This is a genomic window from Salinibacterium sp. CAN_S4, assembly GCF_015752305.1.
GTDB lineage: Bacteria > Actinomycetota > Actinomycetes > Actinomycetales > Microbacteriaceae > Rhodoglobus.
Genome location: NZ_JADOVB010000006.1, coordinates 1 through 56,758, shown reverse-complemented (window position 1 = coordinate 56,758; position 56,758 = coordinate 1). Strand labels below are relative to the sequence as shown.

General features: G+C 65.3%; 55 protein-coding genes and 1 tRNA gene (1 of these 56 cut by a window edge). 21 read left to right on the top strand and 35 right to left on the bottom strand.

What is annotated here, in order from left to right; all coding sequences use genetic code 11:
- From IWX81_RS13955 to IWX81_RS13945, 3 genes are all read right to left on the bottom strand, one after another.
- Positions 1-825, bottom strand: the 5' portion of a protein-coding gene (locus IWX81_RS13955) for an aldehyde dehydrogenase family protein (protein ID WP_199281942.1). 741 nt of this gene lie to the left of the window's left edge; 825 of the gene's 1,566 nt are visible here — the first part of the coding sequence; the start codon lies at positions 823-825; its stop codon lies off the left edge, out of view.
- Between the two features lie 209 nt (positions 826-1,034).
- Positions 1,035-1,463 (bottom strand): hypothetical protein, encoded by a 429-nt coding sequence (locus IWX81_RS13950; protein ID WP_199281941.1) that lies wholly within the window; start codon positions 1,461-1,463, stop codon positions 1,035-1,037.
- A 162-nt stretch (positions 1,464-1,625) separates the two neighbouring features.
- Complete coding sequence (locus IWX81_RS13945) at positions 1,626-2,645, bottom strand: aldo/keto reductase (RefSeq protein WP_199281940.1); 1,020 nt, start codon at positions 2,643-2,645, stop codon at positions 1,626-1,628.
- A gap of 194 nt (positions 2,646-2,839) precedes the next feature.
- Between IWX81_RS13945 and IWX81_RS13940 the strand changes: the two genes are divergently transcribed.
- Positions 2,840-3,442 (top strand): hypothetical protein, encoded by a 603-nt coding sequence (locus tag IWX81_RS13940; protein WP_199281939.1) that lies wholly within the window; start codon positions 2,840-2,842, stop codon positions 3,440-3,442.
- A 39-nt stretch (positions 3,443-3,481) separates the two neighbouring features.
- On the opposite strand, the gene IWX81_RS13935 is transcribed toward IWX81_RS13940, so the two are convergent.
- Together IWX81_RS13935 and IWX81_RS13930 are read right to left on the bottom strand one after the other, a co-directional pair.
- A complete protein-coding gene (locus IWX81_RS13935; protein ID WP_199281938.1) occupies positions 3,482-5,017 on the bottom strand; it encodes a multicopper oxidase family protein in 1,536 nt (511 codons plus the stop codon).
- A gap of 14 nt (positions 5,018-5,031) precedes the next feature.
- Complete coding sequence (locus IWX81_RS13930) at positions 5,032-6,003, bottom strand: NAD-dependent epimerase/dehydratase family protein (protein WP_199281937.1); 972 nt, start codon at positions 6,001-6,003, stop codon at positions 5,032-5,034.
- Between the two features lie 64 nt (positions 6,004-6,067).
- Between IWX81_RS13930 and IWX81_RS13925 the strand changes: the two genes are divergently transcribed.
- Entirely contained in the window at positions 6,068-6,667 is a 600-nt protein-coding gene (locus IWX81_RS13925) for a TetR/AcrR family transcriptional regulator (RefSeq protein WP_199281936.1), read from the top strand.
- Positions 6,668-6,722: 55 nt separating this feature from the next.
- On the opposite strand, the gene IWX81_RS13920 is transcribed toward IWX81_RS13925, so the two are convergent.
- From IWX81_RS13920 to IWX81_RS13890, 7 genes are all read right to left on the bottom strand, one after another.
- Entirely contained in the window at positions 6,723-7,355 is a 633-nt protein-coding gene (locus IWX81_RS13920; RefSeq protein WP_199281935.1) for a hypothetical protein, read from the bottom strand.
- 115 nt (positions 7,356-7,470) lie between these two features.
- Positions 7,471-9,204: an ABC transporter ATP-binding protein gene (locus IWX81_RS13915; protein ID WP_334594294.1), complete on the bottom strand. Its 1,734-nt coding sequence runs from the start codon at positions 9,202-9,204 to the stop codon at positions 7,471-7,473.
- 35 nt (positions 9,205-9,239) lie between these two features.
- The gene (locus IWX81_RS13910) at positions 9,240-10,217 is read right to left on the bottom strand and encodes a glycoside hydrolase family 113 (protein WP_334594292.1); all 978 of its coding nucleotides are present in this window, start codon (positions 10,215-10,217) and stop codon (positions 9,240-9,242) included.
- Positions 10,214-12,721, bottom strand: a complete 2,508-nt coding sequence (locus IWX81_RS13905; protein ID WP_334594290.1) for a glycoside hydrolase family 2 protein — start codon at positions 12,719-12,721, stop codon at positions 10,214-10,216. The genes IWX81_RS13910 and IWX81_RS13905 overlap by 4 nt, the downstream gene beginning before the upstream one ends.
- On the bottom strand, positions 12,718-13,611 hold the full coding sequence (locus IWX81_RS13900) for a carbohydrate ABC transporter permease (protein ID WP_199281934.1): 894 nt from the start codon (positions 13,609-13,611) through the stop codon (positions 12,718-12,720). Before IWX81_RS13900 ends, IWX81_RS13905 begins: the two co-directional genes overlap by 4 nt.
- Complete coding sequence (locus IWX81_RS13895; RefSeq protein WP_199281933.1) at positions 13,608-14,561, bottom strand: carbohydrate ABC transporter permease; 954 nt, start codon at positions 14,559-14,561, stop codon at positions 13,608-13,610. The genes IWX81_RS13900 and IWX81_RS13895 overlap by 4 nt, the downstream gene beginning before the upstream one ends.
- Before the next feature lie 59 nt (positions 14,562-14,620).
- Positions 14,621-15,898 (bottom strand): ABC transporter substrate-binding protein, encoded by a 1,278-nt coding sequence (locus IWX81_RS13890; RefSeq protein WP_199281932.1) that lies wholly within the window; start codon positions 15,896-15,898, stop codon positions 14,621-14,623.
- 312 nt (positions 15,899-16,210) lie between these two features.
- On the opposite strand from IWX81_RS13890, the gene IWX81_RS13885 reads away from it, so the two are divergent.
- Entirely contained in the window at positions 16,211-17,245 is a 1,035-nt protein-coding gene (locus tag IWX81_RS13885; protein ID WP_334594287.1) for a LacI family DNA-binding transcriptional regulator, read from the top strand.
- A gap of 64 nt (positions 17,246-17,309) precedes the next feature.
- Here IWX81_RS13885 and IWX81_RS13880 read toward each other — a convergent pair whose 3' ends face one another.
- On the bottom strand, positions 17,310-17,771 hold the full coding sequence (locus tag IWX81_RS13880) for a DUF6958 family protein (RefSeq protein WP_199281931.1): 462 nt from the start codon (positions 17,769-17,771) through the stop codon (positions 17,310-17,312).
- A 122-nt stretch (positions 17,772-17,893) separates the two neighbouring features.
- On the opposite strand from IWX81_RS13880, the gene IWX81_RS13875 reads away from it, so the two are divergent.
- Together IWX81_RS13875 and IWX81_RS13870 are read left to right on the top strand one after the other, a co-directional pair.
- Positions 17,894-18,730, top strand: a complete 837-nt coding sequence (locus tag IWX81_RS13875) for an alpha/beta fold hydrolase (RefSeq protein WP_199281930.1) — start codon at positions 17,894-17,896, stop codon at positions 18,728-18,730.
- The gene (locus IWX81_RS13870; protein ID WP_199281929.1) at positions 18,723-19,403 is read left to right on the top strand and encodes a TetR/AcrR family transcriptional regulator; all 681 of its coding nucleotides are present in this window, start codon (positions 18,723-18,725) and stop codon (positions 19,401-19,403) included. Before IWX81_RS13875 ends, IWX81_RS13870 begins: the two co-directional genes overlap by 8 nt.
- A gap of 142 nt (positions 19,404-19,545) precedes the next feature.
- Here IWX81_RS13870 and IWX81_RS13865 read toward each other — a convergent pair whose 3' ends face one another.
- From IWX81_RS13865 to IWX81_RS13855, 3 genes are all read right to left on the bottom strand, one after another.
- Positions 19,546-20,127 (bottom strand): hypothetical protein, encoded by a 582-nt coding sequence (locus IWX81_RS13865; RefSeq protein WP_199281928.1) that lies wholly within the window; start codon positions 20,125-20,127, stop codon positions 19,546-19,548.
- A 2-nt stretch (positions 20,128-20,129) separates the two neighbouring features.
- Complete coding sequence (locus IWX81_RS13860; protein ID WP_199281927.1) at positions 20,130-20,705, bottom strand: helix-turn-helix domain-containing protein; 576 nt, start codon at positions 20,703-20,705, stop codon at positions 20,130-20,132.
- 691 nt (positions 20,706-21,396) lie between these two features.
- A tRNA-Arg gene (locus IWX81_RS13855) sits at positions 21,397-21,472 on the bottom strand.
- Positions 21,473-21,591: 119 nt separating this feature from the next.
- Between IWX81_RS13855 and IWX81_RS13850 the strand changes: the two genes are divergently transcribed.
- From IWX81_RS13850 to IWX81_RS13830, 5 genes are read left to right on the top strand one after another with little or no spacing between them, the layout of a single operon-like run.
- Positions 21,592-22,449 carry a tryptophan 2,3-dioxygenase gene (locus IWX81_RS13850; RefSeq protein ID WP_199281926.1) on the top strand — a complete coding sequence of 286 codons (858 nt, stop codon included), beginning with the start codon at positions 21,592-21,594 and terminating at the stop codon, positions 22,447-22,449.
- Entirely contained in the window at positions 22,449-23,354 is a 906-nt protein-coding gene (locus tag IWX81_RS13845; protein ID WP_199281925.1) for an amidohydrolase family protein, read from the top strand. Before IWX81_RS13850 ends, IWX81_RS13845 begins: the two co-directional genes overlap by 1 nt.
- Positions 23,351-24,556: a kynureninase gene (locus tag IWX81_RS13840; RefSeq protein WP_199281924.1), complete on the top strand. Its 1,206-nt coding sequence runs from the start codon at positions 23,351-23,353 to the stop codon at positions 24,554-24,556. Before IWX81_RS13845 ends, IWX81_RS13840 begins: the two co-directional genes overlap by 4 nt.
- Complete coding sequence (locus tag IWX81_RS13835; protein ID WP_199281923.1) at positions 24,553-25,389, top strand: PaaX family transcriptional regulator; 837 nt, start codon at positions 24,553-24,555, stop codon at positions 25,387-25,389. Before IWX81_RS13840 ends, IWX81_RS13835 begins: the two co-directional genes overlap by 4 nt.
- A 23-nt stretch (positions 25,390-25,412) precedes the next feature.
- Positions 25,413-25,928, top strand: a complete 516-nt coding sequence (locus tag IWX81_RS13830) for a MarR family winged helix-turn-helix transcriptional regulator (protein ID WP_199282006.1) — start codon at positions 25,413-25,415, stop codon at positions 25,926-25,928.
- Between the two features lie 54 nt (positions 25,929-25,982).
- Here the strand turns inward: IWX81_RS13830 and IWX81_RS13825 are convergent, their stop codons facing one another.
- Genes IWX81_RS13825 through IWX81_RS13810 form a run of 4 tightly spaced genes read right to left on the bottom strand, consistent with a single transcriptional unit; the run spans position 25,983 to position 29,855 of the window.
- Positions 25,983-26,759 (bottom strand): enoyl-CoA hydratase, encoded by a 777-nt coding sequence (locus IWX81_RS13825; RefSeq protein ID WP_199281922.1) that lies wholly within the window; start codon positions 26,757-26,759, stop codon positions 25,983-25,985.
- On the bottom strand, positions 26,756-27,655 hold the full coding sequence (mmsB, locus tag IWX81_RS13820) for a 3-hydroxyisobutyrate dehydrogenase (protein ID WP_199281921.1): 900 nt from the start codon (positions 27,653-27,655) through the stop codon (positions 26,756-26,758). The genes IWX81_RS13825 and mmsB overlap by 4 nt, the downstream gene beginning before the upstream one ends.
- Positions 27,652-28,719, bottom strand: coding sequence for an enoyl-CoA hydratase/isomerase family protein (locus tag IWX81_RS13815; protein ID WP_199281920.1), 1,068 nt, complete (start codon positions 28,717-28,719; stop codon positions 27,652-27,654). Before IWX81_RS13815 ends, mmsB begins: the two co-directional genes overlap by 4 nt.
- Complete coding sequence (locus IWX81_RS13810; RefSeq protein ID WP_199281919.1) at positions 28,719-29,855, bottom strand: acyl-CoA dehydrogenase family protein; 1,137 nt, start codon at positions 29,853-29,855, stop codon at positions 28,719-28,721. Before IWX81_RS13810 ends, IWX81_RS13815 begins: the two co-directional genes overlap by 1 nt.
- 153 nt (positions 29,856-30,008) lie before the next feature.
- On the opposite strand from IWX81_RS13810, the gene IWX81_RS13805 reads away from it, so the two are divergent.
- The 3 genes from IWX81_RS13805 to IWX81_RS13795 all read left to right on the top strand — a co-directional run bounded on the left by IWX81_RS13805 (position 30,009) and on the right by IWX81_RS13795 (position 32,762).
- On the top strand, positions 30,009-30,788 hold the full coding sequence (locus IWX81_RS13805) for an electron transfer flavoprotein subunit beta/FixA family protein (protein WP_442977804.1): 780 nt from the start codon (positions 30,009-30,011) through the stop codon (positions 30,786-30,788).
- Between the two features lie 9 nt (positions 30,789-30,797).
- Positions 30,798-31,793 carry an electron transfer flavoprotein subunit alpha/FixB family protein gene (locus IWX81_RS13800; protein WP_199281918.1) on the top strand — a complete coding sequence of 332 codons (996 nt, stop codon included), beginning with the start codon at positions 30,798-30,800 and terminating at the stop codon, positions 31,791-31,793.
- Positions 31,794-31,865: 72 nt separating this feature from the next.
- Complete coding sequence (locus IWX81_RS13795; protein WP_199281917.1) at positions 31,866-32,762, top strand: SDR family oxidoreductase; 897 nt, start codon at positions 31,866-31,868, stop codon at positions 32,760-32,762.
- A 79-nt stretch (positions 32,763-32,841) separates the two neighbouring features.
- On the opposite strand, the gene IWX81_RS13790 is transcribed toward IWX81_RS13795, so the two are convergent.
- From IWX81_RS13790 to IWX81_RS13780, 3 genes are read right to left on the bottom strand one after another with little or no spacing between them, the layout of a single operon-like run.
- Positions 32,842-34,026 (bottom strand): ROK family transcriptional regulator, encoded by a 1,185-nt coding sequence (locus IWX81_RS13790; protein ID WP_199282004.1) that lies wholly within the window; start codon positions 34,024-34,026, stop codon positions 32,842-32,844.
- A gap of 31 nt (positions 34,027-34,057) precedes the next feature.
- Positions 34,058-35,074, bottom strand: a complete 1,017-nt coding sequence (locus IWX81_RS13785; RefSeq protein WP_199281916.1) for an ABC transporter permease — start codon at positions 35,072-35,074, stop codon at positions 34,058-34,060.
- A complete protein-coding gene (locus IWX81_RS13780) occupies positions 35,071-36,546 on the bottom strand; it encodes a sugar ABC transporter ATP-binding protein (protein WP_199282003.1) in 1,476 nt (491 codons plus the stop codon). The genes IWX81_RS13785 and IWX81_RS13780 overlap by 4 nt, the downstream gene beginning before the upstream one ends.
- A 277-nt stretch (positions 36,547-36,823) precedes the next feature.
- Between IWX81_RS13780 and IWX81_RS13775 the strand changes: the two genes are divergently transcribed.
- The 3 genes from IWX81_RS13775 to IWX81_RS13765 all read left to right on the top strand — a co-directional run bounded on the left by IWX81_RS13775 (position 36,824) and on the right by IWX81_RS13765 (position 40,127).
- Complete coding sequence (locus IWX81_RS13775; protein ID WP_199281915.1) at positions 36,824-37,867, top strand: substrate-binding domain-containing protein; 1,044 nt, start codon at positions 36,824-36,826, stop codon at positions 37,865-37,867.
- A 74-nt stretch (positions 37,868-37,941) separates the two neighbouring features.
- Positions 37,942-39,114, top strand: a complete 1,173-nt coding sequence (locus tag IWX81_RS13770; protein ID WP_334594277.1) for a Gfo/Idh/MocA family protein — start codon at positions 37,942-37,944, stop codon at positions 39,112-39,114.
- A 2-nt stretch (positions 39,115-39,116) separates the two neighbouring features.
- Entirely contained in the window at positions 39,117-40,127 is a 1,011-nt protein-coding gene (locus IWX81_RS13765) for a sugar phosphate isomerase/epimerase family protein (RefSeq protein ID WP_199281914.1), read from the top strand.
- A 26-nt stretch (positions 40,128-40,153) separates the two neighbouring features.
- Here IWX81_RS13765 and IWX81_RS13760 read toward each other — a convergent pair whose 3' ends face one another.
- The 11 genes from IWX81_RS13760 to IWX81_RS13710 all read right to left on the bottom strand — a co-directional run bounded on the left by IWX81_RS13760 (position 40,154) and on the right by IWX81_RS13710 (position 48,520).
- The gene (locus IWX81_RS13760) at positions 40,154-41,329 is read right to left on the bottom strand and encodes an alcohol dehydrogenase catalytic domain-containing protein (RefSeq protein WP_199281913.1); all 1,176 of its coding nucleotides are present in this window, start codon (positions 41,327-41,329) and stop codon (positions 40,154-40,156) included.
- A gap of 61 nt (positions 41,330-41,390) precedes the next feature.
- A complete protein-coding gene (locus tag IWX81_RS13755; protein WP_334594273.1) occupies positions 41,391-42,008 on the bottom strand; it encodes a DedA family protein in 618 nt (205 codons plus the stop codon).
- Positions 42,009-42,081: 73 nt separating this feature from the next.
- On the bottom strand, positions 42,082-42,429 hold the full coding sequence (locus IWX81_RS13750; protein ID WP_199281912.1) for a LysR family transcriptional regulator: 348 nt from the start codon (positions 42,427-42,429) through the stop codon (positions 42,082-42,084).
- 5 nt (positions 42,430-42,434) lie between these two features.
- Positions 42,435-42,779: a DUF202 domain-containing protein gene (locus tag IWX81_RS13745; RefSeq protein WP_199281911.1), complete on the bottom strand. Its 345-nt coding sequence runs from the start codon at positions 42,777-42,779 to the stop codon at positions 42,435-42,437.
- 10 nt (positions 42,780-42,789) lie between these two features.
- Positions 42,790-43,170, bottom strand: coding sequence for a YidH family protein (locus IWX81_RS13740; RefSeq protein WP_199281910.1), 381 nt, complete (start codon positions 43,168-43,170; stop codon positions 42,790-42,792).
- A gap of 11 nt (positions 43,171-43,181) precedes the next feature.
- Positions 43,182-44,186 (bottom strand): sugar phosphate isomerase/epimerase family protein, encoded by a 1,005-nt coding sequence (locus tag IWX81_RS13735; RefSeq protein ID WP_199281909.1) that lies wholly within the window; start codon positions 44,184-44,186, stop codon positions 43,182-43,184.
- A 1-nt stretch (position 44,187) separates the two neighbouring features.
- Complete coding sequence (locus IWX81_RS13730; RefSeq protein WP_334594269.1) at positions 44,188-45,381, bottom strand: Gfo/Idh/MocA family protein; 1,194 nt, start codon at positions 45,379-45,381, stop codon at positions 44,188-44,190.
- 232 nt (positions 45,382-45,613) lie between these two features.
- Positions 45,614-46,432, bottom strand: coding sequence for an SDR family oxidoreductase (locus IWX81_RS13725; protein ID WP_199281908.1), 819 nt, complete (start codon positions 46,430-46,432; stop codon positions 45,614-45,616).
- A gap of 149 nt (positions 46,433-46,581) precedes the next feature.
- Positions 46,582-47,448, bottom strand: a complete 867-nt coding sequence (locus IWX81_RS13720) for an SDR family oxidoreductase (protein WP_199281907.1) — start codon at positions 47,446-47,448, stop codon at positions 46,582-46,584.
- Positions 47,445-47,888: a MarR family winged helix-turn-helix transcriptional regulator gene (locus tag IWX81_RS13715; RefSeq protein WP_199281906.1), complete on the bottom strand. Its 444-nt coding sequence runs from the start codon at positions 47,886-47,888 to the stop codon at positions 47,445-47,447. The genes IWX81_RS13720 and IWX81_RS13715 overlap by 4 nt, the downstream gene beginning before the upstream one ends.
- Positions 47,888-48,520 (bottom strand): NAD(P)-dependent oxidoreductase, encoded by a 633-nt coding sequence (locus tag IWX81_RS13710; RefSeq protein WP_199281905.1) that lies wholly within the window; start codon positions 48,518-48,520, stop codon positions 47,888-47,890. Before IWX81_RS13710 ends, IWX81_RS13715 begins: the two co-directional genes overlap by 1 nt.
- Before the next feature lie 192 nt (positions 48,521-48,712).
- On the opposite strand from IWX81_RS13710, the gene IWX81_RS13705 reads away from it, so the two are divergent.
- Genes IWX81_RS13705 through IWX81_RS13690 form a run of 5 tightly spaced genes read left to right on the top strand, consistent with a single transcriptional unit; the run spans position 48,713 to position 55,926 of the window.
- Positions 48,713-51,673, top strand: a complete 2,961-nt coding sequence (locus IWX81_RS13705; RefSeq protein WP_199281904.1) for an FtsX-like permease family protein — start codon at positions 48,713-48,715, stop codon at positions 51,671-51,673.
- Entirely contained in the window at positions 51,670-54,309 is a 2,640-nt protein-coding gene (locus tag IWX81_RS13700) for an ABC transporter permease (RefSeq protein ID WP_199281903.1), read from the top strand. Before IWX81_RS13705 ends, IWX81_RS13700 begins: the two co-directional genes overlap by 4 nt.
- The gene (locus IWX81_RS13695) at positions 54,306-55,229 is read left to right on the top strand and encodes an ABC transporter ATP-binding protein (RefSeq protein ID WP_199281902.1); all 924 of its coding nucleotides are present in this window, start codon (positions 54,306-54,308) and stop codon (positions 55,227-55,229) included. The genes IWX81_RS13700 and IWX81_RS13695 overlap by 4 nt, the downstream gene beginning before the upstream one ends.
- Complete coding sequence (locus IWX81_RS15015; RefSeq protein ID WP_334594264.1) at positions 55,226-55,471, top strand: hypothetical protein; 246 nt, start codon at positions 55,226-55,228, stop codon at positions 55,469-55,471. The genes IWX81_RS13695 and IWX81_RS15015 overlap by 4 nt, the downstream gene beginning before the upstream one ends.
- Positions 55,435-55,926 (top strand): ABC transporter ATP-binding protein, encoded by a 492-nt coding sequence (locus IWX81_RS13690; RefSeq protein WP_334594262.1) that lies wholly within the window; start codon positions 55,435-55,437, stop codon positions 55,924-55,926. The genes IWX81_RS15015 and IWX81_RS13690 overlap by 37 nt, the downstream gene beginning before the upstream one ends.
- A 14-nt stretch (positions 55,927-55,940) precedes the next feature.
- Here IWX81_RS13690 and IWX81_RS13685 read toward each other — a convergent pair.
- A partial coding sequence (locus IWX81_RS13685; protein ID WP_334594260.1) for a hypothetical protein occupies positions 55,941-56,758 on the bottom strand: 818 nt, incomplete at its 5' end.

Genomic DNA, 56,758 nt, shown 5'->3' with positions numbered 1-56,758 from the left:
GTTCCAGATCCCCCAGGCGTTCAATCCCTCCTGCTCGAGGATGTGCCGCCGGTTCGTGTCGGCGAGAGTGACCGCGGCTTTGCGACCGTTCGACCGGCCGCCCACGAACGCGAGGGCTCCGAGCTGCGGCGATTGGATAAGGGCATCCCCGAGTTGCGACCCGATGCCCGAGACCAGCGTCACGGGCAACCCGGCGCGGAGCATCATGGCGTGGGCGAGCGTGAGGGCATGAAATCCACCCTGCGAGGGGGTCTTCGCAATGACAGCGTTTCCGGCGAGCAGCTGCACGAGCTCGGAATGAACCTGCACGCTCATCGGGTAGTTCCAGGACGCGATGTTGGAGACCGGCCCGGACAGAGCGGTGCGCTCGCCCGGTGTGCCGACCTTCAGTTGGCGCGGGATCTGCTCCAGATACCAGCGCACACCGTCGGTGCATCGGTCGACGTCAGCCAGCGCGATCTGCCACGGCTTGCCGATCTCCCAGACCAGCAACAGCGCGATGAGTTCCCGTTGGGATTCCAGAAGTTCCACAGCTTGCGATACCCGCGCCACACGTTCCGCCAGTGGCGTGTTTCGCCAGGCACCATGCTGCTCAGCCGCCAGCGTGACCGCGTCGACCGCGGTGTCGTGGTCGATCCGCGGAGGGCCGAAGATGACAGTGCCATCGATCGGGGAACTGTGGACGTCGGAGTCTCCGACCGCCTGCCACGTACCGCCGATCAGATTGTGAAGGCGTCCGGCGCCGAACGACTCCGGAGCTTCGGTCTGGCAGCGGGCATAGGCCTCAGCCCACGTCGTGCCCGGTTTGATGTGGAGCTGGGTCATCGTTGATCCATTCGGTCATGAGCAAGCGCTCGCAGAGTGGGCAACACGCGCCGACATCTCGTGATGGGGCAGACGGTTGATGGCACTCGGGATACGACTCATCGTGTGAAGCCGTTCGGCGCCGGGCCTGAAGGATAAGCCTGATCGTAGCGAGCTTCCCCACCACCGAGACTGGGAAGTTGCCGCCAACGCCGAACGCCCGCTCGCGGTCAGACCCGCGCGGTGCGGCGCAGAAGCAGCACGGCCGCGCTGGCCTGCCACACGACGAATCCTTCGACGACGAGCGACAGCAGGCCGAGCGGCTCGAGCCAGTTACCGATGTCATCGGTTGCGCCGGGCATGCCGACGGTGCGATTGACGACGAACGCGAGCAGGATGGCCAGGCCGAGGCCGATCGCGGCGACATAGTCGAGCAGCTTTCCGACCCGGAAGATCCGCTCCATGATGACGAAGGAGGCCACGATCAGGACGACATACGCGACGGCGAGATACGGAACCTCTTCGATCTTGCCGGGCAGGTCGAGCACGTGGATCGCCGCAGTGACCGCCAGCGCGAGACCGACCGCGACCTGACGCGCCTGAAGCACTCGTGGCGTTGTGGACAGGGGTGAGACCGTGGGCGTGATCGTGGCAGACATGTGAGGTTCCGTTCCGGAGCGCACTCGCGCTCACATGCAGAGGCTAGGTCGGGAGTCGGACCCCCGGTGCGTAATCAGGTCTTTATGTGAGATCTCGAGTCTGAATCGCGGCAACCTGTATTGCAGGCGTGAAACCACTGCGAAACGGCCGTCACCGTGGGATCAGTCGACGGCGCGGTCGCGCTGTTCTCTGCCGGGCAATCCGCAGGGGTAGTCGGCCGCCTCGGGATCGCTGGCGTGGTCGAGGCGCTCGACTTCTTCTGACGTCAACGTCAGTTCAGACGCACCCAGATTCTCGGTGAGCTGGTCGACGGTTCGAGCGCCCAGGATGATCGCCGTGACGCCGGGGCGATCATGCAGCCAGGCGAGAGCGACCTGCGACAACGTCACGTCACGCTCGGTCGCGATCTGCTTGACGGCGGCGATTGTCGTCCAGGTGCGCTCCCTCGCGCTTCGGCCGGCATATGCTTCGACGCCGCGCTCCGGGTCTTCACCCAGGCGAGTGGCTCCCGTGGGGGCCTCACTCTGCGAATACTTCCCTGTGAGCCAGCCGCCGCCGAGCGGTGACCATGGCAGGATGCCGAGGCCACCGTCGATGGCGGCCGGAACGACCTCCCACTCCACCTCGCGCACGAGCAGGTTGTATTGCGGCTGCATCGAGACCAGCGGCACCCGGTCGGCCGCGAGCGTCGTGGCCTTCGCGATCTGCCAGCCGGTGAAGTTGGAAAGGCCGGCGTACGAGATCTTTCCCGCGCGGACGGCATCCTCGAGGAATCCGAGGCTTTCCTCCAGAGGGGTGAGCGGGTCCCAGGAATGAAGCTGATAGAGATCGACGTGATCGACATCCAGCCGCGCGAGCGAGGCGTCGAGTGCCCTCCGGAGGTGCCTGCGTGAGTTCCCGGCGTCCCGGGGTTCGACACCGACGGGGAACCGGCCCTTCGTCGCAAGGAAGATGTTCGATCGGGCCTGCTCGTCGAGTGTTCCCAGCCATCGACCGACTATCCGCTCGGATTCTCCGCCGCTGTAGACATCCGCCGTTTCCACAAGATTTCCGCCGCGAGCGGTGTACTCGTCGAGTTGTCTGGCCGCTTCGGGTTCGGACGTCTCCGAACCGAAGGTCATGGTTCCGATGGCATAGGTGGAGACAACGGCGCCGGAGCGTCCGAGAGTGCGGTACTGCATGGGTGATGTGTCCTTATCCGGTGCTGGAACACCTCCTCCCACGCTAGTACTCCTCCCACCCGGCGAGATCTAGGCAGGCGTGTGGCAGCTCCGTAATCGGGATCACTGGGGCCGCGCGTTGGAGGCGCGCCGTCCCTACAATGAACGGCACAGTTCACGCAAGACTGTCGCAGCGATGCCAGAGAGGGATTGATATGGACGAGAACGAGAAGAGTGCTGCGTTCGTCGCGAGTCTGGGCACGGAGTACTTCGTGCTGCAGGGCGCCGCGAACGCGACCATCGGTGAATCCAGCAGCAGGTCATCCATGTTCCTGCTGTGTCTGTCCAGCGGGGTTGTGTCTCTGGGCTTCGTGCTGGGTGCCTCCGAGAGTGTTTTTCTCCCCTTCGCCGCCGCCGTCCTCCCGACTATTTTCATCCTGGGCATCTTCACGATTGTGCGTCTGGTGGATACCAGCGTGCAGAACGTGGCCGCCCTCCGGGGTATGGCCCGCATCAGGGCCTTCTATTCCGAGCTCACGCCTGAAGCACCCGCGTACTTCTCGACGTCCGGTAGTGAGGTTCAGGATGCGCAACGGATGCTCGGGATCCGGTATCGCGCGACGTCACTGTTTTTCACCATGGCCAGCACCATCGGCGCGGTGAATTCGCTGCTGGGCGGAACCATCGCCGGATTGGGTATCTTCACTGTCTCCAGCGGAAACGGGCCGCTCGCCATCATCGCGGCGGCGCTGGTCGCCGTCGCCCTGTTCGCGACGTGCCTCGTCTACCAGCGGCATCGCTTCGCTCGGGACCTGTAATCTCCGTAAGCCCGGGAGCGCGCGGCCGGCCATGCCTGGCTAGTGCTGATGGACTGTTCCACCCGGGGTGCCCACAGACTCGCCCGGCTTGACGACAACGAACTGGCCCATCATGCCGGCGTCTTCGTGGGCGAGCAGGTGGCAGTGGTACATGTAGGGCATGTTCGGATCGCTGAAATTCTCGAACTGCATAATGAGGCGGTACGAGACGTTCGGCTCGAGATAGATAGTGTCTTTCCACCCGCTCAAAGTGGGGGGTGGGGCAGCGCCGTTCTGGTCGAGCACCTGGAACTGCACACCGTGAACGTGAAAATTATGCGGTCGAGGCATGTCGTTCGTCACCGTCCAGATTTCCGTCGAGTTGAGGATGACAATGTCGTTGACCCTGTTGAGATCCATCGTGCGTCCGTTGATCTCAGTGCCGTCCAGCACGAAACTCCGTTCTGCGCTGGCGTCCGCTTCACGCAGGGACTCGATGGGTACAAGATCTGACGGAATGACGCCCTCGCTGGCCAGGCTCTCAGCTGCGTTGACCTGCAACACATCAAAGGCGTCCGATCCACCGTCTGGACCGCCGAACGGCACGACCGCGCCCAACTGGGGATCGCGGGATTGCAAGACCACCGTTTCTCCGGGAGTCACAGCGACCAAAATCTCCGCACGTTCCCCCGGCGACAGGGGGAGCGATTCGAGCGGTTGAGGGCGAGGGAGCAGCCCGCCGTCGGTACCGATGAGCACGATGTCCCGGCCGTCGTCGAATCCGAAGTTGAACACTCTTGCAGTCGACGCGTTCAGCAGCCGAAGCCGCACGACCGAGCGGTCCACCTCGAGAATCGGTGCAAGCGTCCCGTTGACGAGAATCCGATCACCGAGCGCACCGACGAAACCTCCACGTCGGTCGAGCGCACCAGCTGCATCGAAGCGCACATCCTGAACTATGACCGGGATGTCGTCGACGCCGTACTCGTGAGGCAGGTCGAGGCCACGCTCCAATGGATCCGTCACGTAGAAGAGTCCGGCGAGCCCCCGCGCAACATGATCTTCAGTCGCACCATGGGGATGTGGGTGGTACCACAGGGTCGATGCCGGTTGATCGATTGTCCAACTCGGCGACCATTCCGCTCCGGATTCGACTTTCTGGTGCGGTCCGCCATCCATGGCCGAAGGCAGGTGCATTCCGTGCCAGTGCACTGTCGTCGGCTCGTCCAGCTCGTTGCGTACATTTATCTGCACTCGCTCGCCTCGTTCGGCAACCAACGTGGGTCCGAGGTACGAGCCGTTGAAGCCCCAGGTGGGCGTTCGTGAGCCATCGATGAACTCGGTTGAACCCGTTTGGGCGGTGAGGGTGAATGTCCTCCGGCCTGACTCATCGATCGTGGACGCGGCCAGCGGAGGTATCGAGAGAGGGTTCGTGAAATCGACAGCACCGATAGTCGATACCCGCGACCCGCCGAAGACCCCAGGAATTGCCGAGAAGCCCGACACCGATAGACCGATGGCCGTGCCGCCAGCGACGCCAGCGACGCCAGCGACGCCGATGATCGTGGCGACAGCGATGACTGTGGCGCGTGGCATGCGCAGCCTGCTTGTCATGAGCTGGCGAACCCCGACGAAGCCGTGAGCCGCGCGGAAGTCACCCCGGCGCGATAGTGATCGACGGTGCGCTCGATGGCAGTGTCGAGCGACGTCGGCGCAACACTGAACGTTCTCTGGAAAAGACTCGAATCCACGACGAAGGGTCGCTCCCACTCGTACAGCATTTCTGCGATCTCGCGCACCACCGGGACGACGAACCCGATCGCGGTGACCGCCCGGCGTCCGAGCAGGGAGATACGCGGCGCACCGGTGCGGCCGGCGACGCTCCACACTCGCTCGGTGAACTCGCCCAGGGTGATCGGCGGCTGAACGGGAGCTATCCACGCGCGACCCCATGATTGTTCGGAGGTGCCGAGTGTTGCCATGCAGGCCGCAGCATCCGGGACGAAGCTGAACGAGTGTGGCTGGTCGAGGCGACCGAAGAGTTGCATCGGCTTGCCCCGAAGTGCGTTCTCGACGAGAGACTTGCTCGACTGGTCATGGCCGGGCCCGAAGTAGTCCGAGGGGCGCGACAGCGCCACCCGAAGGCGACCTGACCGATGGGCCTCCAGGGCGGCATCCGCCATCGCCTTGCGAACCCGACCCTTTTTCGTGTGAGGCAGCTCAGGCGTCGACTCGTTGATCGGCTTCCCGTGCGGGTCTCCATACATGTAGAGGTTGTCGGCGATGACGAGGTCGGCTCCTGCTCGCGCCGCGGCCCCGAGGATCGCGGCCTGGAGTTGCGGAAACTCCTGCGCCCATCGGGTGTAGCTGGGCTGGGCGCACTGGTAGACGACCGCAGCGCCGCGGAACGCCGAATCCAGTTCGCCCGGAATGACCGCGTCTGCCTGAACGTGTTCGGCGCCGGTAACCGACACCCGTGCTGCCCGACTGACGATTCGCACGGTGTGTCCGCGCCCGACAAGCTCGGCGGCTACTGCTCGCCCGAGGGCTCCAGCACCGACGACGACATGCTCCTTTGTCATTCCAGCTCCAATGTTTACAGTGGTTATTTAGTGAATACTGGCAAGATATGGCAGAATGTTTCCAATGTCAACTTCCGAAGCGCGAACGCCATACCATCACGGGGATCTGCGCAATGCGCTTCTGGATGCCGGCGCAAGGGTCGCCCACGACGTGGGGCCGGAGGCGCTGTCGTTGCGCGAGGTCGCCCGTCGGGCCGGGGTCAGCCACACCGCTGCATACAACCACTTTGCGGATCGAAACGACCTGCTTCGAGGAATCGCGATTCGCGCGTTCGGTGAGCTGACCGCGGCACTCGAGACCGCCGAAACGGACTCGCTCGAAGCAAGCGCAATCGCCTACCTTCAGTTCGCGACGTCCCATTCGGCCGAGTTCAGGTTCATGTTCCAGAAAAGCCTCTGCATGCCGGAGGGCGTCTTCGATCCGCTGGAGGCCGCGGCACAACCGCCACGGGCAGTGCTCAGAAAGACGATCGTGCGCCTGCAGGAGGCCGGTGAACTCAAGCCCGGCGATCCCGACGACGTGCTGCTGGTGGCGTGGAGCCAGATCCATGGCCTGACGACGATCGTGCTGGAGACACCGGCGTTCAAGGGGATCAGCGAAGAGGATGCTGAGCACCTCTTGAAAGCTGGGATGCGTGCCCTGATGGCCGGGCTCGCCGACTGACGTGCCGTCTCCCGAAGGCGCTCAGGACCACGACGGATCCTGAGGGATCAGGCTTTCAACTTCCGGTCGGCGACAGGTCCAGATCGTCCAGGTAGTAGGTCTTTCGCGTTCCCACGTTACCGAAGTCGAAGAAGACCGAGACCTTGTTGTAGGTCAGCGCCGGGTCGAGCGCCGGTGTTCCCGCCGCCTGGTTTGCGAGGTTGAAGGTCAGCGTTTCCCAGCCGCCGGCGAACGTGGTGACGGCGTCGGTCTCGACCGAGAGGAGACCATTCGCAGCATTCTCGACCTTGAGCCGCACGACGGTCCCCGCATCGGGCGACCACACTCGCGCCGTGAGCGTGGTGAGCGTGGCCGTTAGCGCAATCTGTTCGATCGCCGCGTTGGGCAGTGTGGAGATCGTTGCCCCGGACCACACCGCCGCCCCGCCGCCTTTGACGAGCTGCGCGACCTTATTGGCGGCATTGGTCGGATCGACGACGATGCTTGGGGCCACTCCCCCGAAGCCGGTCAGCGTGGGCGGTGTCGCCTCATCGAAGGTGACAACACGACCGGTCGGCGTAGGCAGAACCGTGTCGAACTCCTGCTGCACAGCGGCGGATGCGGTGTTGGCATTGCCTGCAGCATCGCTGAACGATCCCACCGCAACGCTGACGTCGATGACCCCGGCGGCGTTGGCGGGAGGAGTCACGACGAGCCTGCGGCCCCGACCTCACCGATGTCGCCGCTGCCTGTGAAGACTCCCACATTCTGATTGCTCACATTCACAGCCTGAATCACCCGCTAATTCACCTTTAGTTACAAAGTCAGATCTGGCTCTGGACCATGTGGGCATATCGGCCACCGAGGGTGAGTAGCTCCTGATGCGATCCGGTCTCGACGATGCGCCCATGATCGAGCACCACGATTCGGTCAGCCTGCCTGATCGTGGACAGGCGGTGTGCGACGATCAGCGTCGTCCGCCCGACCATCAGTCTCGCGAGAGCCTGCTGAACGAGTCGCTCAGACTCGACATCGAGCGCAGATGTGGCTTCATCCAGCAGCAGAATCCGGGGATTGCGTACCAGAGCGCGGGCGATGGCGAGCCGCTGGCGCTGCCCACCCGACAGTCGCGAACCTCGCTCTCCGACGACGGTGTCCCAGCCGTTCGGCATCTCCCTGACGATCTCCATCGCGTTAGCGTCGGTGAGGGCGGCCCGGATCTCGTCGTCCGTGACGCCGGCAAGCCCGTACGCGACGTTCTCTCGGACTGACCCTTCGAACAGCACGGAATCCTGCGGGACGACTGACACCGCCGCTCGCAGGCTTCGCATGTCGATGCTCGCCATATCGTGCCCGTCGAAGAGCACCCTGCCCTCGGTTGGCCTGAAGAATCCAAGCACGATGTTGATCAGAGTCGACTTGCCGGAGCCAGACGGGCCGACGAATGCCACGGTCTCGCCGGGCTGGATCGTCAATGACACGTCGGAGAGTGCCGGCCTGTCTCCATCGGCGTGCTCGAAGCCGACGTGATCGAGCACGATTCTGCCGCGGACCTCGTCGACATAGGCGCGCCCGCGATTCCGCTCGACGTCGGGCTCGTGTAACACCTCGCAGATGGAGATGATCGACTCCCTGCCCTTGGTCACGATGGCGGCCAGGCTGAACAGCGAGATGATGCTGCCGGTGAGGATGGTGAAGTAAGTGCTGAGGAGGACGACTTCCCCGGCGGTGATCGGCAACAATCCCGACACAGAGAAGAAGGCAGCTCCCGAAAGGCACAGCAGCCCCAGGGTCTGATACGACACCCAACTGAGTGCACCGAACGAGCCATTGAGCCTGTCGAGCGCCAGTCCCGCGTCGCGGACACCCTCCGCGCTGGTGCCGACGCGACCGGCGGCAACGGACTCCAGGCCGTGTGCCCTGGTGATGGGCATGAGCGTCGCCATCTCTCCTACCCGGCTCGACAGGTGCTCGACGGTGCGACGGAATTGTGCGTTCCGGGCGTCAGAGCGCACCCTCAAGCCACGAACGAGCACAGCGGCCACGGGAACGGCGAGCACGAAGACGGGGACGAACTCCGGAACCCGGATCGCGGTCACGACAATGGCGCCGATCAGCACGAAGACTGCAGAAAACCCTGTCTGGCTGCCCTGTTGGAGCATGAGTTCGACATTCTCGACGTCGCGCACGAGCTTCGTCTGGATGATCGAAGCGCTGGCCCTGGCGTGATAACCGATCGACAGCTCCTGCAGGTGGTCGGCGAGCTTGCTGCGGATATCGACAGCCATCTGGCGGACACTGCCCATATAGAGGCGCACGAACACGATGTTCGACGGAAAATTCTGCACAAGCACCGCGATACCGATAGACATGAGACCCAGCAGTGCCGACGGATCATCGCCGCGAACGACCACATCGATGACCGCCGAGACGATGATCGGCATTATCCAGACCGGCGAATCCTTGAACGCGAAAACCAGCACCGCGAGGGTGATGCGCACTCGGAACGGCCGCAGCCACTCCACGAGGCTGGCGAACGGTCGCGCCGGGTCTGCCACCGATGCGTCAGCCCCTTTCCGGTATGAGCGCCGAATCACGATGTGCGACGGAGGTATTCCTCCTGCACGATCGCTTCGGCAGCCTTCCCGAAGATGCAGTAGTCGTCATTGGAGTGCGCATTCTCGCGGGAGTAGAGCTTCGCGGGCCAGTCCCACAGCATGAATCCCTGCACCCATTCACGACGGGCGCAGGTCTGCAGCATGTCGGAGTACCAGTCGGCCTGCTCTTTCTCTGAGGGTTCACCGACGAGATTCCAGTCGTTCGGTCGAGCAGCAGAACCCAGCCGGCTCGGGCATCCGGATTCCATGAAGAAGAAGGGCTTGCCCTCACGACGCACCACCGCCTCGATGCGATCCAGCTGCGTGTCCCAGTCGCCCTGGGGGTAGTAACCACTCGACGAGATGATGTCGACCGCATCCCACCAGGTGACCCGGTCTTCCTGGTACTTATCGCAGTTATAGGTGAGGATGCCCGTGTAGACGTCGCGGACATCCGCGATCAGGGCGCGCCACTCTGCGGCTCTCTTATCGGTCTGCACCATCTCGCAACCGACGCAGAACATCTCACAGCCCTCCTCCTGCGCGATCTCCGCGTAGTGGAGGAGGAACTCCCGATACGAGGCGAACCACGCCGTCCAGCCGGGTTCGCCGGGTACCTCGTCGTCGAAGAAGCCGATGAACGCTCGCCACGTGCCGTCCGCCACATTGACCACGGGCTTGAGGCAGACCCTGAGCCCCAGTCCCTGCGCCTCCCGGATGGCCCACCGCACCTCATCGTCGGTGACGGTGGGCTCTGCCCGATAGTCGATGACGGTCGATTGCGCTGTCGCCTGCAGCGCGCCGAAAGCGATACCCACCCAGTTCGCGCCAAGGCCTGGTAGTTCACTCATGGATGCCGTGGCAGCGTCGGTTCCCCACGTTCCGCGGATTCCCGTCCACCCCCACGTCATTCCGCAGAACTGCTCGGCCCGCAGCTGGGCGGGCGAGAACTGTGCACTCGGTCCGGCGCTCATCCGGCGACCGCAGCCGACGTGCCGGCGAGAAGCTGGTTGGCGCTGCGCAGCACCCGAGGGCTCACCAGCGCCTGGGGGTCTGCCAGTTCACCGGAGGTCACGCGGAACACGACACTGTCGCCCGGAAGCAGGGTCACGAGCTGGTCGTCGACCGTGGCATGGTCGTCCAGCTTGTCGACCAGCAGAGCCACGTCGCGCACCGTCGACTGCGCTGTCACCTCGACGGTGTAGCCGTCGGCCACCCGCTCGACCAGCGTCGTGAGTTGGGCGGCGCCGAGTTCGGAGTCCCGATACTCGGCGAAGAACCACAGCCCTCGAATCTCGCCGAGCCGCACTTCCAGCACCTCGCGGGCAGCGTTTCCGGCGGTAGCGAGCTCGACGGGGATGTCGATGACGAGGGACTGCCTCGCCCCCACGGTGGCGCTGATCGTTGCCGACGCGAGCACCTGCCCATCCAGATCCAGCCGGCGCATGGTGGCCTCCCCACTCCACTGCTCGTCGGTGTCGTTGCTGATCGCGGCGATCAGGGCGCTGTCGCGCGGTTGGATGCTGATAAGGCGGTCTGCATAGGAGTGCGCGATGGCGTAGAGCAGCGGCTTCGCGCGACCGTAGCCGTCGACGGCTGCCCAGGATGTCACGGGCCAGCAGTCGTTGAGCTGCCACACGATCGATCCCATGCACACCGGCGCCAGCGACCGGAAGTGGTCGATGGCCACTCCGACCGCGATGGCCTGATTGAGCGACATCGCCCAGTGCCAGTCCTCCATGTCGTCCGGCAGCGGCAGGTGCGCGACCAGACCATCGATCAGTTTGACGTTGCCATCCTGAGCTTTCTGGTGGACCAGCATCCCCGGCGACTCCGGTGTGAGGGGAGAATCCGAGATGGACTGAACGAGCGTGGACCAGGTCGGCGGGCCCTGCCAGCCGAATTCTCCGACAAACCGTGGCGTGTAGCTGCGGTAGACCGGGTAATCCTGCCGGTTCCAGGTTTCCCAGAAATGAGTGGATCCATGCGCGGGATCGTTGGGATAGTAGGCCTCGCCTCCGTCGGTGCGGTCCGGTGAGAACGGGCTGCTCGGCGTGTAGGGCCGGCCCGGATCGAGCTCGCCCACAAGGCGCGGAAGCAGGTCGAGGTAATACCCGAGGCCCCAATCACGGTCACCGAGTCGTGGACCCCAGCCCCACTCTTCCCGGCCCCAGATGTTCTCGTTGCTGCCGTTCCACATGACCAGGCTGGGGTGCGGCATGAGCCTGGAGATGTTGTCACGGGCTTCAGCCTCGACCTCGGCCCACGAGTCGTCATCCTCCGAGTAGGCGGCGCAGGCGAAGAGGAAATCCTGCCAGGTGAGCATGCCGCGCTCGTCGCACAGGCCGAAGAAGTCGTCGGATTCGTAGATGCCCCCGCCCCACACGCGCAGGAGGTTGATGTTCGCGAACTGGGCCTGGTCAATACGCTCGGCGTATCGGGCGCGATCGACGCGGTGGGGAAAAGCATCGTCGGGGATCCAGTTGGCGCCACGGATGACGATGGGGCGGTCATTGATGACGAACGTGAATGGCGTGCCGTGCTCGTCTGGCTCGGTGTCGATGCGCACCGACCGGAATCCCACCCGGCCATTCCAACTGTCGAGTCGCTCCTCATCTGACGTCAGGATCACATCGAGGTCGTAGAGAGGCTGGTCGCCGTGGCCCCGCGGCCACCAGCGCTCGACATCCGGAACCGACAGGGTCAGCTCGGCGCTGGACTGCCCAGGCTCCAGGTCGACTGACGCTGTCACAGAACCGAGGCTGGCCGTCAGCCGGGTGGCGGCATCCATCTCGGTGCGCAGGTCTATCGCAACGACGACGGTGCCATGATCGCCGTCGACGGTCGCCGTGGGGCGCACGCTGTCCAGACGTCCCGTCGCCCACGAACTCAGCGTGATCGGCTTCCAGATTCCGACGGTGGCGGTGTCAATGCCCCAATCCCAGCCCATGCTGCAGGCCATCTTCCGGATGGCGTTGTACGGATGGTGGTTGACGTGGGGCAGGTAACCCTGGTCGAGACTCATCCGGTCGGCGTACCGAATGGCGGATTCGAAGGTGATGGTCAGAGTGTTGGCGCCGACGACGAGCAACTCGCGCACATCGAAGCGGTAGGTGCGATGCATATTCACGGTCGACGCGATGTCAGCACCATTCAGGTTGATCGTTGCGATCGTGTCGAGACCCTCGAAGACCAGCTCGGTGTTGCCACGATCGTCGCCATCCCACCGGAATAACGTTGAGTATCTCCAGTCGCAAATCCCGATCCACGCCAGAAGGCGCTCGTTGTCGTCAAGGTAGGGGTCGGGGATGAGCCCGGCAGCAAGAAGGTCGGTGTGGATACTGCCGGGCACACTCGCGGGTATCTGTCGGCCGGAAATGGAGTCGGGCACCGGTCCGCTCACCGCTTCGACACTCCAACCGTGATGCAAGAGGAGGTCGAGTCGGGACAGGCTGTGGGTGTCGGAGATGATGGTCACTTAGTGGCTCCCTGGGTGAATCCGTTGTAGATGAATCGCTGCAGAATGACAAAGATGATGAGCGTCGGGATGATCACGATGAGCACGCCCGCGGAGATGATCTCCCACTCGGAACCCTGAGGACCCTTGAACCTGAAGAGTGCCGTCGAGATCACACTCAGCGACGGACGCGGGGCGTAGAGGAACGGCAGGTAGAACTCGTTGTAGATCGCTATGCCCTTGACGATCACCACGGTGGCGATGGCAGGTTTGAGCAGGGGCAGGATCACCCGCCAGTAGATCGTGAGCCGATTAGCACCGTCGAGCATCGCGGCCTCGTCGACATCCTTCGGGATCGACTGCATGAACTGCACGAAGATATAGATCGAGATGATGTCGGTGCCGAGGTTGAGCACGATAAGCGCCCACAGGCTGTTGAACAGTCCAAGACCGGCGACGATCTGGAACGTCGCCACCTGCGTCGTCACGCCGGGGATCAGGGTGGCCAGCAGGAACAGAGCGACGACCACCCGCTTGAAACGGAAGTCGAAACGGTCTATCGCATAGGCCGTCATGCTTCCGATGAGGATGGTGCCCACGAGCGAGACCGCCAACACGATCGCCGTATTGGCGAATCCGAGCGCCATGTTGCCCTCGCGGAAGGCGATCGCGAAGTTCTCGAAATTGAACCAGTTGCCCGGCGGGTCCAGCGGACCGGTGGTGGCGTATTCCGCTTTCGTCTTCAGCGACGTCGTCACCAGCGCGATCAGCGGCAACAGGGTCACCACGCTCGCACCGATGAGGCTCACGTATTTGAGCACAGCGAACATGCTCGCCTTGGCTCCCAGTGATCGCCGCGGCTTCTTCGTGCGCACGCGCCGCGACAGGGCGAAAGGAGTCGATGTCGTCATGTCAGGTTCACCTTTTCGTCTGGCACGAGCCGCCGTTGTATGACGGTCACGATGATCACGATGATCAGCAGCACCACAGCCATCGCGGACGCGAGCCCGACCTGTCGGAAGTTGAACGCGTATTGGAGGGTCTGGATCACGAAGGTGGAACTGCCGTTGGCCCCTCTCGTCATGATGAACGGGATCTCGAACACCGACAGGCTTCCGGAGATGGCGAGGATGAACGAGAGGCTGATGATGCGCTTGATCCCCGGGGCGATGATGTAGCGGAACTGCTGGAAGCGGTTTGCACCATCGAGATCGGCTGCCTCGTACAGGGTGTTCGGGATCGACTGGATCGCACCCAGGAACAACACGAAGTTGAGGCCCGTGTAGCGCCACACAGAGGTTGCGGCCAACGATGGGTTGATGGCATCCGGATTCCCTAGCCACTGGGTCGTTAGCTCTGAGGCGCCGACCGCTTTGAGCAGGCTGTCGAGCGTGCCGCCCGGCTGATAGAAGTACAGGAACATCAGGCCGATAGCCACGCCGTTGAGCAGGAAGGGGAAGAACAGCACGCCTTTGAACAGGTTGCGGAACCAGGTGCTGAAGCTCAGGACCGTGGCGAAGTAGAGGGCGAGCCCCATCTGCAGGAACGACGCCGCGATGTAGAACAGGCTCACGAAGAACACCCTGAAGACCTCGGGATTCGTGAAGATCTCAATGAAGTTCTCGAATCCGACGAGATCCTTGGTGCGGTCTATGCCATCCCAGTCGGTGAAGCTGTACCAGATCAGGTTCGCGGCGGGCACGTAGGTGAAAGTGACCAGGAACGCGAGCGGGACGATCAGGAAGAGGTACGGCGTCAGCCGACCCTTCCGGGGTCCGCGAGGTGGCGATGGTTTCGCCACCACCTCGCGGGGAGGTGGAGTGGAGCCGGGGCTCCCGGTTGAACTCGTCAACTGAGACATGCGTATCCTTCCGGGGCCCGGCCCCACAACGTCGTTGTTGTCGTGCTAGAGGATGAAGCCTATGAGCCGACCGCAGCGCGTGCGTCGGCCCACTTCTGGTTCAGGCTCTCGAAGTACGACTCCTTGTCGCCATCGGCAGCACCTCGGGCGATATCGATCAGCGGCTGGCGGTACATGCCACCGAACAGGTCGATTCCGGCCTCGTTGTAGATATTGGCGTCGAGGGTGGGATCTTCTGACGGCTCGAGCTCGACGAAGTTGATGTCGAGAGCATCGAAGTCTGCCAGTGTCGATGGCAGGTCGCCGTCGATGGCCGTCGGTAGCGCTCCGGAGAGCTCGTAGTAGCCAGACTCATCGGTGAACCAGTCGATCCACGCACGGGCGGTGACTTTGTTCTCCGAGTTGACGTTGATGGCGCTGTTGAAGTCGCCGGCGACGTTGACGTTGTACTTGCCGTCGGTTTGGTAGGGGAACGGCATGTAACCGATATCGGCTCGATCGGCACCGGCCGTCTCGGCCGCATCCTGCATCTGCACGACCGACCACGAGCCCAGCAGCATCGTGGCGACTTCGCCGCTTCCGATCATGGCCTTCGAGCCTTCCCAGGCTGTCGTCAGCGGGTCATCCTCGGAAAGTCCCCCTTCGACGATGTCGTAGATCAGGGAGTCGATGACGTACTGTTCGCTTCCCTTGGCCCACGGTTCGTCGGATTCGTCGCGATCTGCGACCGCTGTCGATCCCGCCACGACTCCCTGCACGCCCTGCCACTGGCTGAGCGGCCAGACGTCCTTGTAGTTGGTGTAGTACGGGATGGCGTCTGTGTTCGCCTTGATCATTTCGAGCGCGGAAACGAACTCTTCGGGCGTCGTGGGAATCTCGTCGACACCAGCGTCGGCCCAGACCTTCTTGTTGTAGACCAGGCCATTGGCACTGCCGAACGTGGGGATGCCGTACTGCACTCCCTCGAATGACTTGTCGTTGAGGAAGCGATACTTCTCCGCGAGGTCTGACTGCTGGCCCAGCGGTTCGAAGAACTGCGAGAACTGGTCGGGTTTGACCTGGCTCGGGATGAGCAGGACGTCTCCATAGTCGCCGGTGCTCAGTCGGGTATTGACTTCGGGTTCGTAGTCCGTAATCGCCTCGAACTCGACGTTGACGTCGGGGTAGAGGGCTTCGAACTCTTTCTTGTAGTCCTGGAAGACGGTGTCGACCAGGTCGGTGCGGTTGGTGAGGACCGTGAGGTCCCCGGCCGGCTCGCTCGAGGCGTTGCCTGTGCTGCTGCAGCTCGCCAACAGCATGGTTGCTGCCACGGCGAATATGAGGTGCTTCTTTGCCATCTCTTGGTTCTCCCGTTCGGTGGGGGGTGTCGTCATTGACGGTGACACGATCAGGTCGAGGGACTGTTCTGCGCATGTCGCCGTCACCGACGCTACATGCCCGATCATCCAAAATCAAGAAAAATGTCAACGCTGACATAAACCGGAAATGGTTGTCGCAAACACCAAAATTCCTGTTATTGCGGGAATAATCGTATGCTCTGACAATTCTCCGGAACTTTCCATGTCAACCATGACCAATCAGACATTCGAGCCACGCGGTGCTAAAGTTCGGGGGTGGAGCCGCCCGTAACGCATGCAGAAGAAGCCGATGTGTCCGTGTCTGCTACCGGCACTCTCTCAACCCAGTCGCGGGCGACCCTCGCTGACGTCGGTCGACTCGCAGGAGTCAGCGCGAAGACGGTGTCGCGAGTGGTTCTCGGCAGCACCAACGTCAGCGACAGCACTCGTGATCGGGTCATGGCGGCCGCGCGCACCCTGCGGTTCCGCCCCAACCACCTCGCGCGCAACCTGCGGCACGGCAGTGTGACCAACACCGTCGGCTTTGTGATCGGTGACCTTCGCAACCCCTTCTACTTCAATGTCGCGGCAGGGATCGAACGCGAGCTCGCAGGGCACGGGATGATGATGATTCTGGCTGCAACCGACGACGACCCGAACAGCGAGGCGCGGGTTGTCGAGACCCTTCTCACGCAGCGCGTGCGTGCGCTGCTCATGGTTCCGGTCGCAGAGGACCAGTCGTACCTGGAGGGTGAGCGTCAGCTCGGTACACCCGTGGTGTGTATCGACCGGCCGGCGCAGAACCTGATTGCGGATAGCGTCGTGCTCGAGAACCGCGGGGGAACCGCAGAAGCCGTTCGCGCACTGATCGCCGCCGGACACCGCCGGATCGGTTTCGTGTGCAGTCCCGGTGGACTCTTCACCCACCAACAACGACTCGCGGGCTATCGAGACGCCCTCCGCGAGGTCGGAGTCACCGACACGGCCCAGTGGGAGCTTCTGGGAGATGAGCGCAACGGTGTCTCCGAAGACTCGGTGCAACGACTGCTCGCGACCGAAGGTGGCCCGACGGCACTGCTGGCCGGGAACAACCGGGCAAGCGCAACCGTCATCCGGGCTGTACACAACCACTTCACCGAAGTCGCGTTCATCGGTTTCGACGACTTCGAACTGGCCGATGCCTCCGACATCAGTGTCGTCGCGTACGATCCCGTTGAACTGGGCCGTCGAGCGGCACAGCTCGCCATTCAGCGGCTATCGGAGCCACTCGGCCTCCCCCGACACATCGAGATCCCCACCCACCTGATTCGACGCGGCTCGGGTGAGCGCGCAGCACCTGGCATCTAGCCAGCGCTCCAACTTTCGGTGAGGTGAGCCACGCATCGACACCGAGCTCGGCGTGCGCTGGCGATCAAACCTGAGCGGGCCCATCATCAGGATCGGCGACGCGCCAGCGCATGATGCGTTGCGGGGTTGATGTCGCGACGCGCTCGATCTCACACCGGGCTTCGAGGTCGACCTTTGTGAAGGTGCAGTAGTTGCGCACCCGCCCTTTGGGGAACAATGCGTGTGTGCTGTAGCGGCGCTGTGCTTCTTCCACAACGTGTTTGAGACCGATAGTGCCGTCCATGTCTGCTTCTTCGTCGATCATGCGCAGGATGTGAGCGCGCATGAGTAGGTAGATGTGCTCATCCATAGTCCATCCGCCATCGAGCCCGTCCGGCCTGGTGGCATTGAAGATGGCGACGCGGCCCTTGCGTCGTGCCGCATCATCCGCCGCCCACGCGACCGGGCTCACCGGGCCCGCATAGGGCGTGCGCACGATGCTCGACATACCGGGGCGATCCTGGTCACTCCGATGCTCTCCATCCACCGCATGAGCGTATCTTTTTCATGCTCGCGCGCGAAGGTCCAGCACTCCTCGATGGGAACTTCGTCGCGCCTCATTCCCTATTGGCTATTGACATTAGCCAATAGGGAATGCACGCTAGCTATATGACCCCAGCCACCCACACCTCGTCACCGTCCACTCGCTACATCACGCGCCCCGAAGGCCGCATCGCCTACGACGTCCAGGGCACCGGCCCGCTCGTCGTACTCGTTCCCGGCATGGGCGATCTTCGCACCGGATATCGCTTCCTGGCTCCCGAACTCGTCGCCGCCGGATACACCGTCGCCACCACCGACCTCCGTGGTCACGGCGACAGCGACACGACATTCTCCGCGTACGGCGACCCCGAGACGGCGGGCGACATCGCGGCCCTGATCGACGAGCTCGGCGGAAAGGCGGTCATCGGTGGGAACTCCCTTGCTGCCGGTGCCGCTGTCATAGTCGCGGCAGAGCATCCTGCAAAGGTCGCAGGACTCGTGTTGCTGGGCCCGTTCGTCCGCAACCCGCAGGCCTCCGCATTCGAGAAGTGGATGTTCCGCGCGATGATGGCGCCGCTGTGGGCGGCCTCAGTATGGAGGGGGTATATGCCGACTCTGTACAAGGGCAAAAAACCCGCCGACTTCGAGCAGTACCGTTCCACCGTCATCGCGAGCCTCAAGCGACCCGGCTACGCCAGAGCGTTCTCCCTCACCACCGACCAGACCACCCATGATCCGGCCGAGGCTCGACTGGGCAATGTCGCGGCACCCGCGATCGTCATCATGGGCGACAGCGATCCTGACTTCAAGGATCCCGCGGGAGAAGCGGAATGGATCGGCGAAAAGTTGAACGCGCAGGTCGTCATAGTTGCCGACGCCGGCCACTACCCGCAGTCCCAGCAGCCCGAGATCACCACCCCCGCCGTGCTGGGCTTCCTGTCGACGGTGGCTCCCGTTGCCTAGGGCCGGCCTGACCCGCGACAGCGTCGTCGAAACCGCGGCAATCATGGCGGATGAGGTGGGGCTGGGCTCCCTCACCCTCGCCGCCATCGCCGAACGCCTCGGCGTCAAGCAACCGTCACTGTACAAGCACATCGACTCCCTCGCAGGCCTGCACCGCAGCGTCTCACTCCTCGCTAAGCGGGAACTCGGAGACGCGATTTCGCGCGCCGCCGTGGGCCGCTCAGGAGCGGACGCAATCTTCGCGATGTCGCACGCCTACCGCGACTGGGCGATCCTTCACCCCGGCCGGTACGACGTGACGCAGAATCCGCCCGCGCCTGGGGACGTCGAGGATGAAGCCACCATGGTGGCCGCGATCCAAGTCATCACCGACGTGCTCGCCTCCTACCAGCTCGAAGGCGACGACTCCATCGACGCCATTCGGGCCTTCCGCTCCATCCTCCACGGATTCATCTCGCTCGAAACGTCAGGCGGGTTCGCCCTCAAGGTCGACATCAATCGCAGTTTCGACCGGATGATCCACGGCTTCACCGTCGCCCTCACCCAGTGGACAGAACCCATCGACCACTCCCTCAGTTCCGCCCGCACCCAGAACGCAAAGACCCCGCCAGAAGCCGGGGTCATTTCCGGTGTGCGCCCGGACGGATTCGAACCCCGGCCTAGTGATCCGTAGCCGAAGCTCGTTCCCACGGAACTATGCGGATGTGCCCGAAGTACCGCCAAAACGCTGGTGACTGGAGGTGACGTCGATGACGCGAGCTGACCATGATGCTCCCCAAGTGTGGGCAAACACAGATCCCCCGGTCGGGGTAGTTTCAAAAGCTGATCGGTCCGGGCGGTGCGGGTGCCTCGAGGGCACCCGTTGCGAGAATCGCAGAAACGATGGCCACGGCTCGTGGATCGAGGCCATCGCCCGGATAGAACCCCTCGTAGAAATCTTCGGCCTCGTGGAGTGTGGCGATCTCGCAGAGACTCAGGAGCATACGAATGTCACGGGTGTCCCGACCCGGTCGATTGGCGCGCAGCTTCATCGCCAAGAGCGCTTCCTTCGACGCGACCTGAATCGTAATGTCGTCGCTTTCGAAGATCGTGTCCCAGTCGACCGCTCGCCCGAGCGTCGGCAGAGCGTCCGCCTTCGTGACTTCGAAGTTCAACCACGCCGGGTTCCAATCGTGTCGTTGTGCGACTCGCGCGGCCGCCGCCGCCACGGCGGCGTCACCTCCCGGCTGAACGTGGAGAGAGTCAAGATCCTGCGTCGTTCCTCGTTCGAAGTACCGCAGAGACAAGGCGGCCCCGCCCACCAACCGGATTCCTGCGACCTCGCCTGCCGCGCGGAGCTCTGCGATCAGCTCGCGAAGCCCGGCAATGATGTCTTCACGGTCGAGAGTGGTTGCCACGATCAGACGCTTTCGAAGGTGTCACGCCAAGCGAACACGCCGCGCTTGGCGAACTCATCCGGCACTTCGGAGATTGGGGGTAAAGGATCGGCTGGGTCAACCTCGAGGGTTCGCTGACCATCGAGAAACCGACCCGGCAGGCCAACCCAAGGGGGCAGAGGGAGTCCCTCTTCGCCGAGTCGCCAGGCCACGAGTGCCGCGAGCGCCGCGTCCCAGACACGATCTCGGGTTGACTCCGGCTCGGCGAGTCCAAGAATTCCGCGCACGAGCCCATGCTCGGCCACAAGGTTGTCGTTGAGCTGCACCAGAGCGCGCAATGCGCGGTCCTTATCTCCCGCCGTCAGTTGTCGGCGAATCTCTGCAGCTATTGTTGCGGCGTCATCCCGCCTCGTGGGCGCCGAATACAGTCGGTACCCAGCTCCACCGAGCAGTCGGTCGATCGTTTCGAAGCTCGCGTCACGTCCGCGTTCGGAGCGCGAGACGCTGCCTTGATCAAGGAGGGCGCGAGCGGCAAGCTGCTCCTGCGTGAGTTGGCGACTCTTCCGAGCGGCACGAACCAAGGTAGATGCGTTTGTCATGCCGGTACTCCCCCTCCCCAAATCCGAACAAATATAGCTTACACGCCATATATGCGAGGTGAATCTGGACGTCCGGGCTGCGCATCCGGGGCTCCACCCGCCGTCAGCCTTCGCGTCCATCCCGACATATGAAGATCGAGACACCAAAATGAATGACGAGTCTCGATTTTGGTGCGCCTGGAGGCGTTTGAATCCCCGGCCTGTTGATCCGTAGTCGAAGGCCATCTCCCCGGAACAATGCGGAAGTTGCCGAAATCCCGCCAAAACACGGATGACTAGGCACGACCTGTGATGTGGAAGTATGCCGTCCTTGAGTGCGAAATCGTCGGCGTGGTCGGATGCTTCGATCCGTGCGAGCATCCCTTCCAGCATGTAGGGCCGCGCCAACTCACTGGCGTTCTGCCCATTCGCGCGGGCCTGGTTCTGAATGTGTACCAACCGGGACGCTCCGTTTGTCACAGCAAGACCTCCAGAGTGTTGCGCAGCCGAGGCACCGCCTTGGAAAGTTTGCCGCCATCGTTTGACTTCCCTACTGAGCCGCCGGAATATTGCGCGGAATAGCGTCGGCATGAGTTGCTCGCAGTGCGCAATATTCCGGACTGCTCAGCGGGGGCCCACGAAGAGCGTCGCGTCCACCCGCACGAACTAAACGAAAAAGACCCCGCCAAATACAGCGGGGCCTTTCTTCGTTTGGTGCGCCCGGAGGGATTTGAACCCCCGGCCTATTGATCCGTAGTCAATTGCTCTATCCGCTGAGCTACGGGCGCAGGTCGTGCTGTCGGCCGAAGCCAACCTGAAAACTATACCAGCGGATTTGACCCCTCAAGTCCGCTTGCCGAATATGGCGCATCTATAACGACCGTCATGTTCTTGATACGCTGGGGAGATGACGGATGACCCATCCAACACCCGCGCGCTCGAAGACTCGATCGTCACCGACTTTTCCCGGCAGCTGAACTACGGCGAATACCTGGCGCTCGACGAGATCCTCGGAGCCCAGCACCTCCGCAGCGAGCCCGTTCATCACGACGAACTGCTGTTCATCATCCAGCACCAGACGAGCGAACTGTGGCTCAAACTCATGCTGCACGAGCTCGGTTCTGCCCGGGAAGCGCTGCGGGCCGACGACCTCGGCACCGCGCTCAAACGCATAGCCCGCGTCAAGCACATCCAGGTCACCATGACCGAGCAATGGTCGGTACTGGCGACGCTGACGCCGTCTGAGTATTCAGAGTTCCGGGAGTTTCTGGCCACCTCATCCGGGTTCCAGTCGTACCAGTACCGCGCCGTCGAATTCATGCTCGGCAACAAGAACGAGAAGATGCTCGACGTCTTCGACAGCGACCCCGCTGCCCGCGCCCTGCTCGAGAAGGTGCTCGTCGAAACGAGCCTGTACGACGAGTTCCTGCGCTACCTGCAGCGCGCCGGGTTCCCCGTCCCCGAGGCCGTGCTCGACCGGGACGTCACCAAAGCCCATGTTTTCACTCCCGAACTCGTTCCCGTATTCGTGGACATCTACCGCTCCTCGAAGGATCACTGGCGCGTCTACGAAGCCTGCGAAGAACTCGTCGACCTCGAGGACAACTTCCAGCTCTGGCGCTTCCGGCACCTGCGGACTGTCGCCCGAACCATCGGCATCAAGGCAGGCACCGGCGGATCCAGCGGCACCCAGTTTCTCGAGAAAGCGCTCAGCCTCACGTTCTTCCCCGAGCTGTTCGCCGTGCGGAACGAGATCGGCGCCTGATGCTCGGGCGCGCCCTCATTGATGGGGACTGGGTCGAGGGCACCATCCTTCCCGGCTTCACCGACAGCCACGTGCACCTCGGCCTAGTCGACGCGACGCTGCTGCGGGCCAACGGCATTGCCAGGGTGCTCGACCTCGGCTGGGATCCGGCGATCGCACGTAGCTGGCACGAGAGTCCGGATGCCCACTCCCCGGTCACCGATATAGCCGGGCCGATCCTCACGGCGCCGCACGGGTACCCCGCCACCTCCGCCTGGGCTCCGGCCGCGGCATCCCGTGCGGTCGGCTCCGTGGACGACGTCGATGCGGCCACCGCCGAGGTGCTTGCCGCCGGAGCGCGCGTGGTGAAGCTCGCCATGAACTCCGACGCTGGCCCGACCCTCGGCGACGACGTGCTCGCTGCGATCGTGGCAGCGGCACACGACTCCAGCTTGCCGGTGGTCGCGCACACGGAGGGCGCAGGACAGGCCGCGCGCGCCTTTGAGCGCGGAGTCGACGTCCTCGCGCACACTCCCTGGACCGAAACTCTCGACGACGCCCTGCTGCAGAACATGGCCGGTCAGATGTCGTGGATCTCCACGCTCGACATCCACGGCTGGGGCGCGCCGAACGCCGACTTCGACCGGGCCTTCGGCAACCTCGAGCGGTTCGCCGCGTTCGGAGGCCGGGTGCACTACGGCACCGACCTCGGCAACGGCGACCTTCCCGTCGGGCTCAACCGCCGGGAGCTCGCTGCCCTCGCTGCAGCACTTCCGAATGTCGTCGATTCACTCACCGGCCTGCTGCCAGAACGACATATGCCGCTGAAGACATTCATCCCCGGCGAAGGTAACACCAACGACGTCGACTGGCTGTGCACCGCCGTCGTCATCCCGACCAACGAGATACAGGAGCACCGCGCATGACCCACCACCTCGACACGACAGACCCGCTCGCCGGGTTCACGAGCCGCTTCATCCAGAGCGACCAGGTTCGCGCGTACCTCGATGGCAACTCCCTCGGGCGACCGCTCACGGCAACGCTCGACCGGCTCGCGGGCTTCGTCTCGCACGATTGGGGTTCACGGCTGATCCGATCCTGGGACGAACAGTGGATGCAGCTGCCGCTGACCCTCGGAGACCGCATCGGTCACGTGACCCTCGGCGCTGCCGCGGGCCAGTGCGTGGTCGCAGACTCCACCACCGTGTTGCTGTACAAGCTGATTCGGGCAGCCGTGGACGCGCGGCCGGGCCGCACCGAGATCGTCATCGACCGCGACAACTTCCCCACCGACAGGTTCATCCTGGAGGGCATCGCCGCCGAGCGCGGGCTCACGCTTCGCTGGATCGACACCGACCCCGATAGCGGAGTCAGCCCGCAGCTCGTGACCGAGGCGGTCGGCCCCGACACGGCGCTCGTGGTGCTGAGTCAGGTCGCCTACCGCTCCGGCTTCATCGCCGATGTGGAGCAGATCACCGCCATCACCCACGAATCCGGCGCGTTGATCCTCTGGGACCTGTGCCACTCGGCCGGAGTCGTGCCGACGAAACTCGACGAGTGGGACGTCGACATCGCCGTCGGCTGCAGCTACAAGTACCTCAATGGCGGCCCGGGCGCACCGGCTTTCGCCTATGTCGCGAGCCGCCTGCAGCCCGAGCTGCACCAGCCGATCCAGGGCTGGATGGGCGCGGCAGACGTGTTCGCGATGGCCGACGGATTCGAGCCGGCCGACGGTATGCGGCGCTTCCTCAGCGGCACACCCCCGGTGCTGGGGATGGTGCCGCTGCATGACATGCTCGATGTGATCGAGGAGGCCGGGATGCCCGGCATCCGGGCCAAGTCGCTTGCCCTCACCGCCTTCGTCATCGAGTGGAGCGACGAGCACCTTGCCGGGTTCGGCGTGACGGTCGGCAGCCCGCGCGCCGAAGACCAGCGCGGCAGCCACGTGACCCTGCGGCATCCGGCGTTCCGCGAAGTGACACAACTGCTGTGGCAGCGCGACGTCATCCCCGACTTCCGGTTCCCCGACGGGCTGCGCATCGGCCTGTCGCCGCTCAGCACCACGTTCGCCGAAGTGCAGCTCGGCCTCGAGCTCGTGCGCGACATCCTGACCGAACTGGCCGAATGAACCGCGTCCCCGACGACGATTCGCGGCCGGGAAGCGCCACCTCCCTGCTGCGCACCGTCGCGGGTCTCTACCTGCGTGATGTCGGCGGGTGGATGCCCGTGTCGGGCCTCATCGCCCTCATGGACGACCTCGGGGTGCCGTCCGCGCTCTCCCGCACCGCCGTCGCGCGCGTCAAGCAGCGTGGCCTGCTGGTCGCGGAGCGCACGGATCGAGGCGCCGGCTACAGGCTCGCCCCGGATGCCGCGCCGATGCTGGAGGCCGGCGACCGCCGCATCTTCACCCCACGGAGGATGCGGGAGGGCGACCCGTGGTGCCTCGTCTCGTTCTCCCTGCCGGAGGAGCGCCGCGCCGACCGGCACCAGTTGCGTCGGCGACTGCGGTTCATCGGCTGCGGAACTGTCTCGCAGGGGCTCTGGATCTGCCCGGCCTTCCTCGCCTCCGAGGTCGAGCAGATCATCGAGGAACTCAACCTCGCCGCCTTCGTGACGCTGTTCACCGCGACCGAGATCAGCACCCCCGGTTCCGTTGCCGACTGTTGGGACCTGGACGGCATCGCCGGGCTGCACCGCTCGTTCGCCGATCACCTCGCGGCCCATGATCACGAGTCTCCCTTCCGCGCCTACGTGACGGGGATCGATGCGTGGCGGCCCATCCCGTACCTCGACCCCGGGCTGCCGAGCAGCCTGCTGCCGACCCACTGGATTGGTGATCACAGCGAGCAGCTGTTCCGCCAGCTCCAGGAGCGGCTCGCGGAACCCGCCCGGCAGCACGTCATCGCGACCCTCGGTGGCAGCGGCGCGGGGGTTGCGGCTCATGGCACTATGAACGTGTGACCGACTCCGCGCATCCTGACCCGATGCACCCAGACCCCATCGCGGAGGCCGCGCGCCAGTGGCGGGAACACGGCTGGGCCGGAGCCGTCGACGGGATGGCCGCCGTAACCGCGCTCATGCGCACCCAGCAGATCCTGCTCGCGCGCATCGAGAAGACTCTCAAACCGTTCGGCCTGACCTTCGCGCGCTACGAACTGCTGACGCTGCTGAGCTTCACCCGCACCGGGGCGCTGCCGATGGCGAAGGCCAGCGCACGACTGCAGGTGCACCCGACGAGCGTCACGAATGCTGTCGACCGCCTCGAGGGAGCCGGCTTTGTGCGCCGCCTGCCGCACCCCACCGACGGTCGCGCCACCCTCGTCGAGATCACCGATACCGGCAGGCGGATCGCGGGCGACGCGACGGCTTCTCTCAACTCGACGGTCTTCGAGAACCCCGGATTCGACCAGCCCGACCTCGACGTCATCATCGAGTTGCTCGGTCGCTTCCGCCGGAATGCCGGAGACTTCGGCCAGCCGGAGCCCGATCCGTTCGACTGACCGATCCGTTCGACTGACCGATCCGTTCGATTGGCCGGCCCCTTCGACTGACCCCTAGCGGTGGGTGAAGTTCGCGGCCCGCTTCTCGATGAACGCCGCCATGCCCTCCTTCTGGTCGTCGGTCGCGAAGGCGGAGTGGAAGAGGCGCCGCTCGTACCGCACGCCCGTGGCGAGGGTCGACTCGAACGCAGCGTTGACGACATCCTTCGCCATCATCGCGATCGGCAGCGACATGCCGGCGATCGTCGCCGCTGTCGCCAGGGCGTCGTCGAGCAGTTCGTCGGCGGGCACGACTCGCGAGACGAGCCCGGCTCGCTCGGCGTCCGCGGCGCTCATCGTGCGGCCAGTGAGGATCATCTCCATGGCCTTGGATTTGCCGATCGCTCTCGTCAGTCGCTGCGACCCTCCGATGCCGGGGATGATGCCGAGCTTGATCTCGGGCTGGCCGAACTTCGCGGTGTCTGAGGCGATGATGATGTCGCACAGCATGGCCAGCTCGCACCCGCCGCCGAGGGCGTGGCCCGAGACGGCCGCGATGATCGGTGTACGCACGGCCGACAGTCGATCCCAGCCGGAGACCCAGTCGGAGAGGTAGGCCTCCATGTAGGTGCGGGAGGCCATTTCCTTGATGTCGGCTCCCGCGGCGAAGGCGCGAGGTGAACCGGTGATGACGATGGCTCCCACGCTCTCGTCGGCGTCGAGCTCGGCCGCCAGCCCGACGAGTTCGTTCATCATCGCCAGGTTGAGGGCGTTGAGCGACTCCGGCCGGTTCAGCGTGATCAGCGCCACGCGGTCGCGGCGCTCCAGGATGATGGTCTCGTAATCGCTCATGCTGCTGCCCCTGTCGAGTTGGTGCGGATGGTGTTGATGATCGCCGAGAAGTCCTGCCCCGCGCCACCCTCGTCGGCGAAGGTGCGGTAGATGCTCGCCGCGAGAGTGCCGAGTTCGGCAGCGACACCGTTCGACTGCAGGGCGTTCAGCGCGAGCCCGAGGTCTTTCGCCATCAGCGCGCCACTGAAGCCCGGCTGGTAGTCGCGGTTCGCCGGGCTCGACGGCACCGGCCCCGGTACGGGGCAATTGGTGGTGAGTGCCCAGCACTGGCCCGAGGCGGCGGATGCCACGTCGAACAGTGCCTGGTTGCTGAGACCCAGCTTCTCCCCCAGCACAAACGCCTCGCTGACCGCGATCATCGAAATGCCGAGAATCATGTTGTTGCAGACCTTCGCGGCCTGCCCTGCGCCGGATCCGCCGCAGTGCACGACCCTGCCCGCCATGACCTGCAGGATCGGTTCCGCGAGCGCGAAGTCTGCGTCGTCGGCCCCGACCATGAACGTCAGGGTCCCCGCTGTCGCGCCGACGACGCCCCCGGACACGGGGGAGTCGATCGCACGGTGGCCCGCGACCACGGCGAGCGCGGCGGCCTGGCGCGCGTCATCCACATCGATCGTCGAGGAGTCGATGAACAGCGTGCCGGGCGCGGCAGCCGACAGCAGCCCATCGCGATAGGCACCGAGCACGTGGGCGCCGCCCGGAAGCATCGTGATCACGACGTCCGCGCCGGCAACGGCACTCTGAGCGTCGCTCGCGATCGTGACTCCGGCGGCGGCGGCCAGCTCGAGCGCCGCGGGCACGAGGTCGAATCCGGTGACGGCGTGGCCCGCCGCCACGAGGTTGGCCGCCATCGGCCCTCCCATGTTGCCCAGGCCGATGAATGCGACGCTACTCATGTGGTGCTCCTGTCCGATGCGTCGAGGTCGAGTTCGCGTTCGCCGAGCGGCGCGAAGTAGTGCTCCACCTGTTCACGGGTCACCCCGTCGAGGCTCGACGGGGACCATGCGGGGTTGCGATCCTTGTCGATCACCTGCGCACGAATGCCCTCGACGATTTCGGTGCCCTCGAGAAATCGGAGCCCGACCCGGTACTCCTGCTCGAGCACGTCGTCGAGCGTCGACTCCGGCGTCACCCTCCGAAGGGCCGCTAGCGCCACGCTGACACTCGTCGGGGACTTCGACAGGATCGTGGATGCTGCGCTCCGGGCATCCTCGACCTCCGAGGCCGCGAGGCGCGCGACGATCCCGCGGGCATCGTCTCCCGCATATGCGGCGTCTATCCAGCCACGGGCGGCGTCGAGCGGCGCGGGCGGAGCGGGGGTGGAGTGCCGCGCGATCACCGCGCCCGCCGCCTCCGTCTGCAGCTCGACGAGCAGCGCCGGCAGCTCGCCAGACTGCACGAGGGTGTCGGCGATCCCGAGCGCGATGGCGTCGGCTCCCGTCGCCATCGCCCCGGTGAGGGCGAGGTGCGTGCCGAGTTCCCCCGGTGCCCGCGCCAGCAGCAGGGTGCCGCCGACGTCAGGGGCGAACCCGATGCCGACCTCGGGCATGCCGACCTTCGTGCGCTCGGTGACGATGCGGAGCGAGGCGTGCGCCGAGATGCCGATGCCGCCCCCGAGCACGATGCCGTCCATGATCGCGACGAACGGCTTCGGGTAGCGGGCGATGAAGGAGTTCAAGCGGTATTCGTCGCGCCAGAATCGCTCGGCATCTCCGCTGCCGTCTTTGGCCGACCGGTAGATGCCCACGATGTCACCGCCGGCGCACAGGCCGCGATCGCCTGCTCCCGAGATCACGACGGTCTGCACGGCGTCATCCTGCTCCCACGCCGTCAGCGCCTCGGTGATCGAGACGACCATGCCGTGGGTGAGTGCGTTGAGCGCTTTCGGCCGATTCAGGATGATGCTGCCGAGCATCCCCACCCGACTCATTATGACCTCGCTGACGATGACGTTGCTCATCAGTTGTCGGCCAAACTGCGGCCGACAATCATGCGCATGATCTCGTTCGTGCCCTCGAGGATCTGGTGCACCCGCAGATCTCGCACAATTCGCTCCAGCCCGTATTCAGAGAGGTAGCCGTAGCCGCCGTGCAGCTGGATCGCCGCGTTCGCGACCGAGAACCCCGCATCAGTGGCGACCCGTTTGGCCATCGCACACAGCTTAACCTTGTCGGCATCGTCGTTGTCGAGGGCGATGGCGGCCCGCGCGAGCATCGTGCGCGCGGTCTCGAGTTCGGTATCCATGTCGGCGAGCTGGAAGAGCAGGGCCTGGTTCTCGATCAGCGGGGATCCGAACGCCTCCCGTTGTTTCAGGTAGGCCACCGACTTGTCGAGCGCGGCCTGGCCACCGCCGAGGGAACACGCTCCGATATTGAGCCGGCCGCCGTTGAGGCCGCTCATCGCGATTCCGAAGCCCTCACCCTCGGCGGCGAGCATCGCCGAGACCGGCACCCTGACGTCGTCGAGGATGACCTGCCGGGTGGGCTGCGCGCGCCAGCCCATCTTCTTCTCCAGCGGGCCGAAACTCAGGCCGGGTGCTCCGTCGGCGACCAGGAACGCACTGATGCCGTGGCTTCCGGTGTCGGCCGTACGCGCCATGACGATGTACAGTCCCGCTGCCCCCGCTCCCGAGATGAACTGCTTCACACCATTGAGCACGTAGTCGTCGCCGTCGCGAACGGCGCGAGTGGAGAGAGCACCCGCGTCCGAGCCCACACCGGGCTCGGTGAGGCAATAGCTGCCGAGTGCCTCCATCGACGCAAGTTGCGGAACCCATTCGGCTCGCTGCTCGCGCGAACCGTAGGTGTCGACCATCCAGGTGACCATGTTGTGGATCGAGAGGTAGGCGGCAATGGTGCTGTCGCCCGCGGCGAGGGCCTCGAAGATCAGTACAGCGTCGGCGCGGCTGAGGCCCGATCCTCCGAATTCCTCACTGATGTAGATGCCGCCCATGCCCAGCGCCCCGGCCTCGCGCAGCACCTCGACGGGGAAGTAATGGGTTTCGTCCCACTCGGCTGCATGCGGTGCCAGGGATTCGGCCGCGAACTGCGTCACCATCTCGACGAGCGACGCCTGATCTTCTGTGACCGGATACATCGGAACCTTTCGACAATCGCCCCGCCGCGCTGCGGGACACGGGCCTATAATACAAGGACGTCCTACTAAACACTAGGACGTCAAAGTATCCCGCCTCACGCGCCAGCGGCCCTGGCAGCCTGAGGGAATCGCAGCGTGCGAACGGAGAGAGTGATGAAGATCGCCGTACTCGTGAAGGAAGTGCCGGACACCTGGGGTGACCGCCGGATAGATCCGGTGACGCTGAGGGTCGACCGCCACACCGATCTGGTGATCGACGAGATCAACGAAAAAGCCGTCGAGGTCGCGCTGCTGACGAAGGAAGCGCACCCCGGCTCAGAGGTGACGGTCGTGACCATGGGGCCGCCGACCGCGCTGGCCGTGATACGGAAGGCACTCGCCATGGGTGCAGACACGGGCATCCACGTCTCCGATGACGGCCTCGCTGGCTCCGACGCCGTGCAGACCTCGGCGGCACTCGCCGCCGCTCTCGAAGGGCGGGGATTCGACCTCGTGATCACGGGCAATGAGTCCACGGATGGCCGCACCGGCGCTGTGCCCGCGATGCTCGCCGAGCGGCTCGGCTTCGCTCAGCTCACGTTCATGCGCACCCTCGAGGTGGGCACGGATGCCGCGAGCGGGGAACGCCTCACCGCCACCGGCCACGTCGACGTGACCGCCCCACTGCCCGCGATCGTCTCGGTCACCGAACAGATCGCCGAGGCGCGCTACCCCAGCTTCAAGGGAATCATGTCGGCGAAGAAGAAGAAGGTGGAGTCGCTCTCGATCGCCGACCTGGGGCTCGACATCAGCGACACCGGGGGTGCACACGCCTGGTCAGCCGTCGAGCAGGTCACCGAGCGCCCCGCCCGCCAGGGCGGCACCATCATCAGGGATGACGGCACCGCCGGCACGCAGGTCGCCGAGTTCCTCATCGCCGCGAAACTCATCTAGGAGCGCGCCATGTCACAGGTTCTGATTCTCGCCCAGCTCCAGGATGGCGAACCCGCCGACACCACCGGCGAGCTGCTCGCAGCGGCCGCCCTCATCGGCGAACCCGCTGCGGTGATCGTGATTGACAGCGCCGATGCTGCGGTCGATGGATCGCGGATTGCCGCGGCACTCGGCACGCTCGGCGCCCACACCGTCTTCATTGCCACCGCGGCGAACTCCTCGAGCACGCTCATCACCCCCCAGGTCGCGGCACTGCAGGCGGCGCTGGCCGCGGCGAGCGCGGCCGGATCCGGCGTCGATGCCGTCATCCTCAGCACAGACAACGACAGCCGGGAAGTCGCCGCGCGGCTCGCCGTGCGGGTCGGCGGGGCCCTCCAGTGGGACGTCGTCGGCATCGACGCGACTGGCGACTCGGTCCTCGTCACGCAGCAGGCCTTCGGCGGCGCATTCACCGTGCGCTCAGTGGCCGCCCGCGGAATCCCCATCATCTCCCTTCGGCCGAACTCGGTCGCCGGATCCGCGCCAGCGGCTCCGGGCAGCATCACCGCGATCGATATCTCCGGTGACACAGCGCCCTCCGCCACGATCACCGCAACGCATGAGAAGTCGGAGGCGACTGAGCGTCCCAGCCTCCAGACAGCCGACATCGTCGTCTCGGGCGGCCGCGGCCTCGGTTCCGGCGAACAGTTCCGGCTCGTCGAGAGGCTCGCCGACTCGCTCGGGGCCGCCGTCGGGGCCAGTCGGGCCGCCGTCGATGCCGGATTTGTCGACCACAACCTGCAGGTGGGCCAGACCGGGATCACGGTGTCACCGAACCTCTACATCGCGGTGGGCATCTCCGGCGCCATCCAGCATCGCGCGGGGATGCAGGGGTCGAAGACGATCGTCGCCATCAATAAAGACGCGGACTCCCCCATTTTCGACATCGCGGATTTCGGTGTCGTCGGCGACCTGTTCACGGTGGTGCCGCAGCTGATCGACGCCATCGCAGCCCGCAAGAACTGAGGCAGGCGTAAACCATCTCGCTGGGGAGTCAACCCCTAGAGAGCGCTGCGGCACCCGACGTACGGTCGAAAGATGACCGACCAGTACACGTTCGATAACCCCGTCACCCGCTACCAGCAGCCCTCCCCTCCCGCCGAGCTCCAGGAAGAGCCGCCCGGAGTGGAGGCGCGCATCACCCCCACGCCCGACCTCGGTGCAGACACCTACCGCGGCTCCGGTCGTCTCACGGGCCGCAAGGCGCTCATCACCGGTGGGGACTCCGGAATCGGTGGAGCCGTTGCCATCGCCTTCGCTCGCGAGGGCGCAGACGTCGCCATCTCGTACCTGCCCATCGAGGAGGAAGACGCGAAGAACATCGTCTCGCTCATCGAGGCAGAGGGCCGCACCGCGGTCGCCATCCCCGGCGATGTCATGGATGCCACGTACTGCCGCGACCTCGTCGCGAAAGCCGTCGACGGACTCGGCGGTCTCGACATCCTCGTCAACAACGCCGGCAAGCAGCTAGCCGTGGAGTCGCTGGAGGACATCTCGGACGAGCAGTTCGACCAGACCTACAAGACGAACGTCTACGCGATGTTCCACATCACGAAGGCCGCCCTGCCGCACCTGAAGCCCGGCTCGACGATCATCAACTGCTCATCGATCCAGGCCTACGCACCGTCACCCAACCTGGTGGACTACGCCTCGACGAAGGCCGCGATCAACAACTTCTCGAAGGGCCTCTCGCAGCAGCTTGCTCCGAAGGGCATCCGCGTGAACGTCGTCGCGCCCGGGCCGATCTGGACACCCTTACAGGCCACCGGCGGCCAGCCCGCCGAAGCGCTTCCGACACTGGGTGAGGACACCCCGCTCGGCCGGGTCGGGCAGGCTGCCGAACTTGCGCCGGCCTTCGTGTTCCTCGCGTCCCCCGAGTCGAGCTACGTGATCGGCGAGACCCTGCACGTCAACGGCGGCATCCCCACCCCGTAACGCGCATCCCGCAACGAACTGACGGCCCCGCCTTCTGGCAGGGCCGTCGGCATAACACTCTCGGTGGGCGGTCGAGACTTTACCGACCCAGCAGCAGGACATCATCGACCTGCTCGGGCGAGAAGACGAACTGAATAGCGAGCATGCTCGCCCCGAGGATGGCGGCATCGGCTCCAGCGCGCGACTGCGTGATCTGCAGATGTCCGGTAGCGAGCGGCATCGAGCGGCTGTAGACCATTTCTCGAACGCCGGCAATGAGGTGCTCCCCCGCCTGGGCCATCGACCCTCCGATGACAATGACTGCGGGATTGATGAGGCTCACGCAAGCGGTCAGCACCTCCCCCACATCCCGGCCCGCCTGGCGGACGGCCTGTATGGCATCGAGATTCCCGAGTCGCACGAGATCGATAACGTCCTGGCTCGTGCTTGCCGTAATCGATCGTGAGGATAGCGCGCTGGCAATCGCCGGGCCCGAGGCCAGGGCCTCAAGACATCCGCGGTTGCCGCACCTGCACAGCACATCGCTGCCTCGGGACACGAAGATATGGCCGATGTCGCCGGCCGTGCCCTGGTCGCCGCGCTGCAAAGACCCACTCGAAATAACGCCCGACCCGATTCCCGTTGCGACCTTCACGAACATCAGGTGGTCTACGTCCGGCCAGGCCAGTTCACGCTCACCCAGGGCCATGATGTTCACATCATTGTCGACAAGCACCTCCACACCGAAGGAAGCCCGCAGGCGCCCCGCGACGTCATACCTGTTCCACCCCGGCATGATCGGAGGGTTGATGGGGCGGCCCGTGCTGTGCTCGACAGGGCCGGGCAGGCCCACCCCGATCGCGACAAGGTCGGCCAGTTGGTAGCCCGCAGTTTCGAGCAGCGCAATGCCAGAGCGCTCGACCCACGAAAGTACTTCCTCAGGCCCGGCGGCAACTTCGATCGCGACGGAGTCGCCAACCAACGGCCGACCTCGCAGGTCGCTGATCGCAATCTTGACGTGCGAGGCACCCACGTCGACTGCTAACACCACGCGGCCGGTGGTGTTGAAAACAAACTGCGTAGAGGGACGCCCGCCCGTAGAGGCGGCATCTCCAACCGGGCGCAAGAGCCCCCCGCGCATCAAGACCTCTACGCGTTGGGCAACGGTTGACCGTGAGAATCCAGTGAGCGTGGCGAGTTCGCTGCGCGTGCGCGGCGCACCGTCTCTCAGGATTTGGAACAGCTCCTTGGAGGCGGAACCTCGCAGGGTATCGTCAGCGTTGATCGTGGCCACGGCTCAATCCAACCATGCGGGATTACCGCTTCTTACGTGCGGCGAACCGCTGCTGCAGGAGAACTGCGAGGACGATGATAACGCCTTTCGCTACGGCCTGTACAGAGGTGTTGAGGTTGTTCTGAGTGAACACGTTTGTGAGCGTGGCGAAGATGAGCACGCCGAACACCGTGCCGACTATGGTCCCACGTCCACCGATGAGGAGAGTCCCGCCAACGACGACCGCTGCAATCGCATCGAGCTCGTACAACGCGCCGTGCGTCGAGGTCCCCGCCGTCGTACGGCCGAGAATCATCACCGCTGCGATGCCCGAAGTGAGGCCAGCGAGAGCGTAGAGATAAACGGTGTGCTTGCGAACTTTGAGACCGGCCAGGCGAGCGGCCTCCCGGTTTCCGCCGATCGCGACAGTTCGGCGGCCGAACGTGGTGCGGTTGAGCAGTACCCACCCCAGCACGGCGACGATGACGAAGATCCAGATGAGCACGGGGACGCCTAGGAGATTCGAGCGGAAGAACTCAATAAAGTCCTGGGAGCGCACGATCTGGGTGGTGCGGTTCGAGAGGATCTCAGCGAGACCCCTGGCGGCGACGAGCATGGCGAGGGTCGCCATGAACGCGACGACATTGCCGTATGAGACGACTATTCCGTTGATCACCCCGGCTGCGACCCCCACGGCGATCGCGACGAACACCATGACGAGCCAGCTGGACTGTTCGGCCAGGTTCTGCACCACCGATAGGGTGGCGACCACCGAGCCGAGGCCCATGACTGACCCCACCGAAAGGTCGATGCCTCCGCCGATGATGACGAACGTCATTCCGATGCTCAGAACGCCGATGATCGAGGCGAAGCGGATAATCGTGAGGATATTCTCTAGGTTTGAAAACCGATCGCCTGCGGTGACGGCCCCGATCGCGAAAAGTACGCCGAGCGCGATAATGAGGCCAAGGTTGCGGCCGGCGCCGCTCCCCAGTAGGCGGCGGAGCAACGATGCGTGCTTCTGGACGTCGTGGGTGGCTTCAACAGTCTGCTCGCTCACGCGGCACTTCCTTTCATGACCATGTCGAGCACCGAGTGCTCGGTCAGTTCCGCTGCGGGCGCCGTGGCCAACAGTCGACCCTCGGCGATTACTAGCACCCGGTCTGCGAGGCCGAGTACCTCCTCGATTTCACTCGAGACGACGACAATGGCGGTTCCCTCTGACGAGAGCCGTCGAATGAGCGAGTAGATCTCGGCGCGTGCCCCAACATCGACACCGCGCGTCGGCTCATCGAGCAGCAGCACATCAGTGCCCTGCACGAGCCAGCGTGCGAGCAGGATCTTTTGCTGATTTCCTCCCGAGAGCTCCCCGGCAGGCCGATCGGGATCATCGGGCCGCAAGTGGAGTGCCGCGATCTGGGTGCGCGCAGCGGCGCGTTCTGCGCGCTCATTGAGGAAAGAGAGCCGCGCGAACCGGGCGAAAGACGACAGGGTCACGTTTTGGTAGATCGGTTCGTCGAGAAGGAGTCCCTGGCTTTTGCGTTCTTCGGGAGAGAGCCCCATCCGATGATTGACCGCGTCACGCACCGAGCCGGGCTTGAGCGCGGTTCCGGAAACACGGACAGACCCCGTCGAGGGCTTGGTGGCGCCGTAGATCGCTTCGAGGATCTCGGTGCGCCCGGATCCCACGAGCCCGGCGAGACCAACGACTTCGCCAGCCCGCACCGTGAAGTCGATACCTTCAAAGACACCGCGAACGGCGAGATTCTTAACCTCGAGGACGACCAGGGCTCCGACGGGCACCGGCACAGCCGGCGGAAAAACGTTGTCAAGATTGCGACCGGTCATGAGCCTGATGAGCTCGGCCGTTGGAGTGTCGGCTACGGTAAGCCCTACCGCGGTCGTGCGACCGTCCTTGATAACCGAGATGCGATCACCGATCTGGCGGATCTCCTCGAGGCGGTGCGAGATATAGATCACGGCGATGCCCGCAGACGTCAGTTCATTCACGACCCGAAAGAGGTTCTTGACCTCCTCGGAGTCGAGCACAGCAGAGGGCTCATCCATGATGATGAGTTTTGTGTCACGTGACAGGGCGCGCGCCATGCTCACGATCTGCTTATTCGCTGGAGAGAGGCTGCCGACCTCGCGCGTCGGCGAGAGGTCACCATGGCCGAGGCGGGTGAGGAGCTTTCGGGTCAGCCTGTTGACATGACTCGAACGCGTGAAACCAGCGGTCGAGATCTCGTGGCCGAGAAAGACGTTCTCGGCGATCGACAGGCCGTCGACGACATCGAGCTCCTGGTACATCGTTGCGATGCCGAGGTCGAGGGCGGCAACGGGGTCGTGGATCGTGACTGGCTCACCATTCCACAGAATCTCTCCCGTGTCTGGTCCGTGTACCCCCGCGAGGAGCTTGATCAAGGTGGATTTTCCCGCACCGTTTTGCCCAAGAATGACGTGGACTTCGCCTGCAGCTATCGACAAGTTGACGCCTGTGAGTGCTTGCACTGATCCGAAGCTTTTAGTGATCGCCCGTGCTTCGAGCAGCGGAGCGACTTGGTCATCTTTGATCACTCAAGAAACATAACACACCACAAAATATCTCCGCGCGAGCAATTTGACTGGTGATGCCGGGATAGTTCACTGAAACTCAGGGCTTTACTTATGAAACCTAAAATTGAAAGTTGCCTACAAATTGGCTCTGTCTGCTAACGTCACTCATGTCAATGCGGACTGTGTGGCCCTTCTTGCGGGTACGCGAACTGTCCCGCTGGCACCCGCAATGTCCATTCAAGGAGGAAATCACATGCTCAAAATCCGTATGAGCCGCAAGTTGCTCATCACAGCAGGGGCGTCACTCACCGTCGTCGGCCTGCTCGCTGGCTGCACCTCGGGCACTCCCGACAGCGCACCGACCAACGAGGAAAGCACCGTCGAAGGCAATGAAGCCGCAGGCGATGCGATCACGATCGGCTTTTCCGGACCGGCTGCCGACCATGGCTGGCTGGGCGCCATTAACTCCGCAGCGATTGCGGAAGCCGGGAAGTACCCCGACGTCAATCTCGTCGTCGCGGAAGGCACCAACGATGCCAACCTGCAAATCAGCCAGGTCGAGACCTTTATCAACGACAAAGTCGACGCGATTGTGCTTCTCCCCACTGACGGGGCTGCGCTGACCGAGGTCGCGATCAAGGCGATGGAGGCGGGCATCCCCGTCATCAACGTCGACCGCGAATTCTCCAGCACCTTCGCGGCACGCGTCACGATTCTCGGTGACAACTACGGCATGGGGGTAAGCGCCGGCACTTACATCTGCGAGCAGCTCGGCGACAAGCCCGACGCCGTCATCGCCGAGATCGCCGGTCTCGACTTCCTGCCCCTCACACAGGATCGCAGTGCAGGATTCGAGAAAGCCCTTGATGACTGTGGCTTGTCCGTGACGAACCGCGTCGCCGCTGACTTCACCGTGGCGGGCGGCGAAGCGACGACATCCCAACTTCTGGCGGCGGCGCCAAAGATCGACGCGATCTGGAACCATGATGACGATCAGGGCGTTGGCGTGCTCGCGGCGATCGCTGCGGCGGGACGTAGCGAGTTCTTCCTCGTCGGTGGAGCCGGTTCGGCCAATGCCATGCGTGAGATCCAGTCGGGCTCCAGCGTGCTGAAAGCGACGGTCATCTACCCGTCGACGCAGGCCGCCGACGGGATCCGCCTCGCTCGCCTCGTCGTGCAGGGCAAGGCCTTGAGCGACCTGGTCGAGATTGAGGTGCCGACACGCATCGTGCTCAACGCACCGGTCGTAACCTCAGACAATGTAGAGCAGTACATCGGCTCGGCCTTCGAGTCCTAAACCCGCAGCACGCCGCGGGCGCCCGGGCAGCCGGGCGCCCGCACTATCAGCACTCCCAGGAAGAGAGACCGTGCATGTCGAGATCGATGAACGTGGCCATGATCGGCTACGGATTCATGGGGGCCGCCCATTCACAGGGGTGGAGGGTGGCACCAAAATTCTTCGACCTCGCCGCAACCCCGAACATGGACGTGCTTGTCGGTCGCAACGCTGAGGCCGTCGCATCCGCCGCCGAGCGGTGGGGTTGGGCTGAGACTGCAACCGACTGGCACGACGTCATCAACCGCGATGACATCGACATCATCGACATTGTCACCCCCGGCGATTCCCACGCCCACATTGCCATTGCTGCGCTCGATGCCGGCAAACATGTGCTGTGTGAAAAACCACTGGCCAACACTGTCGCCGAGGCCGAGGCCATGGCCGCCGCCGCCGAGCGCGCAGCTGCCAGGGGCGTGTTCGCCATGCTTGGCCACACATACCGCCGTGTACCAGCCATCACCCTCGCACGGGACCTCGTTGCGCAGGGTGCTGTCGGAGAGATCCAGCAGGTGCGCGCAACCTATCTGCAGGATTGGCTCGCCGACCCTCAGTCGCCGCTCGTATGGCGGCTTCAGAAGCACCTGGCGGGCTCTGGAGCGCTTGGCGATATCGGCGCGCATATCGTCGACGCGACCCAGTTCATTACAGGGATGACTCTCGAGTCGGTCTCGGGGACGATCGAGACCATCACGAAGCGACGGCCAGTGCTCGAGACATCCGTCGGCCTGGGCGGAACTGCCGGCGTCGAGTATGGAGACGTCACAGTCGACGATGTCGCACTCTTCACTGGCAGATTCGATTCCGGAGTGCTGGGTTCGTTCGAGGCCACACGGTTCGCCACTGGACGCAAGAACGCAATGCGTATCGAGGTTTCGGGCACCCGTGGCGCCCTCGCATTCGACCTCGAAGATCTCAATGCGCTCGAGTACTACGACTCATCCGGCCCCGCGACCACCCGGGGATTCACGAAGATCCTGGTCACCGAGCCTGAACATCCGTACATCTCGGCCTGGTGGCCAGCTGGCCACATCCTCGGATACGAGCACGCGTTCTCACACCAGGCCAAGGACTTCATCGATGCGATAGCGGCGGGCGAGCAACCCGCCCCGTCGTTCGCGGACGGCCTCCAACTCCAGCGCGTTCTCGCCGCCGTGGAGCGGAGTGCGAGCGACCACAGCCGCTGGACCTCCACGAAAGGACAATGACCATGAGCACGCATCCCGTGACCCTCTTCACTGGCCAATGGGCCGATCTTCCCTTGGAAGAGGTCGCTGCACTCGCAAGCGGCTGGGGCTACGACGGACTCGAACTCGCCTGCTGGGGTGACCACCTCGACGTGTGGCGCGCAGCCGAAGACGACGCCTATGCGCAATCACGACTCGACATCCTGGAGCGGCACAACCTCAAGCTCTACGCCATCTCGAACCATCTCAAGGGTCAGGCGGTGTGCGACAACCCGATCGACTTCCGTCACCAGGCGATTGTCGGTGCAAAAGTATGGGGCGACGGTGACGCAGAAGGTGTGCGCCAGCGGGCGGCCGATGAGCTGAAGAAAACGGCGATTGCCGCGCGGAAGCTGGGCGTAGACACCGTGGTCGGGTTCACCGGCTCGAGCATCTGGCAGTATGTCGCTATGTTCCCGCCCGTGGGACAGGACGTCATCGACGCCGGTTACCAGGACTTCGCCGACCGGTGGAACCCCATCCTCGATGTATACGACTCGGAGGGGGTGCGGTTCGCGCACGAGGTGCACCCCTCCGAAATCGCCTACGACTACTGGACAACGGTCAAGACGCTCGACGCGATTGAGCACCGCTCAGCGTTCGGCCTCAACTGGGACCCATCGCATATGGTGTGGCAGGGACTCGACCCGGTCGCGTTCATTCTCGACTTTCAGGATCGCATCTACCACGTGGATTGCAAAGACACACGGATGCACATGGGCAACGGTCGTAACGGGATCCTCGGCAGCCACGGTGCATGGGCGGACCCGCGTCGCGGGTGGGATTTTGTATCAACCGGGCGCGGTGACGTCCCGTGGGAAGATGCTATCCGCGCGCTCAACGCGATCGGGTACACCGGCCCCATTTCGGTCGAGTGGGAAGATGCCGGCATGGATCGCCTCACCGGTGCACCGCGGGCCCTCGAGTTCGTGCGATCGCTGCTGTGGGAAGCGCCATCCGGATCGTTCGACGACGCATTCGCCGCGAAGGACTAGCGTCTTCGTTTCCGGCTGCAGTCTCGCTACGGCTTCAGCACGACCTTGATGCAGCCGTCGTCTTTGTTCTTGAACAGTTCGTACATCTCGGGGGCATCCTCGAGAGACACCGAGTGCGTGACGAGATCCATCACTCCCAGGGGATCGTTCGGATCTTCGACGAGCGGCCACAGGTCGGCGATCCAGCGATGCACGTTGCACTGGCCCATCGTCAGTGTCAGGCCCTTGTCGAACATGGTCAGCATGGGGAGCGGATCGGCGACTCCCCCATAGACGCCGCTCAGCGACACGGTTCCGCCGCGCTGCACACCCTCCAGCGCCAGCAGCAGGGCGGCCAGCCTGTCGACTCCCACGACCTTCGCCAGCTTCTTGGATGCCGCGCTCGGCAGCAGCCCGACCGCACTCTGCGCGAACGCCGCCACCGGGCTGCCGTGCGCCTCCATGCCGACCGCGTCGAGCACGGAGTGCGGCCCGCGACCGTCGGTGAGCGCACGCAGCAGGTCGAGCACGTCGTCCGTGAGGCCGAGCGTCTCGACACCGTACCGTTCGGCCATCTCGCGGCGTTCCTCCACGGGGTCGATCGCGATGACGCGATACCCCCGGTGCTTGCCGATGCGCGACGCGAACTGGCCGACAGGCCCGAGGCCGATCACCGCGAGGGTGCCGCCCTCCGGGACATTCGCGTACTGCACGCCCTGCCAGGCCGTCGGCAGGATGTCACTGAGGAACAGGTAGCGCTCGTCGGGCAGCTCGCTGTTGATCTTGATCGCGTTGAAGTCGGCGTGCTGCACCCGCAGGAACTCGGCCTGGCCACCGGGCACTCGCCCGTAGATCTCGGTGTAACCGTAGAGGGTCGCACCAGCCTGCTGGTCGCGGTTCTGGGTGGTCTCACACTGCGACGTGAGACCACGCGTGCACATGTAGCAATAGCCGCAGGCGATGACGAACGGAATGACGACGCGATCGCCAACCTGCAGCTTCTGCACGGCGGTGCCGACCTCGGTGACGATTCCCATGGGCTCGTGGCCCATCACATCGTGACGGTGCATGAACGGGCCGAGCACGTCGAGCAGGTGCAGGTCCGATCCGCAGATGGCGGTGGATGTCACGCTGATGACGACATCGGTGGGTTCGACGATCTCGGCCATCGGCACGTCTTCGACTGTGACTTTTCCGGTGGACTGCCAGGCAAGCGCTCTCATACTTCAGGTCTACGCGCTGCCGGAGAAATAGGGAACGGGTTGACTCCGCGGGCCGAGCGATCTAACCAGCGCTGCTGTCGACGATCTTCCGTCGTGAGAGTCGGCCCATGATGCCATCGATCGCGACGCCGAGGCTGATCGCGACCAGCACCGACACGATCACGGCCACGACCGGATAGGCGGCCAGCCACGCGCCGAACAGCGCCCCGATGAAGCAGTTGTAGAGCGCCCAGGAGGCTCCGGCAACGAGAGTCAGCGGCAGGTAGCTGCGGTACGGGAATCCCGTGGCGCCCGCGGTCAGGTTCACGGCGATCCTCGCGAACGGCACGTATCGGGCCGTCAGAATGAGCGACGCCGGGCGGCGGGTGAGCGCCCGGCGCGCATAGTCGAAGGCTGCGTGGATGCGCGGGCGGCGCATCCAGCGGAATCGATCAGTGCCGACGCTGCGGCCGATCAGGTAGCAGAGGTTGTCGCCGATGACGGCACCGAGCGCGGCAACCGCCAGCAGCAACAGGATGTTGGGCGCCCCCGTCGAGAAGGCGAGCGAGCCGAGCGCGACCACGACTGTCTCGCTCGGGAGCACCACCGCGAAGGCATCGGCGATGACCAACAGCATGACGCCGACGTAGAGCCACGGCCCTTCGGCCGCGAGCTGGATCCACGGTGCGATGCCATCCACACCGCACTGTCTAGCCGTCGAAGGTGAACAGCCAGTGTCTCCGGATCAGCGGTGCCACGTCAGCAGTGCCAGGTCAGCGCGATTGGCGGTTGCGGCCCGGCTTCGGCTGGCCCTTCACCGCGGGAGCGCGGCCCTTGCCCTTCGAAGCCTTGGCCTTGCCGCCGGGTTTCGCCGCAGAGGCTGCCGCAGACTTCGCCGACTTGTCGAGCTGCCGTTCGGCATCCACGAGGAAAGCCTCGCCCGCGGGAGTGAGCTGGGTCGACATCGCGCTCGAGTCGAAGAGCTCGTACCCGAGCTGCGCCTCGAGGGACCTGATCGCGGCGATGAGGCTCGAGCGGGGAACTCCCAGCGATTTCGCGGCGTGCGCGAAGTGCAGGTGCCGCGCTGCGGCGACGAACTGCTTGAGCAGGGAATGATCCATTGCCCTCAGGGTAGGCGATCGAGGCCGACGACGATCACCCAGGCGGCTGCGAGCGCTCCGAAGAAGCCCACCCCCAGGGCTATCAGCCCGATTTGCGTGCCCGCCCCGGGGAGCGTTCGCGACGCCGTGAGTTCGAGGTGCACGCGGCGGTAGCGCAGGGTCGAGACCGCATAGGCGGCGGCGGCGAGCGCCAGGCAGATGATTCCAATAATGCCGGCCAGAAGACCGAGAGTGGGAGCACCGAGCCGGATGGTGATCATCGCGCCGACCGCGAGGGCGAGGCAGGTGCGCCGCCAGGCGAGGAGCGTGCGCTCGGGCTGAAGCCCGGCGTCGAAGGGCGCATCAGTCACTTCGACTCCGTCACCACAGCAGCCCGATCACCACGAGCACGCCGGCCACCACGATCCCGCCGACAATGAGGGCACCGATGCTCAGGCCCGGCAGCGCCGCGCCGATCCTCATCGATCTTTCCGTCTTCGCCCAGCTGATCCAGCCCTGCACGATGGCAACGAGCCCCAGCGCAATGAGCACGAGAGCCGCACCCAGCCGGAACCCGGGCTGGGCAGGAATCGCGAGAGCTTCGAGGGCTATTCCGCCGGCCAGAAGCGCCAGCGAGGTACGCACCCAGGCGAGGAACGTGCGCTCATTGGCGAGGCTGAATCGTGGATCGGGTTCGTCGCCCTCCCGATACACCCAGCGCGGGCGCCGCGCGTCCGCCGGACCCTGTTCACCAGCATCCATCGCCGGGTGCCTCAGGCTCGCGTGGAAAAGGCGGCGTCGAACGAGGCGTGTGGTGGCGTGATCTCGGCGAGCTTGCGCACGAACGCGAGAGCTTCCGGCGCTCCGACGAGCCGATCCATCCCCGCGTCTTCCCACTCGACGCTAGTGGGCCCCGAGTAGCCGATGGAGTTCAGCGCGCGGAACAGCCCCTCCCACGGCACCGAACCGTGGCCGGTGGAGACGAAGGTCCAGCCGCGACGAGGGTTCGACCACGGGAGGTGCGAGCCGAGTACGCCATTGCGGCCGTCCAGGTTGGTCACGGACTCCTTGCAGTGCACGTGGAAGATCCGGTCGGCGAAGTCGAGCACGAACGCGACACTGTCGAGCTGCTGCCAGACGAAATGCGAGGGGTCGAAGTTGAAACCGAAGCCGGGCCGGTGGCCGATCGCCTCCAGGGTGCGCTTCGAGGTCCAGTAGTCGTAGGCGATCTCCGATGGGTGAACTTCGAGCGCGAACCGCACGCCCTCATGCTCGAAGACGTCGAGGATCGGGTTCCAGCGGTCCGCGAAATCCTGATAGCCGGCATCGATCATCGCGTCAGACGCTGGCGGGAACATCGCGACGTATTTCCAGATGCTCGAGCCGGTGAATCCGGTGACCGTGGAGACGCCGAGCTTCGCCGCGAACCTGGCCGTGTTCTTCAGCTCTTCCGCCGCTCGCTGGCGAACGCCCTCGGCGTCGCCATCCCCCCAGACCCGGTCGGTCAGGATGTCACGGTGCCTCAGGTCGATCGGATCGTCGCGCACCGCCTGGCCAGCGAGGTGGTTCGAGATAGCCCAGACCTTCAGGCCATTCTTTGCGAGGATGTCGAGTCGGCTCTGCACATAGGCCGCGTCATCCCAGCGAGAGACATCGATGTGGTCTCCCCAACAGGCGATCTCGAGGCCGTCGTAGCCCCACTCGCCGGCGAGCCGCGCCACCTCCTCGAACGGCAGGTCGGCCCACTGGCCGGTGAACAGGGTGATGGGTCGGGGCATGTCAGTGGCCTTCCGGTGCTCGTGGGTCGATGTGCACCCATCCTGAATTCTGGGCTGAACTCGATTCGACGGCCGCGAGCACGCGCTGCACCCGCAGGCCATCCCGGAACGTGGGCTGCGGGTCCGCACCGGCGACAATCGCGTCGACCAGATCTTTCGCCTGGTGCACGAAGCCGTGCTCATAGCCGAGCATGTGACCGGCCGGCCACCACGCTGCGATGTACGGGTGCGCGGCGTCTGTGACCAGAATCTTCGTGAACCCCTGCCTGCCCTGGGGAGCCGTGTTGTCGTAGTACTGCACGGCGTTGAGGTCTTCGAGATCGAAGGCCAGCGCACCCTTGTCTCCGGAGATCTCGATGGTCAGCGCGTTCTTGCGGCCCGTCGCGAACCGGGTCGCCTCAAATGATGCGAGCGCACCATTCGATAGCCGCCCGGTGAACAGCGCGACATCATCGACGGTCACCTCGCCGAATCCCGCACCGGATCCTTCCGTGGCTTCCCCGGTGAGACCGGTGCCGGATGCCATCAGCGGCCGCTGCGTCACGATCGTGTCCACGATCCCCGACACCGCTGCGACCTCGAGACCGGTCACGAACTGCGTCATGTCGATGATGTGGGCGCCGATGTCACCGAGCGCTCCGGATCCCGCGTGCTCCTTCTGCAGTCGCCAGGCGAGGGGCATCGTGGCATCCACGAGCCAGTCCTGCAGATAGGCCGCCCGCACCTGCCGGACAGTTCCCACGGCACCATCGGCGATGAGGTCTCGGAGGAGGGTCACGGCGGGAGTGCGCCGATAGGTGAAGCCCACCATCGCGCGCACTCCGCGGGCGGCGGCGCGGTCGGCCGCATCCGCCATCGCTTCTGCTTCCTCGACGGTATTGGCCAGCGGCTTCTCGCAGAGCACGTGCTTGCCCGCCTCGAGGGCGGCAATCGCGATCTCGGCATGGGAATCACCGGGGGTGACGATGTCGACGATGTCGATGTCGTCGCGCGCGATGACCTCTCGCCAGTCTGTCGCGGACTCGGCCCAGCCCCACTTCGCTGCTGACGCCGCAACCGCCGATGCGGTGCGGCCGACCACGACGGCCATCTCGACGGAATCCGGCAGATCGAACACCGCCGGCGCCTGGCGCCAGCCGACGGAATGGGCCGCGCCCATGAACCCGTGGCCGATCATGGCCACCCTCAGCGTCATGCGCACACCGCCGCAAGGCTCTCGGCCACGTCACACAGTTCAGGGGGGACGAATCGCATCAGAACCTCCGGTCGATGGGCCACGGCGCCTCGCTGTGCAGGTCGAGTGAGTCTCTTCCGAACCCGCCTCGACTCTATCGCTCGACCTGACAGGCCTCTCGGCAGTCGGTACCGGAACACCGCGGGATCGATCATCTCTGCGGGCATGAGCAGCACGGCCGGCTGAACCTCGCCTAAGGGTCGATGCGCTCCTCGGCCACGCTGTTTCCGCCGTCGACCACGATGGTTTGGCCGGTCACATAACTTGCGCCAGGAGAAGCAAGCCAGGCAACGACGGATGCCACCTCATCCGGTGTGCCGCTACGACCGACCGGAACCAGTGCCCCCTCGATCGCTTCGCTCGGAAGCTGGGAGCCGGTTGCGATCCAACCCGGCGCGACCGCGTTGGCAGTGATGCCATTACGGGACTCGTCAACCGCCAGGGCGCGGGTGAGGCCGGTAAGACCCGCTTTCGAGGCCGCGTAAGCGACATCCCCGCGGCTGGCCATGATCGGGCCCGTCAGGCTCGTCACCGTCACGATACGACCCCAGCCAGCTGCGCGCATGAAACCGATCACGGCGCGGGTCGCGTAGAACGCTGTCGAGAGATTGATTGCGATGCCACGGTCCCATTGGGCCGCGCTCGAGGTCACGTCACCGCCTGGCATCCCGGGATCGCCAACCGCGATCATCCCGGCATTGTTCACCAGGATCGTAGGCTTGTCGCCGCTGGCGTCGAGGACGTCGCTGAGGGCTGTCGCACCGAGTTCGGTGTCGAGGGTGCACACTATTGCGGATGCGGCGATACCTTGTGCGGCCAATTCGGCCACCCGGTCGTATACCCGATCTGTCGTCCCTGTAAGGATGACGCGCGCACCGAGCTGGCCGAGCATCCGCGCCGAAGCGAAGCCGATGCCGGTGGGGCTCCCGGCTCCGGTCACGAGAGCGGTGCGCCCGGAAAAGGTGAATGCTGCGGAGACCGTCTGAGGGTCGCGCTGATGAGCGGATTCCATGCGGCAACGCTAGCGGAGCCAGCCACTCAAAGGCCTCGGGGACAGCTGCCGATCCGGCAGGGACGTGCCGATGCCCGCATGACCGACAAGCTTCGGAGGTGTAGCCCGATTGCCCAGGTTCTCCCACCGGGACAGCGGGAATTTCGACTCTATCGCGCGACCTGCCACGCCTCTCGGTAGTCGCCAATGAACGTCTCGAGCGACGTGGCGGGCGCACCAGTGAGTCGCCGGATGGTGCGATTGGGCAGCGCCGAGAGATTGCTGCGTACGACGCGATGGATCATTTTCTGCACGGAAAGATACTCCTCGTCCGCACCATGGAGCGCGAGGTCGTCGAGGTATTCGCTCTCGCTCGGCCGGGAGTACCGGATGGGGCGACCGAGAACCCGCGACATCGCGCGCGCGACATGCTCGTAGCCGAGTGAGCGCTCGCCCGAGAGCGTGTAGGCGCGGCCCACGTGGCCGTCGGAGGTGAAGACTGTGGCGGCAACGCGACCGATATCGCGGGCATCCACGAAGGCGGTGCGAGATCGACCCGCGGGAACGAAAATCTCGTTCGAGCTCCGGATGCGGTCCGCATAGTTTGTCGCCAGGTTCTGCATGAAGAAGTTGGGGCGCAGGAAGGTGAATGGTGCCCCGGCCCGGCGGAGGTACACCTCGACGGCGTGGTGCGGGGTGGCGCGATTGAACTGAACCCCCTGGAGGGAGAGGAACACGATCTGCCGGATACGCAGGCGCAATGCGGCATCGATCAGCGGGAACAGGTATCGCTGCACATCGGCGATGGGCGGCGGGCGCATGAGGAACAGCCGGTCGGCGCCGTCCAGTGCCGCCTCGAGGGCTGCCGGGGTGGAGTCGAAGTCGAACCTCCGAGCCTGCGTACCCTGCGGCAATCTCGCAACATCCGTTCCCCGCACGCCACCCAGCACCGGCACTCCGAGTTCCAGCAGGTGTTGCGCTACGGATGCGCCCACTGTGCCCGTCGCACCCGTCACGAAGACCGCCGGCGCGGTCACGAGCGCACCGTAACAAGGCTCAGTAGCGCGCTCAACGACTCCAGGTCGGCCGTGGTGAGTCGCTCGAAGTGCGGCATCGACTGCTCGACTGCCTGTGCTTCGAACATCGTCAACTCCTTCTCGGCAGAGCCGGTCAGGGTCAAGGTGATCGATCGTGAATCGGTCAGCGTCGGGGCCGCCACCACGAGCCCGGCTCTACGGAGTTTCGCGAGCAGCTGGGTCACTGCGCCGGCCGTGATCCGCATCGACGATGCCAACGCGCCGGGGGTCACGTTGTCGCGGTGCGCGATGAGAAACAGCGCCTCGAGGTGGGAGCGGCTCAGCTCCTGACCTGCGAGAGGCGTGACCCGCGGTCCCAACAGCATCCGGTTCGCTTCGATCAGTTCCTCCAGCACCCGCCCGACAGCGAGCTCACGTGTCGCCGTCTCATGCTCCGACATCAGGCCGACACGAAGGGCAGCGCGTGCACGAAGGTCCTGTCGTCTACCTGGGTGAGGATGAAGTCGGCCAGATCATCTCGACTGATCTGGGTACCGGTGCCGACTCCCACCCAGCCGACCCGGTAGCGTCCGAGACCCGGCGCTTCGGTGAGCCGAGGGCCGCGCACGACAGTCCAGTCGAGGTCGGTGTCGCGCAGCACCTGGAGATGACCTGCTGCGTCAGCCAGTACCTTCCCCGAAAGAAGGCGCAGGAGCAGCCTGATCACCCGGTCTGCCACCTTTGGGCGATCATGCGGATCAGGCAGCCCACCTCCCGAGAGAGTAATGATGCGCCGGATGCCCAGCCGATGCATCCCTTCCGTAATCGCCCGCGTCCCGTCGGCCTGCAGTGTCTGCGGTGAACCCTTGACCTGACCGAACACACTGATCACCGCATCGGCGCCCGCGAGTGTCTCTTCGACTGCGACTGAGTCCAGGATGTCGCCCCGGACCACGGTGACACGATCTCCGGGCGGCGCGGCGGCATCCGGATTCCGCGCCAGCATCCGCACCGTCAGCCCCGCCGCGACCGCCCGCTCGAGCACTCGCCGTCCCGTTCGACCGGTTGCTCCGAATATCGCTATCGTCGTCATGATTTTAGTTTAGTTGCTAAAACAAATCTGTGAGCGGTGATCGCGATCTTTTGAGGCGAAACTCAGGATAGGCTCGCGGGTTGAGAGCGCTCTCAACCAGCGCAGAACTCGAATCCGCACGGCACTTCTCTCGTACTCTCCATTCAATTCCGAGATAGTCTCAATGCATTCCGCTCGATGATGAACAGGAGGATGCGAGTGCTCCTGCTCAGAAGAATGCGGCAGCGCACGATGGTCTTCCTCGCCCTCTTCCTCGTCGTGGCCGTGAGCAGCGGGGTCGCCACCGGCATTCTGGGATTTCTCCGCGCCGCCGAGGTCGACGGCGTGCACTCGTTGCTGGAATCCCGGACCGGCGCCGACCGTGCCCTCGAACTCTCGCTCACCACCGAGGCCGACGCAGACGCGCAGGATGCACGGGTCGACGCGCTTCTGGGAACCGTGTTCCGCGATGGCGACAGGGTGCTTCCGGTGTCGGTATTCCGCAGCACGGTGTCGGCCAACCCCGTACCACTGTCGATCGTCGTCAGGGCCTTCGCGGCGAGCATCCCTGAACTCGAATCGAACGCCGACCTCATTGACGGCACCTGGCCCGCGGGCGCCGGTCACGCCTCGGTGCAGGCCGATGCTGCGGCTGCCCTCGGCCTGGTGCCGGGCGACTCGCTCGAGGTCGGGAACATGACCGCGACGATCACCGGAACGTGGCGGCTGTCGGATCCGTTCGACCCGCGCTGGGTGAGTGATCCACTCCTGACAACCGGCCTGGAGGGTGCTGTCCTCGGCCCGATCGTGCTCTCTCCCGATGCGCTGGTTGCCACCGGCGCCACCACCCGAACGAGATCGGCGATCGTGCCGGAGGTCTCGGCGCTGCGGGCCGGCGACCTGCAGATCTTCCTCACGGGGTGGGATGGGATCACCGACTCCCTGCGTTCCGATGGTGGTTTCAGGGTCGACAGTCTCGATCTGGGAGGCCGGTTCGACACCGCCGCCGAGAGCGCGCAGGAATCCGTCGACGCCCTTCGCGCCGTCGTGCCGGTGACCCTGCTCGTGGTTGCCGCGATCGCGATTCTCACTCTCCTGCAGCTCGGACGACTGCTCGCCTCCCTGCGCGCGGACGAGTGGCTGCTGTTGTGGTCTCGTGGGGACACCGTGCCCGGATTGCTGAGGGTGACAATAATCGAGGCCCTGGCTGTGGCGTCCCTGGCTGCCGCCGCTGGAACGGGGCTGGGGTTGCTGGCTCTGGGAGAGGATCCGCTCCTGCTCAGGTCGCTCGTGTGGATCGTTCCCGCGACGACCGTGCTGGTCGCCACCCTCGCCTTCGGCGCGACCACGTTCGTCGCGCTGCGATCCGTAGCCCGCCACGAGGCCGCGGAGGATGGCGGGCGGGCGGCGCGCGTGTCGGGCATCGCGGGGCCGATCCTGCTGGCGCTCGCCGCCGGCATCTCCACCTGGCAATTGCTTCTCTATGGATCCCCTCTCACCCCGACCCGTGACGGCGGCACCCAGGTCGACCCCCTGGCCGTGCTCGCTCCCGCCCTGGTCTTACTCACCCTCGTCACCCTCGCCCTCGCGACAGTGCCCATGCTCACCCGACCGCTCGACAGGCTGGCCGATCGTTCGACCCGCCTCGCCCTCGTGCCGCGCACCCTGGCGCGGCGCTCGCGCCTGCTCGCCGCTCCCCTCGTGCTGTGTGCGCTCGCCTCGGGGCAGGTGACCCTCGCCGCCGGCTACGCCCAGACCTGGAACGCCACCTACACGACGGCGAGCGAACTCCGCGCTGGGTCCGAACTCACGGTGACCGGTGCCCGCGCACGACTGACCGAATCCACTCTCGACACCATTGCCGGAGTCGACGGCGTGACGGTGGCGGCACCCGTCTACTCGGAACAGGTGCTCGTCGGCGCGACCACCGCGAGCATGATCGCCGTCACGCCCGCGGCTCTCGCGTTCCTGGCGATTCCCGTGACCGGAATCCTGGATCCCGCTGCACTCGCAGACCGGATCACCGCTCCGTTCGACGGCCCCGTGCTGCCCGACGGCACCAGCACCATCGGGCTGACGGTCGACTCCACCGCCGCAACGCCTGACGACCTGACGGTCGTGGTCGCCGATGAGTTCGGCGTGCAGCACTCGCTGCCTGTCACCGAGAGCTACAGCGCTGTGCTACCCGCAGGTCGAGGCGAGTGGCGGATCGACGCCATCATCGTGGCGCTGAAGGATGGAGGTGCCGCCTCCCTCACGATCACGGGCATCACCGCCGATGGGGCGGCCATCGACCTCGGGGCAGGGTGGTCCGCCGCCGGCTTCGACCCGCGGCCCGTCTTCGTAGCCCCGGTCTCGTCGGGTCCGGGATTCACCGACGCCGCGGCAGTGTCGACCGTGCATCTCACTCCGCCCCTCGGGTTTCTCGGCGGAGACACCCGGCCCCCGGTGGTCGTGTCCACCGCGCTGGCAGCGGAGGCGGGAATCCGGGTCGGAGATATCGTGCCGATCTACCTCGACTCCCGGCTGGATTCCGTCAGCTGCCTCGTCACGGCGATCGTGCCCGCCATCCCCGGCGCGCGCCTGGAGTCGGCCTTCCTCATCGATGGCGCGATTGTGCAGGCGGCGCGGCTCGGCATCTATAGCGAACTCTCGCCACCGCGGGTGGCATGGCTGGGAGCCGACGATCCGGCAGTGGCTGCCGACACCGTGCGCGCGGCTATCACTCCCGGAGTCACGGTGAGTGCACTCAGCACCGACGACAACCGCGCGATTCTCGGTTCGGCAGCCACAGCGCTGTGGATCGGTGCCGCCGGTGGAGGCATCCTTTCCGTCGTCGCCGTCATCGCGGTCGTCGGCGCGCAGGTGCGTTCGCGTCGCGGTGAGGTCGACGTACTCCGGGCGCTCGGGGTATCAGACCGGGAGCTCGCGGCCACCCGCCGGGCTGAACTCGGGGCCGCGCTCGCGGTCGGCCTCATCGTCGGGGTGCTTTCGGGTCTCGTGGTGACGCTGCTCACGATCCCCGCCCTGGCGCGGGCAGCGGTACCCGAGTCGTACGCGGCGATCGCGACGACGGTCGGGATACACCCGCTCGGGCTCGGGATCGGACTCGGGGCGTTCGCCCTGTCGTTCGGGATCATCGGAGTCGAGTACGGCCGGCGGGTGACCCGGTGAGCCGCCGGTCCGCCGTGAGCGACGCGGGGCTCGTCGGCCGTCACCTGCGGTCGCGGGCATCCACCTCCGTCGCCCTAGCCGTGCTCGTCGGGATCGCTGTCGCACTCGCTGCGCTGTTGCCCCGAGGGCTGGTACTGCTCTCGGATGCTGAGCTGCAGCACGCACTCACCTCGCTCGCTCCGGGATTCACCGACCTCTCGGGAGTGGGCGAGTTCGGTGCTCTCGACACCACGGGTGCGTCGACTACCGAGCAGCTCTTCGGGCCGGCAGACGCGGTGCTGACAGCGGTGCCGAGCGGGCTGCCGTCGCCCCTCGCCGACTCCCTCGGGCCCGTGTCGTGGGTTGCCATGCTGCCGCCGGACTTCGTGAGCCTCCCGACTCCGCGTGTGAGGGTGCAGCCGATTCTCGGCCTCGCCGTCGACCTCCACTGGCAGGATCGCGTGACGTTCATCGCCGGGGCCGCACCGCGCCCGTGGGCTGGCGATCCCGCTGTGCCGCTCGACATCGTCCTCTCCCAGGATTATGCCGAGCAGGCTGGCTTCGAGGTCGGCGATCTCATCGAGTTCACGGATGCTCCCCTGCTGGTGAGCGGCATCTACTCCGCCGACGACCCGGATGGTGCGTATTGGACCCACGCTCGCGAGCTCCGCTCCGCCATCGTCACGCGCCCGCCCGGCTCGCCGACACAGGTACGCGGGGCGGCCTTCATCGACCCGCTGTCTGCGGCGGGGCTGCCGGTGCTGCTGGAGCGCTCGGAGTTGCGCGCCTGGTACCCGCTCGAGGCCGACACCATGACCTTTGCCGAGATCCCGCCGCTCAATGAGCAGCTCCGCGGCCTGGGCACGCTCGGCCTGTACCTGCCGAGTGGCGAATACCTCGTCTTCGAGACCGAGCTCCCCCGGGCCCTGGATGGGGTGACGACGACGGTCTCGACGGTGACGGCCGTGCTCGCGCTCGTCGGCTCAGCACCGCTCGGCGCCCTGCTCGCCGTGATGGCGCTCGGCACCCGCACCGTCCTCGACCGTCGACGCGCGACCCTGGATCTCGCGGCGTCGCGCGGTGCGAGCGAGCGGCAATTGCGCACCACGATGCTGGGCGAGGGGCTCCTGATCGGGATTCCTTCCGCCGTCGCCGCACTCGTCGCGGTGACGCTGCTGCTTCCCGTGCCCGTCGGGCCCGTCACCGTCGCGCTGCCGATCCTTCTCGCTCTCCTCGTGCCTGCCCTGTTCGTCGGCGGCAGCCTGCGCAGCGCCGGAAGCCGCAACGACCTGGGTGCGCGCGGTGCACGCCGACGCTGGATCCTCGAACTCGCGGTCGTCGCCCTGGCAGCGCTGGCCGTGTTCCTCCTGGTGCGTCGCGGGCTCGTGGCCACCGAGGGCGGAAGCGTCGACCCGCTGCTGGCCGCCACCCCGCTGTTGCTCTCGCTCGTCGTCTGCGTTGTCGTGCTCAGGCTGTACCCGCTGCCGCTGCTCGCGCTGCAGCGAGCCGCCCGCGCCGGCACGAGCCCGGTCGGGCTGGTGGGCGCGACGGCGTCGATCCGGGCCGGTTCCGCGGCGTTCGGCACGGTGCTCGCCATGGTCGTCGGAGTCTCGACTGCGGCATTCTCGCTCGTGCTCGCAGCCACGCTGTCGGCCGGCCTCGGCACGGCCGCGATGAGCGAGACCGGTGCAGATATCAGGGTGGATGCCGTCGCCCTCGACAACGCCGACGCCATCGAGGCCATCGCCGGGGTACACGCGGTTGCGGGGCTCTCCACCGTCGGGGGCGTGCCGATCGCGTTCGGCCAGGACACCCCGCGGGTGACAGTCGTGTTCGCCGACACCGCGGCGCTTCACGAGGTGCGGCCCGATATTCCCGCGCTGGCGGAGGGGAGCATCCTCGTTTCACCCGATCTCGCCGACCGCGCGGGGACCGCGACACGGTTGAACGGGCATCCGGTCACCGTCGCGGGAAGCCTGCCCGGCCGTGCCCTGCCCGATCTCGCGCGGTCGTGGGTGCTCGTGGATGACGCCGAAGCCGTGGCGATCTTCGGCTCCGAGCGCGCGTTCGAGTCGCTCCTCATCGCTACCGAACCCGGCACCGACGTCGCAGCGACAGCCGAAACGATCGGCGACCTGGTCACCGAAGCCCAGCTCACCAGCAATCGGGACAGGGTCGAGGTCACCGATATCGCCACACTGCGTCAGGATGCCGCGGCCCGCCCCAGCATCGCCGGACTCACCATCGCCCTGGTCGCCGCCGCGGGCATCTCGCTGCTCCTGTGTGTCATCTCCGTGGCGCTCGGCGCCCTCGGATCGGCAGGCAGTCGTGCCCGCACGCTCGGGGTGCTGCGCCTGCTGGGCATGTCGCCGACCCAGTTGCGGGGTGTTCTGGCGTGGGAGCTGGCCCCCGTGACGGTCACGGCGCTCGTGTCTGGCATCGGATTCGGCGTCGCACTCGCGGTCGCTATCGTCGCCCTTGTCGACCTCCGGGCGATTGTCGGCGGCTCCGCGGTCATCCCGGTGAGCATCCCCTGGATGCTGCTCACGGGTGCCGCCGTATTCTTTGCCGCTGTCGTTGCGGCAACCGGGGCTTTATCGTCAGCAGCAGCACGTCGACTCACCGCCGCGGCGGCGGTCAGGATGGGAGCGGAATGACCAACTCCGGCAGCACGAACGCACCGCACATCGAGTGCATCGATCTCGTGCGCATCTTCTCGGCCGAAGGGGTCGAGGTGCAGGCCCTGCAGGGTCTCACCCTGCGCGTCGAACAGGGGGAGCTGACCGCGATCGTCGGCGCTTCGGGATCGGGCAAATCCACTCTGCTCTCCATCCTCTCCGGGCTCGACGTGCCGACGGCGGGCACCGCCAGGGTGGCCGGCCACGACCTGCTCGCGATGCGCAGTAGAGAGCGCACGGCGTTCCGTCGACACACCGTGGGCTTCGTGTGGCAGCAGACCGCGCGCAACCTCGTGCCGTATTTCACGGTCGCAGAGAACCTCGCGACCGCCCTCGCCGTGGCGAAGCGACCGGTTCGCGAACGTCGGCAGCGCATCGCGGACGTGCTGGAACCACTCGGCATCGCCGAGCTGGCAGACCGCCTTCCCGGCGAACTCTCCGGCGGGCAGCAGCAGCGTGCGGCGATCGCCGTGGCGCTCGTGAACGAGCCGGAGGTGCTGTTTGCCGACGAACCGACGGGCGAGCTTGACTCTCTCAACTCCGAGCTGGTGCTGGAGGCCATGCGCGATGTGAACGAACGGCTGGGCGTCACGGTGCTGATCGTGACCCATGACGCCGGGGTCTCCTCCCACGTGCGGCGAACAGTACAGATCCGCGACGGCCGCACCTCGACCGAGGTGCTGCGTTCGACCCGGACCAATGAGCTCGGGCGATCTGTGCAGCACGCCGAGGAGTTCGCGGTGCTCGACCGCGTGGGCAGACTCCAGCTCCCCCAGGACTACCTCACGAAGCTCGGCCTCAAGGATCGCGTTCGGCTCGACCTGGAAGAAGACCGCGTCGAGGTGCGACCCACCCGTCCGGAACCAAACACTGAGACAGAGATGAAGGAGCAGCCATGACCGAGGTAGTGCTGAAAGCCGAGAACCTGGGTCGCGTCTACGGCTCGGGCGAGACGGCGACCCACGCGCTGACCGATGCGAGCCTCGAGATCGGCGAGGGCGAGCTCGTCGTCGTGCGAGGGCCGTCCGGCTCCGGAAAGACGACCTGCTCAACCTTCTCGGTGGGCTCGACAACCCCACCACGGGCCGTGTGCACCTTTCGGGAGTGGATGTCACTGACGCGAGCCCGTCGGACTGGGTGAAGCTGCGCCGCTCGACTGTCGGATACGTGTTCCAGGCTTTCGCGCTCATCCCGCATCTCTCCGCGGCGGAGAACGTGGAACTACCCCTGCGCCTGCGAGGCACGCCCGTGCCCCAGCGCACGGCCCGCGTCGCCGAGCTGCTCGAGCTCGTGGGACTCGGCGGCCATCCGAACCAACGGCCGTCCGAGCTCTCCGGCGGCCAACAACAGCGGGTGGGCATCGCCCGAGCGCTCGTGAACCGACCGCGGCTGCTCATCGCCGACGAGCCGACCGGCCAGCTCGACAGCCTCACCGCCGCGACCATGATGGGCCTGATCTCCGAACTCGTGCACCAGGAGGGGGTCGCCGCGATCATCTCCACGCACGATCCGAAACTGACGGCCGTGGCCGACCGCGTGATCGATATCCAGGATGGGATCATCGGGGCCGGCCCGCGCGGGCGGCATTCCGCGTAACCCTCCACGCGCGGCTACCGCGCCCACACCTCGCGGGCCACCCGCACATCCGCGTTTACGGAAGCGGATTGCTCGATCGCCAGCCCGAGCGCGTGATCCTGGCAGGCCTCGGCGAGGGGGTACGGCCCCGGTCCGCCGGAACGTGCCCAGTCGCCCATCTTTTCCAAGAAGGATGCCACGGCGATGTCGTCTTCGGAAAGCCGGGTGCCGATCCACGGGTTCCGGTAGACGAGCCTCCCCTCGAACGACGCCGAGACGACCTCGTTGCCCTCCAGGTTCAGGTCGATTCCGGAGCGACGGAACGAGATGGGGGAGACGATGACACCCTCGTCCGTGACGCGGGTGACCGTGTCATCCACGATCTCGCCGAGCGAGCCGCGGATCACGATGCGTCTCGCCAGCAGCGGGTTCCACCACTGGTTGTCGACGAAGTTGTAGAGCCCCATCCGCCCCTTCCCGAAGTCGAGGGTGGCGATCGTCGTGGTGCGTGGCACCGGCGTCGGGTCGGCGACCCATCCCTCAGATGTGAGCGGGTCGGCGAGCGGAGCAGTGAACGTGCGCGCGGAGACGACGGTCTCGCCGAACCCGGCGTCGAGGAACGATCGCATCATGGACGTCGCGTGGTACAGGTGGGTGGACGCGACCTCCACGGCCGTCGGCGTGCCGATCGCACCCGACTGCACGGCGGCGAGCCGCGCAGCGTGGCCCGGCATCAGCATGTACTGCTCGGCGACCTGTGGGCTGCTGCGGGGATTTCGGACAGCGGAATTAGTGGATTCGTCTACGCTGCCAGGGCTGGCTGCTGATAACCATAGTGGACTTCGTTGGGCCG

What these genes read in the sequence shown, in the direction of transcription:
- IWX81_RS13770 (WP_334594277.1), top strand. Translation starts at nt 37,942, where the DNA reads ATGTCGAGATCGATGAACGTGGCCATGATCGGCTACGGATTCATGGGG.
- IWX81_RS13910 (WP_334594292.1), bottom strand. Translation starts at nt 10,217, where the DNA reads ATGAGCGCCGGACCGAGTGCACAGTTCTCGCCCGCCCAGCTGCGGGCC.
- IWX81_RS13710 (WP_199281905.1), bottom strand. Translation starts at nt 48,520, where the DNA reads ATGACGACGATAGCGATATTCGGAGCAACCGGTCGAACGGGACGGCGA.
- IWX81_RS13900 (WP_199281934.1), bottom strand. Translation starts at nt 13,611, where the DNA reads ATGACGACATCGACTCCTTTCGCCCTGTCGCGGCGCGTGCGCACGAAG.
- IWX81_RS13705 (WP_199281904.1), top strand. Translation starts at nt 48,713, where the DNA reads ATGCGAGTGCTCCTGCTCAGAAGAATGCGGCAGCGCACGATGGTCTTC.
- IWX81_RS13850 (WP_199281926.1), top strand. Translation starts at nt 21,592, where the DNA reads ATGACGGATGACCCATCCAACACCCGCGCGCTCGAAGACTCGATCGTC.
- IWX81_RS13925 (WP_199281936.1), top strand. Translation starts at nt 6,068, where the DNA reads ATGTCAACTTCCGAAGCGCGAACGCCATACCATCACGGGGATCTGCGC.
- IWX81_RS13805 (WP_442977804.1), top strand. Translation starts at nt 30,009, where the DNA reads ATGAAGATCGCCGTACTCGTGAAGGAAGTGCCGGACACCTGGGGTGAC.
- IWX81_RS13795 (WP_199281917.1), top strand. Translation starts at nt 31,866, where the DNA reads ATGACCGACCAGTACACGTTCGATAACCCCGTCACCCGCTACCAGCAG.
- IWX81_RS13760 (WP_199281913.1), bottom strand. Translation starts at nt 41,329, where the DNA reads ATGAGAGCGCTTGCCTGGCAGTCCACCGGAAAAGTCACAGTCGAAGAC.
- IWX81_RS13725 (WP_199281908.1), bottom strand. Translation starts at nt 46,432, where the DNA reads ATGGAATCCGCTCATCAGCGCGACCCTCAGACGGTCTCCGCAGCATTC.
- IWX81_RS13835 (WP_199281923.1), top strand. Translation starts at nt 24,553, where the DNA reads ATGAACCGCGTCCCCGACGACGATTCGCGGCCGGGAAGCGCCACCTCC.
- IWX81_RS13840 (WP_199281924.1), top strand. Translation starts at nt 23,351, where the DNA reads ATGACCCACCACCTCGACACGACAGACCCGCTCGCCGGGTTCACGAGC.
- IWX81_RS13845 (WP_199281925.1), top strand. Translation starts at nt 22,449, where the DNA reads ATGCTCGGGCGCGCCCTCATTGATGGGGACTGGGTCGAGGGCACCATC.
- mmsB (WP_199281921.1), bottom strand. Translation starts at nt 27,655, where the DNA reads ATGAGTAGCGTCGCATTCATCGGCCTGGGCAACATGGGAGGGCCGATG.
- IWX81_RS13935 (WP_199281938.1), bottom strand. Translation starts at nt 5,017, where the DNA reads ATGCCACGCGCCACAGTCATCGCTGTCGCCACGATCATCGGCGTCGCT.
- IWX81_RS13825 (WP_199281922.1), bottom strand. Translation starts at nt 26,759, where the DNA reads ATGAGCGATTACGAGACCATCATCCTGGAGCGCCGCGACCGCGTGGCG.
- IWX81_RS13895 (WP_199281933.1), bottom strand. Translation starts at nt 14,561, where the DNA reads ATGTCTCAGTTGACGAGTTCAACCGGGAGCCCCGGCTCCACTCCACCT.
- IWX81_RS13815 (WP_199281920.1), bottom strand. Translation starts at nt 28,719, where the DNA reads ATGAGCAACGTCATCGTCAGCGAGGTCATAATGAGTCGGGTGGGGATG.
- IWX81_RS13740 (WP_199281910.1), bottom strand. Translation starts at nt 43,170, where the DNA reads ATGGATGCTGGTGAACAGGGTCCGGCGGACGCGCGGCGCCCGCGCTGG.
- IWX81_RS13695 (WP_199281902.1), top strand. Translation starts at nt 54,306, where the DNA reads ATGACCAACTCCGGCAGCACGAACGCACCGCACATCGAGTGCATCGAT.
- IWX81_RS13775 (WP_199281915.1), top strand. Translation starts at nt 36,824, where the DNA reads ATGCTCAAAATCCGTATGAGCCGCAAGTTGCTCATCACAGCAGGGGCG.
- IWX81_RS13830 (WP_199282006.1), top strand. Translation starts at nt 25,413, where the DNA reads ATGCACCCAGACCCCATCGCGGAGGCCGCGCGCCAGTGGCGGGAACAC.
- IWX81_RS15015 (WP_334594264.1), top strand. Translation starts at nt 55,226, where the DNA reads ATGACCGAGGTAGTGCTGAAAGCCGAGAACCTGGGTCGCGTCTACGGC.
- IWX81_RS13890 (WP_199281932.1), bottom strand. Translation starts at nt 15,898, where the DNA reads ATGGCAAAGAAGCACCTCATATTCGCCGTGGCAGCAACCATGCTGTTG.
- IWX81_RS13715 (WP_199281906.1), bottom strand. Translation starts at nt 47,888, where the DNA reads ATGTCGGAGCATGAGACGGCGACACGTGAGCTCGCTGTCGGGCGGGTG.
- IWX81_RS13810 (WP_199281919.1), bottom strand. Translation starts at nt 29,855, where the DNA reads ATGTATCCGGTCACAGAAGATCAGGCGTCGCTCGTCGAGATGGTGACG.
- IWX81_RS13750 (WP_199281912.1), bottom strand. Translation starts at nt 42,429, where the DNA reads ATGGATCATTCCCTGCTCAAGCAGTTCGTCGCCGCAGCGCGGCACCTG.
- IWX81_RS13735 (WP_199281909.1), bottom strand. Translation starts at nt 44,186, where the DNA reads ATGCCCCGACCCATCACCCTGTTCACCGGCCAGTGGGCCGACCTGCCG.
- IWX81_RS13800 (WP_199281918.1), top strand. Translation starts at nt 30,798, where the DNA reads ATGTCACAGGTTCTGATTCTCGCCCAGCTCCAGGATGGCGAACCCGCC.
- IWX81_RS13945 (WP_199281940.1), bottom strand. Translation starts at nt 2,645, where the DNA reads ATGCAGTACCGCACTCTCGGACGCTCCGGCGCCGTTGTCTCCACCTAT.
- IWX81_RS13730 (WP_334594269.1), bottom strand. Translation starts at nt 45,381, where the DNA reads ATGACGCTGAGGGTGGCCATGATCGGCCACGGGTTCATGGGCGCGGCC.
- IWX81_RS13930 (WP_199281937.1), bottom strand. Translation starts at nt 6,003, where the DNA reads ATGACAAAGGAGCATGTCGTCGTCGGTGCTGGAGCCCTCGGGCGAGCA.
- IWX81_RS13765 (WP_199281914.1), top strand. Translation starts at nt 39,117, where the DNA reads ATGAGCACGCATCCCGTGACCCTCTTCACTGGCCAATGGGCCGATCTT.
- IWX81_RS13950 (WP_199281941.1), bottom strand. Translation starts at nt 1,463, where the DNA reads ATGTCTGCCACGATCACGCCCACGGTCTCACCCCTGTCCACAACGCCA.
- IWX81_RS13940 (WP_199281939.1), top strand. Translation starts at nt 2,840, where the DNA reads ATGGACGAGAACGAGAAGAGTGCTGCGTTCGTCGCGAGTCTGGGCACG.
- IWX81_RS13860 (WP_199281927.1), bottom strand. Translation starts at nt 20,705, where the DNA reads ATGACAAACGCATCTACCTTGGTTCGTGCCGCTCGGAAGAGTCGCCAA.
- IWX81_RS13875 (WP_199281930.1), top strand. Translation starts at nt 17,894, where the DNA reads ATGACCCCAGCCACCCACACCTCGTCACCGTCCACTCGCTACATCACG.